The following is a 55,446-nucleotide window of genomic DNA, read 5'->3' as shown; positions in this document are numbered from 1 at the left end:
TTGCGCAGCCAGCCGAACAGGGATTTTTTCTCAGCGGCCTCGGCCGGCGTCTTCTTGTCGTCGTTGGAACCAAACATGGGTAGCTTGTATCTCAAGGAGCGGCCGCTCTGGGCCTGGCCCGGTAGCGTCGCCGTGCCGGAAAGGGATGGAGTATCCTAGCACCTCTTCGCCCGCAGGCGGTACGTCCGCCGGGGCCGTCCGAAAGGTCAAAATCATCGATGAAAGCGATTGCCCGCCACGCCGCCGGCCTGCTGTTCGGCGCCCTTTGTCTGCCGATGGCTGTCCATGCCGCAGAAGCTCAACCCACCCATGAATACACCCTCGAAAACGGCCTGAAAATTGTCGTCAGAGAAGACCACAGAGCCCCGGTGGTAGTTTCCCAGCTCTGGTACAAGGTCGGCTCCAGCTACGAGACGCCCGGCCAGACCGGCCTCTCCCACGCCCTCGAACACATGATGTTCAAGGGCAGCCGCAAACTCGGCCCGGGCGAGGCTTCCCTGGTGCTGCGCGACCTCGGTGCCGAGGAAAACGCCTTCACCAGCGATGATTACACCGCCTATTACCAGGTCCTGGCCCGTGACCGCCTGAACGTCGCCTTCGAACTGGAAGCCGACCGCATGGCCAGCCTGCGCCTGCCGCCGGAAGAGTTCGAACGCGAGATCGAGGTGATCAAGGAGGAGCGCCGCCTGCGCACCGACGACCGCCCCACCGCCAAGGCCTTCGAGCGCTTCAAGGCCATGGCCTATCCCGCCAGCGGCTACCACACCCCCACCATCGGCTGGATGGCCGACCTGGACCGCATGAAGGTCGAGGAGCTGCGCCACTGGTACGAATCCTGGTACGTGCCCAACAACGCCACCCTGGTGGTGGTCGGTGACGTCAAGGGCGAAGAGGTCAAGGCCCTGGCCCAGCGCTGGTTCGGTGGCATCCCCAGCCGCGCCGTTCCGCCCTCCAAGAAGCCCCTGGAGCTGGCCGCCCCCGGCGAGCGCCGCATCGTCCTGCACGTGAAGACCCAACTGCCGAGCCTGATCATGGGCTTCAACGTTCCCGGTCTCGCCACCGCCAAGGAGCCGCGCCAGGTGCATGCCCTGCGCCTGATCTCCGCGCTGCTCGATGGCGGCTACAGCGCCCGCCTGCCCAGCCGCCTGGAGCGTGGCGAGGAGCTGGTGAGCGGCGCCTCCGCCAACTACGACGGCTACCCGCGCGGCGACAGCCTGTTCATGCTCAGCGCCATGCCCAACGTGCAGAAGGGCAAGACCCTGGAGCAGACCGAAGCCGGCCTGTGGAAGGAGCTGGACGACCTGAAGAACAACCCGCCGAGCGACGAGGAGCTCAAGCGCGTACGGGCCCAGGTGATCGCCGGGCTGGTTTACGAGCGCGACTCCATCACCAGCCAGGCCACCACCATCGGCCAGCTGGAAACCGTCGGCCTGTCCTGGAAGCTGATCGACCAGGACCTTGCCGCCCTGGAAGCCGTCACCCCGGCCGACATCCAGGCCGCCGCCAAGACCTTCTTCACCCGCGACCGCCTCAGCGTCGCCCACGTCCTGCCCGAGGAGGCTAGCCATGAGTGAGCGCAACGGCCTGCGATACGGCCTGCTCGGCCTGGCCCTGATCGCCCTGCTGGGCGTCCTGCTGTTCATCGTCGTCGACCGCACCCCGCCGGCCCTGGCCGCCGAGGCCGATGAGCCGCCGAAGCTCGAATCCATCACCGAGCTGGACGGCAAGGCCCCGGCCCGCCGTGACCTGGACATCCAGACCTGGGAAACCGCCGAAGGCGCCAAGGTGCTCTTCGTCGCCGCCCCCGAGCTGCCGATGTTCGACCTGCGCCTGACCTTCGCCGCCGGCAGCAGCCAGGACGGCGACACCCCCGGCCTCGCCACCCTGACCAACGCCATGCTCAACGAAGGCGTGAAGGGCAAGGACGTCACCGCCATCGCCGAGGGCTTCGAAGGCCTCGGCGCCGACTTCAGCAATGGTGCCTACCGCGACATGGCCGTGGCCGGCCTGCGCAGCCTGACCGACCCGAAACTGCGTGACCCGGCCCTGGAGCTGTTCACCCAGGTCATCGGCGCGCCGACCTTCCCCGAGGACTCCCTGGCGCGGATCAAGAACCAGATGCTCGCCGGCTTCGAGTACCAGAAGCAGAACCCCGGCAAGCTGGCGGGCCTGGCGCTGTTCGACAAGCTCTACGGCAAGCACCCCTACGCCCATTCCAGCGAGGGTGACGAGAAGTCCATCCCCGGCATCGGCATCGCCCAGCTGCAGGCCTTCCACAAGAAGGGCTACGCCGCCGGCAACGTGGTGATCGCCCTGGTCGGCGACCTCTCCCGCGCGGAAGCCGAAGCCATCGCCAAGCGTGTGTCCGAAGCCCTGCCGAAAGGACCGAAGCTGGCCAAGGTGGCCACGCCCGAAACGCCCAAGCCGGGCACCACGCACATCGAGTTCCCCTCGGCGCAGACCCACCTGATGCTGGCCCAGCTCGGCATCGACCGTAACGAGCCCGACTACGCCGCGCTCTACCTGGGCAACCAGATCCTCGGCGGCGGCGGCTTCGGCACCCGGCTGATGGAAGAGGTGCGCGAGAAACGCGGCCTGACCTACGGCGTCAGCTCCGGCTTCACCGCCATGCAGGTCGCCGGCCCCTTCATGATCGGCCTGCAGACCCGCGCCGAGCTGAGCGACGGCACCCTCAAGCTGGTCAAGGACATCGTCCGCGACTACCTGGCCAAGGGCCCGACGCAGAAGGAACTGGACGACGCCAAGCGCGAACTGGCCGGCAGCTTCCCACTGTCCACCGCGAGCAACGCCGACATCGTCGGCCAGCTCGGCGCCATCGGTTTCTACGGCCTGCCGCTGACCTACCTGGAAGACTTCATGAAACAGGTCCAGGGGCTCGATGTCGAACAGGTCAAGGCCGCCATGGACAAGCACCTGAACCCGGACAGCTTCGTCATCGTCACCGCCGGCCCGACCGTTCCCCAGAAGGAACTGCCGGCACCGACCGAGAAGCGTTTCAAACCCAGCTTTGGCATCCCGGAGCACTGATGGCCGCACGTTCGCCGAAGAAGGCCCCAGCCCCCCACGGGGGCCAGGGCCAGTTGCGCATCATCGGTGGCGAGTGGCGTTCGCGCCGCTTCGCCTTCCCCGACGGCCCGGGCCTGCGCCCGACGCCGGACCGGGTGCGCGAAACCCTGTTCAACTGGCTCGCCCCCTATGTGGAAGGCGCGCGGGTGCTCGACCCCTTCACCGGCAGCGGCGCGCTGTACCTGGAGGCGCTGTCCCGCGGCGCCCAGGAAGCCCTGGCCCTGGACCTCAACCCCGACTCGGTCGCCGCCCTGCGCACCACCCTCGACACCCTCGGTTGCGGTGCCGGCCAACTGCTGCAGGCCGACGCGCTGCGCTACCTGGCCACCCAGACGCCGCGCCCCTATGACCTGGTGTTCCTCGACCCGCCCTTCAACCTCAACCTGCTGCAGCCGGCCTGCGCGCTGCTGGAGGAGAACGGCTGGCTGGCCGCCGACGCCTGGATCTACACCGAGAGCGAGAGCGCTCCGTCCAGCCTGGGCCTGCCCGGCAACTGGCGCCTGCACCGGGAGAAGAAGGCCAGCACCGTGCACTACGCCCTGTGGCATCGCCAGGCGTGAGCGATTTCAACCCCGCCTGGTGGCTGCCGGGCCCGCACCTGCAGACCCTCTGGTCGCCCTTCTGCCGCAAGCCCCCGCAGCTGGAACGCCGGCGCGAACGCCTATGGCTGGAGGATGGCGACTTCCTCGACCTCGACTGGCACGGCCCCCACGACGCCGAGGCGCCGCTGGTGCTGGTGCTCCACGGCCTCACCGGCTCGTCCAGCTCGCTCTACGTGCTCGGCCTGCAGCAGCAGCTCGCCGGGCGCGGCTGGTCCAGCGTGGCGATCAACTGGCGTGGCTGCTCGGGCGAGCCCAACCTGCTGCCCCGGGGCTACCACTCCGGCGCCAGCGAAGACCTCGCCGCCACCGTCGAACACCTGCGCCGCGTGCGGCCGCTGGCACCGCTGTACGCCGTCGGCTACTCCCTGGGCGGCAACGTGCTGCTCAAGTACCTGGGTGAAAGTGGCGAAGGCTGCACCCTGAGCGGTGCCGTCGCGGTCTCGGTGCCCTTCCGCCTGGACCAGTGCGCCGACCGCATCGGTGCCGGCTTCTCACGGGTCTACCAGCGCCACTTCATGCGCGAGATGGTCGCCTACGTGCGCGACAAGCAGCGCCTGTTCGCCCACCAGGGCCAGGCCGACCGCCTCTCGGTGCTGGAGAAGCTCGGCCCGCTGGACGGCATGCGCACCTTCTGGGATTTCGACGGCCGCATCACCGCGCCCCTGCATGGTTATGCCGACGCCGACGACTACTATCGCCGCGCCTCCAGCCGCTACTTCCTCGGTGAAATCCGCGTGCCGGCGCTGCTGATCCAGGCCGCCGACGACCCCTTCGTGTTCCGCCACAGCATCCCCGAGGCCCACGAGCTCTCCGCCAGCACACGCCTGGAACTGCATGAGAAAGGGGGCCATGTCGGCTTCATCGGTGGTACGCCGGGCACGCCCGACTACTACCTGGAACGGCGCATCCCGCAGTGGCTGGCGGGGCTGGCCCGCTAGCCCTGCACCACCAGGTCGAGGGGCACGTAGAGCTTCTCGTAGAGCGCCGCCACCGCCTCCTGCGCCTCGGCGGCGATATAGCCCCCCTCCAGCGCCAGCACCTGGTAGATGCCACGGCGCAGCATCTCTTCGTTGAGATCGCCCGGGTCGCCCCGCGTGGTGCAGAGGAAGCGCACCCAGGAGGTCATGATGATCCAGCTGTTCAGGGCCAGGGCCTCGATCTGCGCGTCGTTCATCAGCAGGATGCCGACCTCGACGAAGCCCCGGTAGATGGCCTGGGCATGCCCCAGGCAGCGCTGGGCGAAGACCCGATAGCGCGCCGCCAGCTCGGCGTCGGACTCCAGCAGGTGCTCGAGGTCGCGGTGCAGGAAGCGGTAATGCCACATCGCCGCCAGCAGCGCCTCCAGGTAGAAGGTCTTGTCCTCCACCGTCAGGGCGCGGTCCTGGGGCAGGCGCAGGAAGGCATCGACCCGTGATTCGTACTCGGCGAACAGCTCGGCGATGATCACCTGCTTGTTGCGGAAGTGGTAATAGAGGTTGCCCGGCGACATCCCCAGGTGCGCGGCGATGTGGTTGGTGGTGACGTTGCGCTCCCCCTGGGCGTTGAACAGCTCCAGGCTGGATTGCACGATTCGCTCGCGGGTCTTGATACGTGGGGCCATGCGCGGATCGGTCTCACTGCTGCCGGAAGTCGGCGAGGGTAACAAAACTACACAGAGTCCCGGAACAGACAGTACTTCTGCAGCGTTCCGCGTGCCGTTTCGCGCCCTGTTTGTGTGGTCTCCGCGCCCCGTGCCCAGGCCGTCTGGAGGTCAGCCCAACTTTTCGTTTGGTAGGCAGGCCGGCCCTGTCGCGGCATGCTATTTGACACACTAGAGCAATTACTCTAAAAATCCAGCACCGGTTCTCAACAATAACTAGAGAGGTGTCGTTCATGGTCGCCGACGTAGCTTATCTGCAGCAGGCCCAGCAGCAGATCAACCAGCTCGAAGAGCTGTTCGCCCGCCAACGTGCCGCCTATGGCGACAATCCGATGCCCAGCGCCGCCCAGCGCATCCAGTGGCTCAAATCCCTGCGTGACCTGATCTTCAACGAGCAGGACGCGCTGATCCGCGCCATCAGCCAGGACTTCAGCAACCGCTCGGCGGACGAAACCCTGCTGGCCGAGATCATGCCCAGCCTACACGGCATCCATTACGCCAAGAACCGCGTGCGCCGCTGGATGAAGCCCTCGCGCCGCTCCGTCGGCATGGCCTTCCAGCCGGCCTCCGCCAAGGTCATCTACCAGCCCCTGGGCGTGGTCGGCGTCATCGTCCCCTGGAACTACCCGCTGTTCCTCGCCCTCGGCCCCCTGGTGGGCGCGCTGGCCGCCGGCAACCGGGTGATGGTGAAGATGAGCGAATCCACCCCCGCCACCTCCCAGCTGTTCAAGGAGCTGATGGCGCGCATCTTCCCCGAGGACCTGGTCGCCGTGTGCCTGGGCGAAGCCGATGTCGGCGTCGCCTTCTCCAAGCTGCCCTTCGACCACCTGCTGTTCACCGGCGCCACCAGCATCGGCCGCCATGTGATGCGCGCCGCCGCCGAGAACCTCACCCCGGTGACCCTGGAGCTGGGCGGCAAGTCGCCGGCCATCGTTTCCCAGGACGTGCCCCTGGACCACGCCGCCGAGCGCATCGCCTTCGGCAAGACCATGAACGCCGGGCAGACCTGCGTCGCCCCCGACTACGTGCTGGTGCCCAAGGACCGCGTCGAGGGCTTCGTCGAGGCCTATCGCGCCGCGGTGAAATCCTTCTACCCGCAGCTGCAGAACAACCCGGACTACACCGCGATCATCAACGAGCGCCAGGTGCAGCGCCTCAACGGCTACCTGCAGGACGCCGAAGCCAAGGGCGCGCGCCTGGTCCCGCTGTTCCCCGAAGCCCAGGGCCGGCGCCTGCCGCACACCGTGGTGCTCAACGTGAAGGACGACATGAAGCTGATGCAGGACGAGATCTTCGGCCCGCTGCTGCCCATCGTCCCCTACGAGCGCCTCGACCAGGCCTTCGCCTATATCAACCAGCGCCCCCGCCCGCTGGCGCTCTACTACTTCGGTTACGACAAGCGCGAACAGCAGCGCGTGCTGCACGAAACCCACTCCGGCGGCGTGTGCCTCAACGACACCCTGCTGCACGTGGCCCAGGACGACATGCCCTTCGGCGGCGTCGGCCCCTCGGGCATGGGCCACTACCACGGGCATGAAGGGTTCCTCACCTTCAGCAAGGCCAAGGGCGTGTTCATCAAGCAGCGCTTCAACGCCGCCCGGATGATCTACCCGCCCTACGGCAAATCGATCCAGAAACTGGTCTACAAGCTTTTCGTGCGCTAAAGCCCCCCTAAGGATTAGACGGGTACATAACAACAATGACCGAGACCACCCTGAACGCGCCGGGACTTTCCCGGCGCAGCCTGCTGAAAGTCGGCCTGTTCGGCTCCGCCTTCCTCGCCACGGCCGGCGTCACCGCCACCCTCTCCGGCTGCTCCGCCAGCGTCCCGGCCAACGGCCTGGCGATCCTGCGGGACTCCGACCTGCCCTTCCTGCGCGCCCTGATCCCGGTGATGCTCGATGGCGCGGTCAGTGCCGAACAGATGCCGCAAGCCGTGGCCGGCACCATCCAGAGCCTGGACTACGCCCTGGATCGGCTGTCCCCGGAGATGCTCAAGCTCACCGTGCAGCTCTTCGACGTGCTTGCCCTGCCCATCACCCGGGGGCCGCTCACCGGCGTCTGGGGCAGCTGGGAGAACGCCAGCGCCGAGGACGTGAGCAACTTCCTCCACCGCTGGCAGAACAGCTTCATCGGCCTGCTGAAGATGGGGCACGCCTCCCTGCTGCAGTTGGTGATGATGGCCTGGTACAGCAGGCAGGAAGCCTGGGCGCATTGCGGCTACCCCGGTCCGCCGACCGTCTGACCGCGCGCCCCCACAACGACAAGAAACACCACTCGACCCGGCGCCGGCCATCACCGGCCGCTGTCGGCGAGACCGAGGATTGACTGATGCCCGTACCCGATCTGTTCGCCGAAGGCATGGCCCGCGGCTGGAAAACCCACAATGGCTCGCGACTCGAGCAGGACCTGACCCTGGAGGCCGACGTCGCCATCGTCGGCTCCGGCGCGGGCGGCGGCACCACCGCCGAAATCCTCAGCGCCGCCGGCTACAAGGTGCTGATCATCGAGGAAGGCCCGCTGAAGACCAGCAGCGACTTCAAGATGCAGGAAGCCGAGGCCTACCCCTCGCTCTACCAGGAAGGCATCGGCCGCATGTCCAAGGACGGCGCCGTTACCATCATGCAGGGCCGCGCCGTGGGCGGCACCACCCTGGTGAACTGGACCTCCAGCTTCCGCACCCCCGACCCGACCCTGGAACACTGGGCCAAGGAGCACGGCGTCAAGGGTCACAGCCCGGCCGAGATGGCGCCCTGGTTCGAGAAGATGGAACAGCGCCTCGGCGTCGCGCCCTGGGCCATCCCGCCGAACCCCAACAACGACGTGCTGCGCAGCGGCTGCGAGAAGCTCGGCCTGCACTGGAAGGTCATTCCGCGCAACGTGCGCGGCTGCTGGAACCTCGGCTACTGCGGCATGGGCTGCCCCACCAACGCCAAGCAATCGATGCTGGTCACCACCATCCCTGCCACTCTCGAGAAGGGCGGCGAACTGCTCTACCTCGCCCGCGCCCACCGCCTGCTGATCGACGGCGACAAGGTCACCGGCATCGAATGCCAGGGCATGGACGAGCGCTGCGTGGCGCCCAACGGCCGCACCATCACCGTCAAGGCACGGCACTACGTGCTGGCCGGCGGCGGCATCAACACCCCCGGCCTGCTGCTGCGCTCCGATGCACCCGACCCCCACGGCCGCACCGGCAAGCGCACCTTCCTGCACCTGGTGAACTTCTCAGCCGCGCAGTTCGACCAGGTGATCAACCCCTTCTACGGCGCGCCGCAGTCCATCTACTCCGACCATTACCAATGGGACGACGGCACCACCGGGCGCATGTCCTACAAGCTCGAAGTGCCGCCGCTGCAGCCCGCCCTCACCGCCACCCTGCTCGGCCGCTTCGGCATCGACAACGCCCTGCGCATGGAGCAACTGCCCCACACCAACGTGATGCTCGCCCTGCTGCGCGACGGCTTCCACCCGGACAGCGCCGAAGGCACGGTGGAGCTGCGCGGCGACGGCAGCCCGGTGCTCGACTACCGCATGACCGACTACACCTGGGACGGCGTGCGCCGCGCCTTCCAGGTGATGGCCGAGATCCAGTTCGCCGCCGGGGCCAAGGCCGTGCTGCCGCTGCACGCGGACGCCGGCTACGTGAAAACCGCCGCCGAGGCCCGCACGCTGATCGACGGCCTGTCGCTGGAGCTCTACCGCACCCGCCTCGGCAGCGCCCACGTCATGGGCGGTTGCGCCATGGGCGAGGACCCGAAACAGGCGGTCACCGACAGCCTCGGGCGGCACCATCAGCTGGCCAACCTGTCGATCCACGACGGCTCGCTGTTCCCCACCAGCATCGGCGCCAACCCGCAGCTGTCGGTCTATGGCCTGACCTCGCAGCTTTCCAGCGCACTCGCCGAGCGCCTCAAGAGCGCCTGAGCGAGATAAACCGGCATGCTCCGGCGTCTTGGCCGCTGGAGCATGCTGCGCTACCATCCGATTCCCTTACGGACCCCTGCCAGGACGTAGCGATGAACCGAGTGTTGTATCCGGGTACCTTCGACCCGATCACCAAAGGCCACGGCGATCTGATCGAGCGTGCCTCCCGCCTGTTCGATACCGTGATCATCGCGGTGGCCGCCAGCCCCAAGAAGAACCCCCTGTTCTCCCTGGAGCAACGCGTCGAGCTGGCCCGGGAAGTCACCAAGCACCTGCCCAACGTCGAGGTGGTGGGCTTCTCCACCCTGCTGGCGCACTTCGTCAAGGAGCAGAAGGCCAATGTCTTCCTCCGTGGCCTGCGCGCGGTCTCCGACTTCGAATACGAGTTCCAGCTGGCCAACATGAACCGCCAGCTGGCGCCGGACGTGGAGAGCATGTTCCTCACCCCGTCGGAAAAGTACTCCTTCATCTCCTCCACCCTGGTGCGCGAAATAGCGGCCCTGGGCGGGGACATCACCAAGTTCGTCCACCCCGCCGTGGCCGACGCCCTGGCCGAGCGCTTCAAGCGCTGAGCCCCGCGATACGGCGGTCGGCGCGCGCAAAAGGTGCGCCGATCGCGCCATTCCGGCACAATTCCGCCATTGTCTGCTGAACACCGCTGCCGCACGGCGACGGTAGGAGTTGTTCCATGTCCCTCAAGATCACCGACGACTGCATCAACTGCGACGTCTGCGAACCCGAGTGCCCCAACGGCGCCATCTCCCAGGGCGAAGAGATCTACATCATCGACCCGAACCTGTGCACCGAGTGCGTCGGCCACTACGACGAGCCGCAGTGCCAGCAGGTCTGCCCGGTGGACTGCATCCCCCTGGACGACGCCCGCGTCGAAACCCGCGACCAGCTGATGGACAAGTACCTGAAGCTCACGGGCAAGGCCTGACGCCATGGGCCGCCAGCTCCGTGACACGGCCTGGCGCCCCGCCCTGCTCGCGGCGCTGCTGCTGTTCAGCGTCGCGCTACGGGCGGCGCCTCCCCAGCAGGCTGCGGTAGCCAGCGCCCAGCCCTCGGCCACGGTCGCCGGCCTGGAAACCCTGGCCATGGGCGGCAACGCCTTCGACGCCGCGGTGGCCATCAGCGCCGCCCTGGCGGTGGCCGAGCCCCACGGCTCCGGCCTCGGTGGCGGCGGCTTCTTCCTCCTGCGCAAGGCCGGCGACAAGCAACCCACCTACCTGTTCCTCGACGCCCGCGAGCGCGCGCCCCTGGCCGCCCACCCCGATCTCTACCTGCGTGACGGCAAGGTGCAGCCGCAGCTCTCCATCAACGGCCCGCTGGCCGCTGCGATTCCCGGGCTGCCCGCCGCGCTGGTGGACCTGGCCCAGCACCACGGCCGCCTGCCCCTGGGCGATTCCCTGGCCCCGGCCATCCGCCTGGCCCGCGACGGCATCTCGGTCGACCGCGTGTACATCGAGCGCGCCGGCTTCCGCATCGCCGCCATGCGCGACGACCCCGAGACCGCGCGCATCTTCCTCGACGACAAGGGCGAAGTGCCCGACGAGTTCAGCCTGCTGCGCCAGCCCGACCTGGCGCGCACCCTGGAACGCATCGCCCGCTACGGCAAGGCCGGCTTCTATGCCGGCGAGACCGCCGACAAGCTGGTCAAGGGCGTGCGCGCCGCCGGCGGTATCTGGACCCAGAAGGACCTGGACAGCTACCGGGTGGTGGAACGCCAGCCGCTGCGCTACCCCCTGGCCGATGGCCGCGAGCTGATCGGCGCACCGCCGCCCTCCGCCGGTGGCGTGGCCCTGGCCCAGAGCCTGGCGATGCTGCAGCAGCTGCCCTGGCGCGAGGGCGACAAGCTGCAGCGCACCCACTACGTGGTGGAAGTGCTGCGCCGCGCCTACCGTGACCGCGGCCTGCTGGGCGACCCCGATTTCATCGCCAACCCGGTGAGCCAGTTGCTGGCGCCGGACTACCTGAAGGGCCTGGCCGCCGGCATCGATCCCCAACGTGCCACCCCCAGCGCCAGCCTGCCGCCCGCCCCCGCCTGGCGCGAGGGCGACCACACCACCCATTTCGCGGTGATCGACAAGGACGGCAACGCCGTCGCCGCCACGCTCTCGGTGAACCTGCCCTTCGGCGCCGCTTTCGTCGCCCCGGGCACCGGCGTGCTGCTCAACGACGAGATGGACGACTTCGCCGCCGACACCCACGGCGCCAACGCCTACGGCCTGGCCGGCAGCCAGGCCAACGCGGTGGCCGCCGGCAAGCGCCCGCTGTCGAGCATGAGCCCCACCTTCATCGAAAGCGCCAAGGAATTCACCGCCTTCGGCACCCCGGGTGGCAGCCGCATCCCCAGCATGGTGCTGCTGTCGATCCTCGAATACCTCGATGGCCAGCCCGTGGCCCGCTGGCCGGCGGTGCCGCGCTACCACCACCAGTACCTGCCCGATGTCATCGAGCACGAGCCGAGCACCTTCAGCGACGCCGAGATCGCCGCGCTGCAGGCCCGTGGCTACGCCCTGAAGCGGGTCGAACGCGGCTACGGCAACCAGCAGGTGCTGTTCTGGGACAAGGACGGCGGCCGCATCGAAGCCGCCAGCGACCCGCGCGGCGTGGGCCTGGCCAAGACCCTGCAGGAGCAGCGCTAAGCCTCGCCGAGGCTCAGAGCAGCTCGATCAGCCCCTCGTCCTCGTCTGCCCCTGCCCGCAGCAACCCCTGGCCCTGGCCGATCATCAGCACATTGCGCAGGCTCTGGATGATGCGGCTGGCATAGCCCAGGTCATTCATCAGCGAGCTCATCTGCAGGCCATCCAGCTGGCCGTTGCGCACGGCCGCGAACAGGCGGTTGCGGAAGTCGCCATCGAAGTTCGCCGCCTTCTCGTCCAGCCACTGCAGGTGCTGCGACCAGACTTCATCCGGCAGCTCCGAACGGCTCAGCTCGCGCACCTGGTGCAGGGTCGCCAGCAGATGCCGGCGCAGCTCCACATAGGCATCCCGCGTTGCCGAAGGCCCGCCTTCCAGGTAGTGGCCGAGGTTCTTCTGCAGGTGCTTGGCATCCTTCACCGCATCCACCAGCTGCAGCGCCGCCACCTGGCAGTTGACCCAGAACTGCTGGTGCGCCTCGTCCAGGGTCACCTCCAGCCGGCCCATGAAACTCAGCAGGTCGCCGTACACACCCTTGATATGGCGCTGGTAGAGCGCCTCGGCATTCAGGTGGTGGCGCACCGGCGGCGCCTGCAAGGCGGCCTCGTCGGGGCGGTCCTTGCTCAGCAGGTCCACCGGCAGGAACAGCGCATGGCAGATCACCTCCAGGCTCAGGCGCCCGAGGTGGCGCAGCTCCTGCACCACCGCGCTGGCCGCTGCATCGGCGGAATCCAGGGCGCGCTCGCTGAGGTAGCGCGCACGCACCCGCTCCGGTTCCGCCGGCCCGGCCGCCAGCTCGGTGATCAGCACCTGGGGCTCGCTGCGCTCGGGGAGCCAACGCACCAGCAGGGTCGCCAGGCGACCCTGCCAGGGCCAGAACAGCATCACGCCAAAGGCGTTGAACAGGGTGTGGAACATCGCCAGCTGGATCAGCGGGTTGTCGCCCAGGCCCATCGGCTCCGCCAGGGCATGCACCAGCCAGGTCAGCGGCCCGAGCAGGATGAAAGCGAGCACCCCGGTGACGACGTTGAACAGCACATGGGCCAGGGCCAGGCGCTGGCCGCTGCGGTTACCGCCGAGGGAGCCGACGAAGGCGGTGGTGACGCTGCTGCCGACGTTGGAGCCGATGGCGATCGCCAGGCTCTGGCCCAGTTCCAGCTGGCCGCCGGCCAGGGCCGCAAGGGTCAGCATCAGGGTGGCGTGGCTGGATTGCAGCACCACGGTCACCAGCAGGCCGATGACCGCGAACATCAGGCTGCCGGCCAGCCCGTCGACCTGGTGGCCGCTCATGTCGAAGCCGCCACCGAAGCTGGCGAAGCCATCCTTGATCTGGTCGATGCCGAGGAAGATGAAGGCGATGCCCAGCACGATGCGCCCGGCGGCCTTGCTGCGCGGGCCGACGAAGCCGGCGAGCACGCCGAACACCAGCAGCGGCAGGGCCAGGGGCGAGAGGCTGAGGTTCTGCCCGGCCATGGCCAGCAGCCAGATGCCGCTGGTGGCGCCCAGGTTGGCGCCAAAGAGAATGGCGATGCCGCCGGCCAGCTGGATCAGCCCGGTGCTGATGAAGGCGATGGTGAGCAGGGAAACCAGGGTGCTGGATTGCAGCAGCAGGGTGCCGCACACACCGAACATCAGGCCCTTGAACGGCGTCGCGGTGCTGCGCCCCAGCAACTGCTCCAGCTTGCCGCCGGCCAGGTCACGCAGCCCTTCCTCCAGGCACTGCATGCCGAAGAGGAACAGCGCCAACCCCGCGCAGAGCTGCAGCCAGCCCGCGCTCATCCAGAAGCTCCCGGCCAGCCCGGCCGCCGCCAGCGCCATCAGCGCGAACAATGGAAAGCCTTTCACGTCATCCCCCTTCCCTGGCGGGCGCCAAAAAGGGCGCCCCAAATGCAAACGGCCCCTTGCCCATCACTGGGCAAGAGGCCGTTTCCGGCTCGAGGAGCCGAGAATAGCGCGATCAGTCTTTCTGGTAACCGCTGGTGGTGCAGCCCAGGCAACGCACGAAGGCTTCTTTGCCCGGGTCGACCACCAGGGCCTTGCCGGCGGCGCCGACGTTGCCGCCCAGGGCGCTGAAGGGCAGGCTCACCACGAACAGGCCGGCACCGACGACGGTGGCGCCGATCAGCAGCGGGCGGGCGATCAGCAGGTCACCGACCATGGAGTACGCAGGCGGCGCATCGGCGGTGTACATCGGGTCGCCACTGGTGTTCTGCTGCACAACCTCAGCCTGCGTCGGCAGCGCCATGAGGCCAGAGGTCAGCGCCAAGACAGCAGCGGAAGTGCGGAACAGGTTCATGATGCAATCCTTCGGCTATTAGAGGAGTAATACGGCTAACTATAACAGTGCTCGTGCGCTTTTCAGCGTGACGGCCTTCAATCGCCGTTAAAAGCGTAGTCGGGTTTTTTCGGCTCGTACGGCAGGTAGAACGCCAGCAGCCGGCGCAGGTCGGCCGTGGCATCGCCGGTGGTGTGGAAAGGCTCGCCGATGACGATGCGCCGATTGCGGTAATCCAGCGCCGCCGGCACCACCGGAACGCCCGCCCCCCGGGCGATGTGATAGAAGCCCATCTTCCAGCGCTCCACCCGCTTGCGCGTGCCCTCCGGCGACAGCACCAGGATGAACTCGCGGTTCTCGGCGAAGGCCTGCACGGCCTGCTCCACCTGGTTGAGCTTGAGGTGCCGCTGAATGGGAATGCCGCCCCAGCGCCGCATCAGCCCGGCGAAGGGCCAGCTGAAGATGCTGTGCTTGCCGAACCAGCGGGCATTCAGGCGCAGGATGAACTTGGCGGCGATGAACAGCATGAAATCCCAGTTGGAGGTGTGGTGGGCGCCGATCACCACGAACTTGTCGAGGGGCGGCAGCTGCCCCTCGATGCGCCAGCCAAGCAGTTTGAACACGCCATGGCCGATGGCCTCCGCAACCGCGTTGCGGGGCAGGTAGTTGCCGGACATCCTTCACCTCTTCTTATTGTTCTCGGCAGTGCGGGGAATGCGCCCCGCTAACGCTGGCAGCGCGGGCAGTAGACGCTCGCGCGCTGCCCCAGCTTCACCTCGCGCAGGGTGGAACCACAGGTCTTGCAGAACTCGCCGCCGCGCCCATAGGCGAACAGCTCCTGCTGGAAGTAGCCCGGCTGGCCGTCGCCGCCGACGAAGTCGCGCAGGGTGGTGCCGCCACGCTCGATGGCGTGGGCGAGGATGCGTTTGATCTCCTCGGCGAGCTTCAGGTAGCGCGCCCGCGACACCGTGCCCGCCTCGCGACGCGGGTCGATGCCGGCGGCGAACAGCGCCTCGGTGGCGTAGATGTTGCCCACGCCCACCACCACGGCGTTATCCATGATGAAGGGCTTCACCGCCATGCTGCGCCCACGGGACAGCTGGTACAGGCGCTCGCCGTCGAACAGACCGGTCAGCGGCTCGGGGCCCAGGTTGCGCAGCAGTTCGTGGTTGTGCGGGTCCAGGCTCCAGAGCATGGCACCGAAGCGGCGCGGGTCGGTGTAGCGCAGCGAAAGGCCCGACTCCAGCTCGATATCCACATGCTCGTGCTTGGCCGCCGCCGTCCCCGTTTCCACCAGGCGCAGGTTGCCGGACATCCCCAGGTGGCTGATCAACGTGCCCGCCTCGGCCTGCAACAGCAGGTACTTGGCGCGCCGCTCGACGACCACGAAGCGCTGGCCGGAGAGGCGCACGTCGAGGTCTTCGGGAATCGGCCAGCGCAGGCGGCGCTCACGCACCACCACGCGGTTCACGCGCTGGCCTTCGAGGTAGGGCGCGATGCCCCGCCGCGTGGTTTCAACTTCAGGTAATTCAGGCATGGGTGTCTCGGCGTGAAGCGCTGCGGGCGATCAGTGGGCGCCCAGTTCGCGGATGCTTTCCTTGAGGTTCTCGAAGTCGTACTCCGACAGGCCGACATAGTCGAGCACCAGCGCGCGGATGCTGTTCCACTCGTGGTCGTCGGCCTGGTTGCCCAGCACCAGGTGCGAGGCGCAGACGTGCTCGGCCATCTTCAGGATCGCCAGCAGCGTCTTCAACGGCGCATCACGGCCGGAGTCGTCGCTGAAGATCGACAGCGCGTTGTGGTGGTTGGCGATGGCCTCGCAGAGGTGCTCCGGCAGGCGCCAGGACCGTGCGGTGAAGTAACCCACCACCGCATGGTTGGTGTTGAGCAGGCGGTTCTCGGTGTCGACGATGCGGCGCTCGGCGTTGGCGCTGGCATAGGCTTCCTCCAGCACCGTCATGTAATCGGGGAAGCGCTTGAGCATCAGCGGGATGCCGCAGTTGTGGAACAGCCCCAGCGCATAGGCCTCGTCGGCCTGCTGGTGGCCGATGCGCTTGGCCAGGGTCAGGCAGGTCATGGCCACGTCCTGGGCGGTATCCCAGAAGCGGTTCAGGGTGACGATGGTCTCGTCGGTCATCTCGCCCTTGATCGACTGCGCGTTGATCAGGTTGATCACCGTGTTGCAGCCCAGCAGGTTGACCGCCTGCTGGATCGAGGCGATGCGGTTGGTCAGCCCATAGAAGGGCGAGTTGACGATCTTCAGCAGCGCGCCCGACAGGCCCGGGTCCTGGCTGATGAGCTTGGCGATGGTGCGCAGGTCGGGGCTGGGCATGACCTGCTCCATCTGCAGGTCGACCATGATCTGCGGCTGGGGCGGCACGCTGATGCCCTGGAGGAAATGACGGATCTGTTCTGCGGAGAGTTCTTGGGCCATGACAGCGAGACTGGGGCGGGAAAATAAGGCTGACAGTCTAACCCCAGGCACCGGCGAACTGGCCAGCGTTTTAGCTGAACTTTTGCCTAACGGTCGGCTTGGAAAGCGACCAGTCCGCGACCGCATCGGCGCCGCTGGGCCAGCCCCGGGCAAGGCAGGTGCGGGTGGCACGGAGAACGCCCGCCGGTAGCAGGTTCGGCGGGCGGCTTCGGTTATAATCCCGCTCTTTTTTCCGGAGAGCGACCCATGTCCCTGCCCAGCCTGCGCCTCAAAGCCAATGCCGATCGACGCCTGCGCGCCGGCCACCTGTGGGTCTACAGCAACGAGATCGACGTGGTCGCCACTCCGCTGAACGCCTTCCAGCCCGGCGACCAGGCCATCCTCGAAGCCGCTGGCGGCAAGGCCCTGGGCGTGGTCGCACTGAGCCCGAACAACCTGATCTGCGCACGCCTGGTGTCCCGCGACGTCAAGCACAGCCTCGACAAGTCGCTGCTGGTGCACCGCATCAACGTCGCCCTGAGCCTGCGCGAGCGCCTGTTCGACAAGCCCTACTACCGCCTGGTCTACGGCGACTCCGACCTGCTCCCGGGCCTGGTGGTGGACCGTTTCGGCGACCACATCGTGGTGCAGCTGGCCTCCGCCGCCATGGAGCGCAACAAGGATGCCGTGCTGGAAGCCCTGGTGCAGGTGCTCAAGCCCCGTGGCGTGCTGTGGAAGAACGACTCCGCCGCCCGTGACGCCGAAGGCCTGGAGCGCTACGTGGACACCGCCTTCGGCGTGGTGCCCGAGTGGGTCGCCCTGGAAGAGAACGGCGTGAAGTTCGAAGCCCCGGTGCTGGAAGGCCAGAAGACCGGCTGGTTCTACGACCACCGCATGAACCGCGCGCGCCTGGCGCCCTACGTCAAGGGCAAGCGCGTGCTCGACCTGTTCAGCTACATCGGCGGCTGGGGCGTGCAGGCTGCGGCCTTCGGCGCCAGTGAAGTGTTCTGCGTCGACGCCAGCGGCTTCGCCCTCGACGGCGTCGAGCGCAACGCCACCCTCAACGGCGTGGCCGAGCAGGTCACCTGCGTCGAAGGCGACGTCTTCGAAGCCCTCAAGGAACTGAAAGCCTCCGAAGAGCGCTTCGACGTGGTGGTGGCCGACCCGCCCGCCTTCATCAAGCGCAAGAAGGACCTGAAGAACGGCGAAGCCGCCTATCGCCGCCTCAACGAACAGGCCATGCGCCTGCTCAACAAGGACGGCATCCTGGTCAGCGCCTCCTGCTCCATGCACCTGCCCGAGGACGACCTGCAGAACATCCTGCTCGGCAGCGCCCGCCACCTGGACCGCAACATCCAGCTACTGGAACGCGGCGGCCAGGGTCCGGACCACCCGGTGCACCCGGCGATCCCGGAAACCCGCTACATCAAGAGCATCACCTGCCGCCTGCTGCCCAACAGCTGATCCGACGGCGCCCCGGCCCTGGTGCCGGGGCGCCCGTCATCCGCCTGCCGCAAACCTTTCACCAAAACTTCATCCCCTCCCGCCCCGCTGTCATTCCCCCGCAACTCGGCCACGCTGGTATAGACCACCGCGAGGCAAGCCCGTCGTCTGCATCGCATCGCTGCAACCACAACAATCAAGGATGCGTCATGACAACAATGAAACGCGCGGGGCGCCTGCTGGCCCTCGCTACCGCCTCGCTGCTCGCCTTGCAGGCCCAGGCCGGCCCCAACAAGGTGCTGTTCTTCGGTATCGACGGCTTCAAGGCCGATGCCATTCCCGCCGGCAACATGGTCAACCTCGAGCAACTGATCGCCAGCGGCGTCTACACCGACGGCGGCTGGTCGCCGGACACCTCCATGAGCGGCCCCGGCTGGTCGACCCTGTTCATGGGCGTCGAACGCGACAAGCACGGCGTGCGCGACAACAACTTCACCGGGCAGAACTACGCCCAGTACCCGCACTTCCTCACCCTGCTGGAACAGCGCAAGCCCCAGTTGGTGACCGCCTATGCCTACAACTGGTCGCCGCTCTACGCGCAGATGAAGCCCCAGGCCGACCTCAAGTTCGACGGCCCGGAAGCCAATGACCCGGTGCTGGTGGCCCAGGCCGAGGACTGGCTGCGCAACCGTGCCGACCTCGACGTGCTCAGCGCCTACTACTACGGCGTCGACGAAGCCGGCCACAGCCACGGCTTCCACTCCGACACCCCGCAATACGTCCAGGCCATGGGCCAGGCCGACGCCGCCCTCGGCCGCCTGCTGCAGGCGATCAAGTCGCGCCCCACCTACGCCCAGGAGAACTGGCTGATCGTGGTCAGCACCGACCACGGCGGCAGCAGCACCGGCCACGGCGCCAACCGCCCCGAACACCGCAAGGTGGCGGTGGTGCTCAGCGGCGCCGGCATTCCCGCCCTCGGCCGCAACCGCCTGGCCACCCCGCTGCGCCAGGTGGACGTGGTGCCCACCCTGTTCGAGCACCTGGGCGTCTCCACCCAGGGCCTGGCCCTGGACGGTCGCTCGCGCCTGCACCCGGTGGCGCGCACCTTCGCCTTCGGCCAGAACCTGCTGGCCAACCCCGGCGCCGAGTACGGCGCGGCCCACACCGACCTGGCCTACGACCCGGATATCGCCGGCTGGACCAAGGGCGGCCTGCAGACGGTGATGCGCTACGGCGCCCGCAGCGAACTGCCCGCCGGCCAGGGCCAGCTCTTCGTCGGCCAGGGCAAGGGCTCCCTGACCCAGCGCATCGAGCTGCCGCCGGAGGCCGCCGGCCGTCCCTTCCAGCTCGACGCCCTGCTCGGCGCCAGCGCCAGCAGCAGCCATGACGCCCGTGTGCTGGTGCGCTTCCACACCGCCGAGAAACGCAGCTCGGTGTACTGGAACGACGACACCGGCTACTTCTTCGCCGGCGATCGCTACTACCGCTACAACTACCGCGACGACAAGGTCGACGCCGGTTATCCACAACCCATCGCCGGCAACTGGGTGGGCTTTGAAGGCTTCGAGGGCGGCGCGCGGGACATCGACGCCGGCTTCAACGCCGGCAACGGCAAGGCGTACTTCTTCAAGGGCACCCAGTACGTGCGCTTCGACATCGCCAGCGACCGCGTCGACCCCGGCTATCCCAAGCCCATCGCCGGCAACTGGTCGGGCCTGGAACGCTTCACCGGCGGCGCCCGCGACATCGGCGACGTGCTCGAGGCCAGCGGCTCCAAGCTGTACTTCTTCAAGGGCAGCCAGTACATCCGCTACAACCTGACCACCGGCGACAAGGCGGACAAGAACTACCCGCTGGACGTCTCCGGCGCCACCTGGTCCGGCGTGCAGCAGTGGCCCCTGGGCCTGGACGCGGCGGTCAAGCGCAACAGCTCCATCGCCTACCTGTTCAACGGCGGCGAGTACGTGCGCTACAACCTGATCACCGACAAGGCCGAGAGCGGCTACCCGCGCCCCGTGGACGGCGCCACCTGGCCGGGCCTGACCGGCTTCGTCGAAGCGGGCACCGCCTTCGCCACGCCGGCCCTGACCGCCGCCGAGCGCAACGGCCAGCCGCTGGCCCGCAACCTCTATGGCACGGTGCCGGCCGGCGCCACCTCGGTGGAAGTGGAACTGCGCTTCGAGAAGGGCAGCGGCTCCGGCTTCCCCTTCGCCGATGAGCTGAACTTCCGCGTCGACTGACCCCCGGTCACCCAGGTGCGCGCCGACCGCTCGGCCCCCGGCCTTCCGCCCGGAGCGCACCTGGGATTAGAATCCCCTCTTCCCTGCCACACCCTCAGGCGGGCCAGTGAGCCCCGGCCGAGCGCGCGGTGATCCCGCGATGCACTCACGCCACCCCCGGACGCAACGACCACATCCGTTTGCCAACGGCACCCACCGCGCTCACGATACGACCTATAACCTGATCAGCCTGCAGGACAGAAGAAATGCCTGATTACCGCTCGAAGACCTCCACCCACGGCCGCAACATGGCCGGCGCCCGCGCCCTCTGGCGCGCCACCGGGATGAAGGACGAAGACTTCAAGAAACCGATCATCGCCATCGCCAACTCCTTCACCCAGTTCGTGCCCGGCCACGTGCACCTGAAGGACCTGGGCCAGCTGGTCGCCCGCGAGATCGAGAAGCACGGCGGTGTGGCCAAGGAATTCAACACCATTGCCGTGGACGACGGCATCGCCATGGGCCACGACGGCATGCTCTATTCCCTGCCGAGCCGCGAGATCATCGCCGACTCCGTGGAATACATGGTCAACGCCCACTGCGCCGACGCCATCGTCTGCATCAGCAACTGCGACAAGATCACCCCCGGCATGCTGATGGCCGCCCTGCGCCTGAACATCCCCGTGGTGTTCGTCTCCGGCGGCCCGATGGAAGCCGGCAAGACCAAGCTGGCCAACCACGGCCTGGACCTGGTGGACGCCATGGTGGTGGCCGCCGACGACTCCTGCTCCGACGAGAAGGTCGCCGAGTACGAGCGCAGCGCCTGCCCCACCTGCGGTTCCTGCTCCGGCATGTTCACCGCCAACTCCATGAACTGCCTGACCGAGGCCCTGGGCCTGTCGCTGCCGGGCAACGGCTCCACCCTGGCCACCCACAGCGACCGCGAGCAGCTGTTCCTGCGTGCCGGCCGCCTGGCCGTCGAGCTGTGCCAGCGCTACTACGGCGAAGGCGACGCCTCCGTGCTGCCGCGCAACATCGCCAACTTCAAGGCGTTCGAGAACGCCATGACCCTGGACATCGCCATGGGCGGTTCCACCAACACCATCCTGCACCTGCTGGCCGCCGCCCAGGAGGCGGAGATCGCCTTCGACCTGCGCGACATCGATCGCCTGTCGCGCAAGGTGCCGCAGCTGTGCAAGGTGGCGCCGAACATCCAGAAGTACCACATGGAAGACGTGCACCGCGCCGGCGGCATCTTCAGCATCCTCGGCGAGCTGGCCCGTGGCGGCCTGCTGCACACCGACGTGCCCACTGTGCACAGCCCGAGCATGAGCGACGCCATTGCCCAGTGGGACATCACCCAGACCGCTGACGAAGCCGTGCACACCTTCTTCAAGGCGGGCCCGGCCGGCATCCCGACCCAGGTCGCCTTCAGCCAGAGCACCCGTTGGGACACCCTCGACGACGACCGCGCCGAAGGCTGCATCCGCAGCGTCGAGCACGCCTACTCCCAGGAGGGCGGCCTGGCCGTGCTCTACGGCAACATCGCCCTGGACGGCTGCGTGGTGAAGACCGCGGGCGTGGATGAATCCATCCACGTGTTCGAAGGCACCGCGAAGATCTTCGAAAGCCAGGACAGCGCCGTGAAGGGCATCCTCGCCGACGAAGTGAAGGCCGGCGACATCGTCATCATCCGCTACGAAGGCCCGAAAGGCGGCCCGGGCATGCAGGAAATGCTGTACCCCACCAGCTACCTGAAGTCCAAGGGCCTGGGCAAGCAATGCGCCCTGCTCACCGACGGCCGCTTCTCCGGCGGCACCTCGGGCCTGTCCATCGGCCACGCGTCCCCGGAAGCCGCCGCCGGTGGCGCCATCGGCCTGGTGCAGGACGGCGACAAGGTGCTGATCGACATCCCCAACCGCAGCATCAACCTGCTGGTGTCCGATGAAGAGCTGGCCACCCGCCGCGCCGCGCAGGACAAGAAAGGCTGGAAGCCCGCCGCCCCGCGCGCGCGCAAGGTGACCACCGCCCTCAAGGCCTACGCCCTGCTCGCCACCAGCGCCGACAAGGGCGCCGTGCGCAACAAGGCGATGCTGGAAGACCTGTAAGCGCTACCCGCGAACGAAAAAGCCCGGCCATGTGCCGGGCTTTTTATTGGGTGCTCCGTCAGCTCAGCGGCTTCACCCGCACGCACCGTAGGATGGCGTAGAGCGCAGCGAAACCCATCACCGTCCCACGCAGACACCGCAAACGTCGGGTTGCACCCGACCTACACGCTGCTCATAGGAGCTCGCCAGACTTCATGCAGAACCTGAAGCTCGAATTCGAAGAGAACGCCGCCGAGTTCTACATCGCCTCGCTTGCGAGAGGAATTCTCGAAGGCATCAAGAGCGGCGCCCTGACTGCGGAGACCGGAATCTGGTCCCTGGGCCGCCCCGTATTCCGCAACACCCTGATGACCCTATCCATCAGCGCAGCGTTGAAAGCGGTTCTGGAAAGCTTCGACGAGCTCGATGCCCTCACAGAACTCGGTATCGACCTGCAGCCCACACTACAACGCATGATCGATGCGCTGGACCGCTGTCAGCGCTCGATCAATGTCGACGCGAGCCTGACTATTCGCGCCATCAGCCCGTAGGGCGGGTGCAACCCGCAGCGACCCTGCACCGCACATGTCGGGTTGCACCCGACCTGCATCTTCGCAGCGCCCGGCAAACAGCTGACCGGCGCCCCTCGCCGCCCCCGGCCATTCAGGTAGAATCGCCGCTTTTTTGCGGACCATCGCCATGAGTTCACTGGAAAACCCGGCCACTTCCACCTCCCGCAACGAGTTGGTCTACGGCCTCGACGACAAGCCGCGCCCGCTGGTGGCGCTGCTCGCCGCACTGCAGCACCTGCTGGCGATCATCGTGCCCATCGTCACGCCCGGCCTGCTGATCTGCCAGGCCATCGGCGTCTCGGCGCGCGACACCAACCTGATCGTCTCCATGTCACTGGTGATCTCCGGCATCGCCACCTTCGTCCAGTGCAAGCGCTTCGGTCCCTTCGGCGCCGGGCTGCTGATCGTCCAGGGCACCAGCTTCAACTTCGTCGGCCCGCTGATCGCCGGCGGCGCGCTGATGGTCAAGCAGGGCACCCCGGTGGAAGCGGTGATGGCCGCCATCTTCGGCGTGGTGATCGCCGGCTCCTTCGTGGAGATGGGCATCTCGCGCATCCTGCCCTTCGTCAAACGCCTGATCACCCCGTTGGTGACCGGCATCGTGGTGCTGATGATCGGCCTGACCCTGATCAAGGTCGGCCTGATCAGCATGGGCGGTGGCTTCGGCGCCATGGCCAACGGCACCTTCGCCAATGGCGAGAACCTGCTGCTGTCCGGCACCGTGCTGGCGATAATCGTCGTGCTCAACCGCATCCCCGTGGTGTGGATGCGCAGCTGCGCCATCGTCATCGCCCTGGCCGTGGGCTATGCCCTGGCCGGCTACCTGGGCCGCCTGGACTTCACCGGCATGCACCAGGCCGAGCTGTTCCAGGTGCCGATGCCGCTGCACTTCGGCCTGGGCTTCTCCTGGAGCCTGTTCATCCCGATGCTGGTGATCTACCTGGTCACCTCGCTGGAAGCCATCGGCGACGTCACCGCCACCAGCAAGGTCTCGCGCCAGCCGGTGGAAGGCCCGCTGTGGATGCAGCGCATCAAGGGCGGCGTGCTGGTGAACGGCGCCAACTCGCTGCTGGCCGGCGTGTTCAACACCTTCCCCAGCTCGGTGTTCGCGCAAAACAACGGCGTGATCCAGCTCACCGGCATCGCCAGCCGCCATATCGGCCTGTGGATCGCCGTGGTGCTGGTGATCCTCGGCCTGTTCCCGGCGGTGGCCGGCGTGATCCAGGCGGTGCCCGAGCCGGTGCTCGGCGGCGCGGCCATGGTGATGTTCGGCGCGGTGGCCGCCTCGGGCATCAACATCCTCGCCGGCATCGAGCTGGACCGCCGCGCGCTGCTGATCATCGCCGTGTCCCTGGCCCTGGGCCTGGGCGTGTCGCAGGTGCCGGAGTTCCTCGCGCACATGCCGGCGGCGCTGCGCAACGTGCTGGAATCCGGTGTCGCCACCGGCGGCATCTGCGCACTGCTGCTGAACTGGTTCCTGCCGGAATCCCCGCGCCACGCCGAGTGATGCAGAATGGGCCTCGTTTCCCGACGAGGCCCCTTCCATGACCCTGCGCATCGGCCTGATCGCCGACACCCACGGCCTGCTCCGGCCCCAGGCCCTCGCGGCCCTCCAAGGCTGCGACCATATCCTCCACGCCGGCGACATCGGCAAGCCCGAGATCCTCGACGCCCTGCGCCGCCTGGCACCCCTGACCGTGGTACGCGGCAACAACGACACCGAACACTGGGCGCAACGCATCCCTCACGACGCCACCCTGCGCTCCGGCGGCACCTGCCTCTACCTGGTCCACGACCAGGCGGACATCCCCGCCGACCTCGCCACGCGCGGCATCGACGCCATCATCACCGGCCACTCCCACAAGCCGCTGATCACCCACCGCGACGGCATCCTCCACATCAACCCGGGCAGCGCCGGGCCACGGCGCTTCAAGCTGCCGATATCGGTGGGATTCCTGCTGATCGAAAACGAGCGGGTGCGCGCGGAATTGCGCGAGCTGGAGGTTTGAGCGGGGGGCCGCCCGGAGCCCCTACAGGGTGGATCCGGGCGTGGACGGCGCTTCTTACGTCCACCAACGATGTTGCAGCCGGCTCAGCGCCGCTCCCATACCTGGAAGGCATAGGCGGGGGTTTCCGCGCTGGCTTCATGCTCGATGCTGGAGGCCAGGTGCCAATCGGCATCCGGCACTTCGGGGAAGAAGGCGTCGCCTTCCGGGGCCAGTTCGACGCGGGTCAGGTAGAGGCGATCACCGTGCGCCAGGCCCTGGGTGTAGAGCTGGGCACCGCCGATCAGCATCACTTCTTCGGCGTCTTCCTCACGGGCCCAGTCTTCGGCGCGCACCACGGCCTCTTCCAGGCTGGCGAACACCTCGGCGCCCTCCAGCTGCAGGCCGGCCTGGCGGCTGACCACCAGGTTGAGGCGCCCCGGCAGCGGGCGGCCGAGGGAGTCCCAGGTCTTGCGGCCCATGATGATGGGCTTGCCCAGGGTCAGGGCCTTGAAGTGCTTGAGGTCCGCCGGCAGGTGCCAGGGCAGTTGGTTGTCACGGCCGATCACGCGGTTCTGCGCGAGGGCGGCGATCAGGGAGAGGGGCAGGGTCTTTTTCATGGCGGCGAGAATACCAGAGCGAAGCGGCCAGGCCAGCCGGCCTTTCTTTCTGTCCGTCGGGCCGGTCACGCCTCGCAACACTTGCCGCGCGGCGCACCACAAACCGTCATCTATCCTGCGGCAGGCTTGCGCTTCCCCTACCGCAAGGAGACGCTCCATGGCATCCACTTCTACCCTGCGGCATTGGCTGGCGGTCTGCAGCCTGACGTTGCCCCTCTGTTCATTCGCCGCGCCGGACCCGGTGCAATCCGCCATCGACTGGGCCGCCCAGCAGCCCCGCGCCGCCAAGGGCCATGCCCAGGGCGAGGGCACGCCGCTGGTGGTCGGCCATCGCGGCGCCAGCGGCTATGTGCCGGAGCACACCCTGGCCTCCTACGCCCTGGCCGCCCTGCAAGGCGCCGACTTCGTCGAGCCGGACCTGGTGATGACCCGCGACGGCCAGCTGGTGGCCCGCCACGACAACGAACTGGGGCTGACCACCGACGTCGGCAAGCACCCCGAGTTCGCCGACCGCAAGCGCACCCAGACCATCGACGGCGTGGCGCTCACCGGCTGGTTCAGCGAAGACTTCACCCTGGCCGAGCTGAAGACCCTCAAGGCCATCGAGCGCATCCCCCAGGTGCGCCCGGGCAATGCGCGGCTGGACGGCGCCTTCGAGATCCCCACCCTGCAGGAGATCATCGACCTGGTGAAGAGCCTGCAGCTTAGTCAGCAGCGGCGCATCGGCCTGTACATCGAGACCAAGCACCCCACCCACTTCCAGCAACTCGGCCTGGCCATGGAGAAACCGCTGCTGCGCGCCCTGCAGCGCAACGGCTACACCGACCGCCGCTCGGCGGTGTACATCCAGTCCTTCGAGGTGGACAACCTGCAGCGCATCGCCCGGCAGAGCAGCATCCGCCTGATCCAGCTCTACGGCGCCGGCCAGCCCTATGACCAGCAGGTGCTGGGCACCGGCCTGACCTACGCCAAGATGGCCAGCGCCGCCGGCCTCAAGACCGTCGCCCGCTATGCCGCCGGGGTCGGCCCGGACAAGGCCTACGTGATCCCCCGCGACGCCGCCGGCAACCTGGGGCAGCCCACGCGCTTCGTCGCCGACGCCCACGCCGCCGGGCTCAAGGTGCACCCCTACACCTTCCGCGCGGAGAACGCCTTCCTCCCCACCAACCTGCGCAACGGCAGCGACCCGCAGGTGCGCGGTGATATCGAGGCGGAGATCAACGCCTTCCTCGATGCCGGCATCGACGGCCTGTTCATCGACCAGCCGGACATCGCCGTGCGCGTCAGGGAGCAGCGCGCCACCCACTGACCCGCACGCCGCGACACCCCCGGCCCAAGCGGCCGGGATTCCACCCTCCTGCCGTTCAGCGGTTATGCTTCTGCCTCGCCCCACCGGAAGAGAACCCGCGTGACCGAGAGCCCACCGCCGAACCTCACTCCCCTGCAACGCCTCTGGCTGACCGAAGCCGTGCGCCTGCGCGAAGAACACGCCGGCCCGCTGGAAGACGGCGAAGCCAACCGCCGCGCCAATGCCGCTGGCGGCGACCTCGCCCAGCGCATCCAGACCCGCGCCCTGTGGCTCGCCGAACGCGACGGCCAGCTGGCCGCCCTGCTGCACTGGTTGCAGGGCGCGCGCCTGGCCTTCGCCGCGCTGCTGCTGGTGGCCCTGGCCGCCGGCAGCGCCATGGCAGTGGCCGCACTGGGTGACGGCCAGCGCCCGGTCAATGTGTTCTGGGCCTTGGGCAGCCTGCTCGGCCTGCACCTGCTGATGCTCCTCGGCTGGCTGCTGGGCCTGACCTTCGGCGGCCACGCCAGCGTCCTCGGCCGCCTCTGGTGGTGGCTCAGCGGCAAGCTCGCCCGGGATGCCAATGCCGCGCAGCTGGGCCCGGCGCTGCTGGTGCTGCTGCAACGCCGCCGCCTGGCCCGCTGGGGCCTGGGCGCACTGGTCAACGGGCTCTGGAGCCTCAGCCTGGGCACCGCACTGCTGTGCCTGCTGGCGCTGCTGGCCACCCGGCGCTACGGTTTCGTCTGGGAAACCACCATCCTCGGCAGCGACACCTTCGTCGCCCTGACCCAGGCCCTGGGCGCCCTGCCCGCCCTGCTCGGCTTTGCCCTGCCGGACGCCGACACCATCCGCGCCAGCAGCGACGTGGTGGCCGCCGCCGATGCGCGCCAGGCCTGGTCCGGCTGGCTGCTGGGGGTGTGCCTGGTCTACGGCCTGCTGCCGCGCCTGGCACTGACGCTGCTGTGCCTGTGGCGCTGGCGCAGCGGCCGCGAACGGCTCGACCTGGACCTCGCCCTGCCCGGCTACGGCCTGCTGCGCGAGCGCCTGCAGCCGGCCAGCGAACGCCTTGGTGTGCTCGACGCCGACCCCGGCCTCGCGCTGACCGACGCCGCCCAGGCCCACCCCGACAGCGGCAGTGGCGCCTTGCTGGTGGCCATCGAGCTGGACAACAGCCGTCCCTGGCCGCCGACCCTGCCGCGCGGCGTGGGCGACGCCGGCATCCTCGACAGCCGCGAGCAACGCCAGCGCCTGCTGGAGCAGCTCACCCGCTTCCCGCCGCAACGCCTGGCCATCGCCTGCGACCCACGCCGTTCGCCGGACCGCGGCACCCTGGCACTGATCGGCGAACTGGCACGCTGTGCCGCCGCCACGCGCGTCTGGCTACTGCCCGCCCCACCGGGCGCGGCGCTGGACAGCCTGCGCCTGGGGGAATGGCACCAGGCCCTGTCGCGGCTGGAGCTGGAGCATGCCGACAGCTCGCCCCTCGCCTGGCTGGAGAAGGGTCATGACTGATGCACTGAAACTGGCCGTGGTCGGCCACACCAACGTCGGCAAGACCTCGCTGCTGCGCACCCTGCTGCGCGACCGTGGCTTTGGCGAGGTGTCCCACCGCCCCAGCACCACCCGCCATGTCGAGGGCGCGCGCCTGTCGGTGGACGGCCAGCCGCTGCTGGAGCTCTACGACACCCCCGGCCTGGAAGACGCCATCGCCCTGCTCGACTACCTGGAACGCCTGGAGCGCCCCGGCGAGCGCATGGACGGCCCGGCGCGGCTGGCACGCTTCCTCGATGGCAGCGAGGCACGCCAGCGCTTCGAGCAGGAAGCCAAGGTGCTGCGCCAGTTGCTGGCCTCCGATGCCGGCCTCTATGTGATTGACGCCCGCGAGCCGGTGCTGGCCAAGTACCGCGACGAGCTGGCGGTGCTGGCCATGTGCGGCCGGCCGCTGCTGCCGGTGCTGAATTTCGTCGCGGTGAACGACCACCGCGAAGCCGAATGGCGCGAGGCCCTGGCACGCCTGGGCCTGCACGCGCTAGTGCGTTTCGACAGCGTGGCGCCGCCGCTGGATGGCGAGCGCCGCCTCTACGAAAGCCTGGCCCTGCTGCTGGAACGGGCGCGCCCGCAACTGCAACGGCTGATCGAGGACCACGAGGCCCAGCGCGGCCTGCGCCAGCGGGCCGGGGCACGATTGATCGCCGAGCTGCTGCTGGATGTCGCTGCCTGCCGCCGCAGCGTACCCGCCGACGAGGCCAGCCTGGCCCGGGCCACCGAGGCGTTGCGCCAGCAGGTGCGCGCCCGCGAGCAGGCCTGCGTCGATGCCCTGCTGCGCCTGCACGCCTTCCGCCCGGAGGATGCCGCCGCCGGCGACCTGCCGCTGCTGGACGGGCGCTGGGGCGATGACCTGTTCAACCCCGAAACCCTCAAGCAGCTTGGCGTGCGCCTGGGCAGCGGCATGGCGGCCGGTGCCGCCGCCGGGGCCGGCGTCGACCTGCTGGTGGGCGGCCTGACCCTGGGCGCCGCAGCGGCCCTGGGCGCCATCGCCGGGGGTGCCTGGCAGACCGTCGGCCACTACGGCGAGCGCCTGCTGGGCAAGATCCGCGGCCAGCGCGAGCTGACCGTGGACGATGCCATCCTGCGCCTGCTCGCCCTGCGCCAACGCCAGCTGCTGCAAGCCCTGGACGCACGCGGGCACGCCGCCGTCGACGCCATCCGCATGGCGGCGCCGGAGGAGAAGCAATGGCGCCAAGGCAAGCTGCCACCGGCATTAGGCAAGGCGCGGGCGCACCCGGAATGGTCGTCGCTCAACCCCGGCGCGGAGCTGGAGCAGGCGGAACGGCAGGAGCAGGTGAAGGCGCTGGCGGCGGAGTTGGGGTGATGGAGAGGGGCGGCTACGCCGCCCTGGGCGAATGAATTCGCCCCTACAAGAGCCACGCCCCCACGGTATCCATGCCTAGGCGTAGCCCGGGCTTCAGCCCGGGGATCGGGGCAAGTTCTTCGCAAATGAATTCGCCCCCACCCGGAGGGCGACCACAGGTGGGTTCCTGGGGCCGCGCCTGTGGGAACCCGAGCGGGTCAGACCGCGACCGGCGCCTTGATGTGCGGGTGCGACTGGTAGCCCACCAGCTCGAAGTCCTCGAACTTGAAGGCCAGCAGGTCCTTCACTTCGGGGTTGAGCTTCATGGTCGGCAGGGGCAGCGGCTCGCGGGTGAGCTGCAGGTCGGTCTGCTCGATGTGATTGGCATAGAGGTGGCAGTCGCCGCCGGTCCAGACGAAATCGCCGGGCTCCAGGCCGCAGACCTGCGCCACCATCAGCGTCAGCAGGGCGTAGCTGGCGATGTTGAAGGGCACGCCGAGGAAGATGTCCGCCGAACGCTGGTACAGCTGGCAGCTGAGCTTGCCGTCGGCCACGTAGAACTGGAACAGCGCGTGGCAGGGCGGCAGGGCCATCTGTTCCACCAGGGCGGGATTCCAGGCGGAGACGATCAGGCGGCGCGAGTCCGGATTCTTGCGGATCATCTCGATCAGCTTGCCGATCTGGTCGATCGACTCGCCATTGGGCGCCGGCCAGCTGCGCCACTGGTAGCCGTAGACCGGGCCCAGGTCGCCGTTCTCATCGGCCCACTCGTCCCAGATGGAGACGCCGTTTTCCTTCAGGTAACGGATGTTGGTGTCGCCCTGGAGGAACCACAGCAGCTCATGGACGATGGACTTCAGGTGGCACTTCTTGGTGGTCACCAGGGGGAAACCATCGGCCAGGTTGAAGCGCATCTGGTGGCCGAACACGCTGTAGGTGCCGGTGCCGGTGCGGTCGCTCTTGAAGGTGCCGGTCTCACGCACCAGGCGCATCAGGTCGAGGTACTGTTTCACGAGGCGACTCCTTGGACGGGCTGGCGACGGTAGGCCCAGACGATCAGGCCGAGGCCGCCGAGGATCATCGGCACGCAGAGCACCTGGCCCATGGTCAGCCAGCCGAAGGCCAGGTAACCGAGCTGGGCGTCCGGTACGCGGACGAACTCGACGATGAAGCGGAAGATGCCGTAGCACAGCGCGAACATGCCGGAGACGGCCATGGTCGGGCGCGGCTTGCGCGAGTAGAACCAGAGGATGGCGAACAGCGCCACGCCTTCGAGGGCGAACTGGTACAGCTGCGACGGGTGGCGCGGCAGCGGGCCGCCATTGGGGAAGATCATCGCCCAGGGCACGTCGGTGACCTTGCCCCAGAGCTCGGAGTTGATGAAGTTGCCGATGCGCCCGGCGCCCAGGCCGATGGGTACCAGCGGGGCGATGAAGTCCATCAGCTGGAAGAAGCTCTTGCCGTTGCGCCGGCCGAACCACAGGGTCGCCAGCATCACGCCGATCAGGCCGCCGTGGAACGACATGCCGCCCTTCCACACTTCGAGGATCAGCAGCGGGTTGGCGAGGTAGGCGGACAGGTCATAGAACAGCACGTAGCCGAGGCGGCCACCGGCGATCACGCCCAGGGCGACCCAGAACACCAGGTCGGAGAGCTTCTCGCGGCTCCAGGTCGGATCGAAGGCCTTGAGGCGGCGCGAGGCCAGCCACCAGGCACCGCCGATGCCGATCAGGTACATCAGGCCGTACCAGTGGATTTTCAGGGGTCCGAGGCTCAGGGCCACCGGATCGATCTGGGGATAAGCCAGCATCACGACTCCTTAGATCAGAAAACTCAGCCCGACCGAGAACAGCAGCAGGGCGAACAGGCGCTTGAGCAGACGCGGCGACAGGCGATGGGCCAGGCGGGCGCCGAAGCGGGCGAAGAACATGCTGGTCAGCGCGATGCCGGCCAGCGCGGGCAGGTAGACGAAGCCGAAGCTCCACTGCGGCAGGTGCGGCTCGTTCCAGCCCAGCACCATGAACGACAGGGCGCTGGCCAGGGCGATGGGCAGCCCGCAGGCGGAGGACGTGGCCACCGCCTGCTGCATGGGCACGCTGCGCCAGGTGAGGAAGGGCACGGTCAGCGAACCACCGCCGATACCGAAGATCGCCGAGGCCCAGCCGATGAAGGCGCCGGCGACGGTCAGCCCCGGCTTGCCGGGCACGTCGCGGCTGGCCTTGGGCTTGAGGTCCAGGGCCATCTGCAGGGAAACGAATATGGCGAAGCAGCCGATGATCTTCTGCAGCATGGGGCCCTGGATCGCCTTGGCGGTCAGCGAACCCAGCGCCGCGCCGAGGAGGATGCCGAGGGTCATCCAGGCGAAGATGTGCCAACGCACCGCACCCTTGCGATGGTGCTCGCGTACGGCGTTGATCGAGGTGAAGATGATGGTCGCCAGGGAGGTACCGACGGCGAGGTGGGTCAGGACGCTGGGGTCGAATCCCTGGGCAGTGAAACTGAAAACCAGCACCGGCACGATGATCATGCCGCCACCCACACCGAACAGACCGGCGAGCACGCCGGCGCAGGCGCCGAGTACCAGGTAGAGCAGGAATTCCATCGACACCCCCGAAAACAAAGCGGCATGTTAACGGAAGCCCGCCCGAGGCTCCAACGACTCGATGGCGAGCCGCCGAGCGGCTGCTAGACTCGCGACAACAAAAAGGAGACGACTCCAGATGTGCCTCATCGCATTCGCCTGGCAACCCGGACAGGAAGTCCCGCTGGTACTGGCTGCCAACCGTGACGAGTTCTACGCCCGCCCCACCCAACCCCTGGCCCACTGGCCAGACGCCCCCGGCCTCTACGCCGGTCGCGACCTCGAAGCCGGCGGCACCTGGCTGGGCCTCGGCCCCGACGGCCGCTTCGCCGCCCTGACCAATATCCGCGACCCGCGGCTGCCCCCGGTGGGACGCTCCCGTGGCGAGCTGTGCGTGCAGTTCCTCAACGGTACGCTGGGCCCGGCCGAGTTCCTGGTTGACGCCCAGCGCCGCGCCGCCGACTACGCCGGCTTCAACCTGCTGGTGGGCGACAGCCGCGAGGTGTGCTTCCTCAACCCCCGAAGCGGCGGACCGAGAACGCTGGCCGCCGGCATCTACGGGCTGTCCAACGCCGACCTCGACACGCCCTGGCCGAAGGTCGACCGGGCCAAGGCGGCCCTGGCGGAGTGCCTGCAAGGCGTTACCACCGACACCCTGCTCAACCTGATGCACGACCCCGAGGCGGCGCCGGACGCGATCCTCCCCGACACCGGCGTGGGTCTGAACACCGAGCGCATGCTGTCCCCGGTGTTCATCGCCACCCGCACCTACGGCACCCGCGCCAGCACGGCGCTGATCGTCCATGCCGACGGTCGTCGCGAGCTGGTGGAGCGCAGCTACGGCCCCCACGGCGAGCAGCTGGGGCAGGTGGAGATGGTGCTCTAGGGCAGAACCCTGCCGTGCGCCGGGGATGCCCACGGCGCAGCGGGGCACCCGCGCCTATTGATCGCGGGTGCTGCCATGGGAAGGAAAACGGGATGCAGCGTGACCCCGGAACCGGGGCTCAGGCCTGGATGGTAGCGGCCGGGTTGATCACGCGGCCCAGGCCCAGGTTGCGCAGGGCCAGGTGCAGGGAGCTGTGGATAACCTGCGGGTTGTCGATGCCCATCAGTTGCTCGAGCAGCTCACGTGCCTTGCTGATGCTGACCTGGCGCAGCAGCCACTTCACCTTGGGCAGGTTGGTGGCGTTCATCGACAGGCTGTCGAAGCCCATGGCCAGCAGCAGGACGGCAGCGGCGGGATCACCGGCCATCTCGCCACAGATGCTCACCGGCTTGCCTTCGGCGTGGGCGTCGTTGACCACCTTGACCAGCGCTTGCAGCACCGCCGGGTGCAGGTAGTCGTAGAGGTCGGCGACGCGCGGGTTGTTGCGGTCCACCGCCAGCAGGTACTGGGTGAGGTCGTTGGAGCCCACCGAGAGGAAGTCCACTTGGCGCGCCAACTCACGGGTCTGGTACACGGCCGCGGGGATCTCGATCATCACGCCCACCGGGGGCATGGGGATGTCGACGCCCTCGTCACGCACCTCGCCCCAGGCACGGTGGATCAGGTGCAGGGATTCTTCCAGCTCCTGCACGCCGGAGATCATCGGCAGGAGGATGCGCAGGTTGTTCAGGCCTTCGCTGGCCTTGAGCATGGCGCGCACCTGCACCAGGAAGATTTCCGGGTGGTCGAGGGTGACGCGGATGCCGCGCCAGCCGAGGAAGGGGTTGCTTTCCTTGATCGGGAAATACGACAGCGCCTTGTCGCCACCGATGTCCAGGGTGCGCATGGTCACCGGCAGCGGATGGAAGGCGGCGAGCTGCTCGCGGTAGATGGCGAGCTGCTCCTTTTCGCTGGGGAAGCGCTCGTTGATCATGAACGGCACTTCGGTGCGGTACAGGCCGACGCCTTCGGCGCCGCGCTCCTGGGCACGGGTCACGTCGGCCAGCAGGCCGGTGTTGACCCACAGCGGCATGCGGTGGCCGTCCAGGGTTTCGCAGGGCAGGCTGCGCAGGGCGTCGAGGCCCTTGACCAGCTGGCGCTCCTCCTCCACCACCTCGCTGTACTGCTTGCGCAGCTCGGCGGAGGGGTTGGTGAAGACTTCGCCGTGGTAGCCGTCGACGATCAGCTCGATGCCGTCGACCTTGGAGTACGGCAGGTCGACCACGCCCATGACCGTGGGCACACCCATGGCGCGGGCGAGGATGGCGACGTGGGAGTTGCCGGAGCCGAGTACCGAAATCAGGCCCACCAGCTTGCCTTCGGGCACTTCGCCGAGCATCGCCGGGGACAGTTCTTCACTGACCAGGATGGTGTTGTCCTGGTACACCAGGTTCTGCTTGCGCTCTTCCTGCAGGTAGGCGAGCAGGCGGCGACCGAGGTCCTTGACGTCAGAGGCGCGCTCGCGCAGGTAGGCGTCGTCCATCAGTTCGAAGCGCTTGACGTGCTCCATCACCACCTGGCGCAGGGCACCCTGGGCCCACTGGCCGGAGCGGATGACCTTCTTCACTTCCAGGCCGATGGAGGCGTCGTCGAGCATCATCAGGTAGACGTCGAACAGCGCCCGCTCCTCGGGGCGCAGCTGGCTGGCCAGCTTGCTCGACAGGCGGCGCATGTCTTCGCGCACCGCTTCCAGGGCCTGCTTGAAGCGTTCGACTTCGGCCTCGATGTCATCGACGGCGCGGTCGGGCACCACTTCCAGGTCGGCCGGCGGCAGCACCACCACGGCGGTGCCCACGGCAGCACCCGGCGCACCGGGCACACCGACGAACTTGGCTTCCTGGATACCCTTGCCCTGGCGGCCCAGGCCACGGATCGAACCGGTGGCCTCGGCATGGGCGATAACGCCCGCGAGCTGGGCGCTCATGGTGACGAGGAAGGCTTCCTCGCCCTCGTCGAACTGGCGGCGCTCCTTCTGCTGTACGACCAGAACGCCCATCACCCGGCGGTGGTGGATGATCGGTGCGCCGAGGAAGGAGGCGTAGCGTTCCTCGCCGGTCTCGGCGAAGTAGCGATAGCGGGGGTGGTCGGCGGCGTGCTCGAGGTTGAGCGGCTCCTCGCGGGTGCCGACCAGGCCGACCAGGCCCTCGTTGGGGGCCATGCTGACCTTGCCGATGGAGCGCTTGTTCAGGCCCTCGGTGGCCATCAGCACGAACCGGTTGGACTCGGGGTCCAGCAGGTAGACGGAGCAGACCTGGCTGCCCATCGCTTCCTTGACCCGCAGCACGATGATCGCCAACGCCGCCTTCAGATCCTTGGCGGCGTTCACTTCCTGGACGATCTTGCGCAGCGTATTGAGCATGGCCTTGTAGCCTTTCTCCGGGTCAGTCTTGCGCCAGCAGGCGCGGGGCTAATTCCTTGAGGGCACGGCGGTAGACTTCTCGCTTGAAGGTCACGACCTGTCCCAGCGGGTACCAGTAGCTGACCCAGCGCCAGCCGTCGAACTCAGGCTTGCCGGTCAGGTCCATGCGAACCCGGTTCTCGTCCGATTGCAGGCGCAGCAGGAACCACTTCTGCTTCTGCCCGATGCACAGGGGTTGGCTATGGGTCCGCACCAGACGCTGCGGCAGACGATAGCGCAACCAGCCCCGGGTGCATGCAAGTATTTTCACATCCCGTTCCTCGAGCCCGACCTCTTCGTTCAGCTCGCGGTACAGCGCCTCTTCCGGCGTCTCACGGGGGTTGATGCCCCCCTGGGGGAACTGCCAGGCGTCCTGATTGATACGCCGAGCCCACAGCACCTGCCCGACCTCATTGGCGAGAATGATGCCGACATTGGGGCGAAAACCATCGGGATCGATCACGGCGAACAACCTCGCATACGCATGTTCCGGCATTGTTCCATAAAGCCTGTAAACGCGGCAATGCGGGCTTTTAGCGCAATGGGCAGGCCGGGGAAAAGTGGTTATTCTGGCCGCCCTTCGTAGTTTCGATTCAAGGTAAAAGACGTGCGCCTGGCCCTTTTCGATCTCGACAACACCCTCCTCGGCGGCGACAGCGATCACGCCTGGGGCGACTACCTGTGCGAACGCGGCATTCTCGACGGCGATGCCTACAAGAGCCGCAACGACGAGTTCTACCAGGATTATCTCGCCGGCCGCCTGAACATCACCGATTACCTGAACTTCAGCCTGGAAATCCTCGGCCGCACCGAGATGGCCCAGCTGGAGCAGTGGCACCGCGAGTTCATGCGTGATTGCGTCGAGCCGATCATCCTGGCCAAGGGCGAGGCCCTGCTGGCCGAGCATCGCGCTGCAGGCGACAAGCTGGTGATCATCACCGCCACCAACCGCTTCGTCACCGGCCCCATCGCCGCGCGCCTGGGGGTCGAGACCCTGCTGGCCACCGAATGCGAGATGGCGAACGGCCGCTACACCGGGCGTACCACCGACGTGCCCTGCTTCCGCGAAGGCAAGGTCACCCGCCTGGAGCGCTGGCTCGCCGAAACCGGCCTGAGCCTGGAAGGCGCCAGCTTCTACAGCGACTCGCTGAATGACCTGCCGCTGCTGGAGCGGGTGACCCGCCCGGTGGCGGTCGACCCCGACCCCAAGCTGCGCGCTGAGGCCGAGCGTCGCGGCTGGCCGGTGATCTCCCTGCGCTGAGCCGCCTCAGAGCGAGAGCGGCTTGGCCACCATCAGGAAGAAGATGCCGACGAAGGCGATGAAGGCCGGCCAGCCTAGGATGAACCAGACCTTCATATAAAGGTGCGCCCTGGCCGGCAGTTCCCCACCGTCGGCCAGCGCATCGCGCGCCATGTCGCGCACGCGGATCTGCAGCCACACCACCGGCAACCAGCAGAGCCCGGCGAACACGTACAGGCCCACGCTCCACAGCAGCCACACCTGGTTCAACGGCCAGCCCGCCAGCTTGGCCAGGGCCAGGCCGCTGAACGGCTGGAACACCGCGGTGGTGGCGATGAACAGCCAATCGGCGGTGACCAGGTGGCGGAAGGTCACGGCGATCACCTCCAGCCGCTGGCTGCGCCAGGCGCGCAGGGCGTAGTAGGCCGAGCCCAGCCCGGTGCCGAACAGCAGGGTGGAGGACATGATGTGCAGGGTCTTTAGCAGCAGGTACAGGCTCATCCGGTTTTCCGTTGCGAGGGCTCCAGCCACAGCACCCAGAGGGTGGCGACCATGAGCACGAGGTTCTTGCCGACCGCAGCATAAGGGTCGGCCCAATAGTGCGGAAGCAGCAGGCTGATCAGCAGCGTATAGGCCAGCATCAGGCCCAGCTGCGCGAGCAGCGCGTGGCGCCGCCAGCGCCTTAGCAGCAGGCCGATGCCCAGCAGCGCATCCAGCAAGGCGCCGCCCACCACCGCCAGCGTGGCCAGCAGGCCGGAAACACCCATCTCCGCCATGATCCGCAGCCCCCAGTCGAACCCGGGGCCGAGGCAGACCAGCGCGGTGCCCAGCCAGATCAGCACCAGGGCCGCCAGCATCAGGGGATGCAGCCAGCCGTTCACCGCCCGGGCCTTCTGTGGCCAGGTGGAATCCAGGCGCTGGTCGAGCGCTGCCGGGCGATGGCCACTGAGCTGTTCCAACGGTGCGGCATCGCCCAGGTTGTCTTGCCGCGCCAGGGCCGGCAGTTGCGGGTCCAGCAGGTGCAGGCGAGTGGCGATACCCGCCAGCATGGGCGGCAGTCGAAGGTAACGCGCGGGGCTCCAGCCCATGTGGGCGCGCAGGCGGTCGAGCAGCTCACCCTGGGTCAGCGCTTCGGGGCCGACCAGTTCCAGCACCCCGGGCCGTTCGGGCCAGTGTCGCAGCAGGGCCGCAACCGCGCCCACCAGATCATCCACATGCAGCGGCATGCTCCGCGTCCGGGTATCCAGCAGGGGCGCCAGGGGCAATGCGGCGAGGCGTTCCAGCCAGGCGCTACTGGCGCCGCCCTCGCCCAGCACCAGGGACGGGCGCAACACCACGGCGGGAATCCCCAGGGCCAGCAGGTGTTCGTCCGCCCGGGCCTTGCTGGCGAGGAAGGGCAACCCGCCCGCCTCACCCGCGCCCAGGGCGGAAAGCTGCAGCACCGCCGCGCCGTGGCGGGCGGCAAGGTCGAACAGGGCGCAGGCGCCATCGGCCTGCACACGGGTTTGCCGCGCCAGATCGCTGTCCAGCACGCCGGCGGCGTTGATCACTAGGTCGATGCCATCGGGCCAGGGGAAGTGCTCGGGCTTTTCAGCCAGGCGCTCCAGGTCCAGCGGCTGCCAGACGACGCCGGGCAACTGCGGCCCAGTGCCCGAACGGGAGGTGGCGACCAGGGTGTGGCCGCCGGCAGACAGGGCGCGCAGAAGGTGACGACCGATAAAGCCGCTGGCACCGACCAGCAGGATGCGCCTGGCCAAGCTCAGGCCGGCTTGGCCAGGGTCAGCACGAGGATGATCAGCAGCAACAGGAAGCCGACCGCGCCGTAACCCAGGCTGAAACCGAGGAAGCGGCTGCGCGGGGCGGCGCTGGGCGCCTCCCCGGCATGCAGCACCAGCAGGCGCCGGGTGAAGGCCAGCCAGGCGATGCCGGCCAGCAGGTAAAGGATGGAGCTGCCCAGCACCCAGGTCAGGCCGAAGGGAATCTCCGCCAGGGCCAGCAGCCACCAGCCGGTGATCGGCAGGGCCACGCCCAGGGCCAGCAGCGCCGGCACGCCGAACAGCACGGACTGGCGCAGGCTCGGTGCCCAGCCACGCAGGCCGCCGTGCCAGGCACGCAGCACGAACCACAGCAGGCCGCCGGCGACGACGAACAGGAGGAAGGTCAGCAAGCCGTGAAGTATCTGCAGCATCAGGTAGTCATCCATTCCTTTTCACTCCATCCGGGCGACGAGCAGAGTGTAGATGGCCGCCATCGCGGGCGGCCGCCGCCCTCAACCGAGGAACAGCCGATAGGCCGGGTTGTCGCTCTCGTCCCAATAGGGGTAGCCGATCTCTTCCAGCGCCGCGGGGATCAGGTGGCGCTCGTCCGCCGGCACCTGCAGCCCGGCCACCACGCGACCGTCGGCGGCGCCGTGGTTGCGGTAGTGGAACAGGGTGATGTTCCAGCGCCCGCCCAGCTTGTTGAGGAAGTTGAACAGCGCGCCGGGGCGCTCGGGGAATTCGAAGCGGAAGATCGACTCGTCCTCCACCCGCGCCGCGTGGCCGCCGACCATGTGGCGGATGTGCAGCTTGGCCAGCTCGTTGTCGGTCAGGTCCAGCACCGGGAAACCCTGGTCGCGCAGGCTCTGCACCAGCACCTCGCGTGGGTCGTTCTCCGGGTGGGTCTGCACGCCGACGAAGATGTGCGCCTCGGCATCGGTGTTGTAGCGGTAGTTGAATTCGGTGATCTGGCGTTTGCCGATGGCCTCGCAGAAGGCCTTGAAGCTGCCCGGGCGCTCGGGGATGGTCACGGCGATGATCGCCTCGCGCTTCTCGCCCAGTTCGGCGCGCTCGGCCACATGGCGCAGGCGGTCGAAGTTGATGTTGGCGCCGGAGTCGATGGCCACCAGGGTCTGCCCGCTGCTGCCTTCACGCTCGACGTACTTCTTGATCCCGGCCACGGCCAGGGCGCCGGCGGGCTCGGTGATGGAACGGGTGTCGTCGTAGATGTCCTTGATCGCCGCGCAGATCTCGTCGGTGCTGACGGTGATCACCTCGTCCACGTGCTCGCGGCAGATGTCGAAGGTGTGCTGGCCGATCTGCGCCACGGCCACGCCGTCGGCGAACAGCCCGACCTGCCCCAGCACCACGCGCTCGCCGGCGGCCATGGCGGCCTGCAGGCAGTTGGAGTCGTCCGGCTCGACGCCGATCACCTTCACCTCGGGGCGCAGGTACTTCACGTAGGCGGCGATGCCGGCGATCAGGCCGCCGCCGCCCACCGGCACGAAGATGGCGTCCAGGCGGCCCGGGTGCTGACGGAGGATCTCCATCGCCACGGTGCCCTGGCCGGCGATCACATGCGGGTCGTCGTAGGGGTGGATGTAGACGAAGCCCTTCTCTTCCACCAGCTTCAGCGAATAGGCCAGCGCCTCGGGGAAGGCGTCGCCGTGCAGCACCACCTTGCCGCCCCGGGCGCGCACGCCCTGGACCTTGAGTTCGGGGGTGGTGCGCGGCATCACGATGGTCGCCTTGATGCCCAGCTCGCGGGCCGCCAGGGCCAGGCCCTGGGCGTGGTTGCCGGCCGAGGCGGTGACCACGCCGCGCGCCAGTTCCTCGGCGCTGAGCTGCGCCAGCTTGTTGTAGGCGCCGCGAATCTTGAAGGAGAACACCGGCTGCAGGTCCTCGCGCTTGAGCAGCACCTGGTTGCCGAGGCGTTCGGACAGGCGCAGCGCAGGTTGCAAGGGGGTTTCCACCGCCACGTCATAAACGCGCGAGGTGAGGGTCTTCTTCACGTAGTCTTCGAGCATCACGGCTTCACTGGCGGGGCTTGCGGGGATGGGCGAGTCTACCCCAGGGCTTCGTCGCCCGACCACAGAGAATGCGGGGTTTTGCCGCGCTGAACGGCTATAATCCGCGCCCTCGCATTTCCTTTCATACGTGGACCACCAGCATGACCCAGGACCAGCTCAAGCAGGCAGTCGCCCAGGCCGCAGTCGACCATATCCTCCCGCTGCTCGACAGCAAGAGCGTTGTCGGCGTCGGCACCGGCTCGACCGCCAACTTCTTCATCGACGCCCTGGCTCAGCACAAGATGGCCTTCGACGGCGCGGTCGCCAGCTCCGAAGCCACCGCCCAGCGCCTCAAGGGCCACGGCATTCCGGTCTACGACCTGAACGCGGTGGACGCCCTGGAGTTCTACGTCGACGGCGCCGACGAGAGCGACGCGCACCTGAACCTGATCAAGGGCGGCGGCGCCGCCCTGACCCGCGAGAAGATCGTCGCCGCCGTGGCACGCACCTTCATCTGCATCGCCGACGGCAGCAAGCTGGTCCCGGTGCTCGGCGCCTTCCCGCTGCCGGTGGAAGTCATCCCCATGGCCCGCAGCCACGTGGCGCGCCAGTTGGTGAAGCTGGGCGGCGACCCGGTCTACCGCGAAGGCGTGGTCACCGATAACGGCAACATCATCCTCGATGTGTACAACCTCTCGATCACCGACCCGGTGACCCTGGAAGCGCAGATCAACGCCATCGTCGGCGTGGTCACCAACGGCCTCTTCGCCGCCCGCCCCGCCGACCTGCTGCTGCTCGGCACCGCGGAAGGCGTGAAGACGCTGAAGGCCTGACCCTCGGGCGGCCCCGTTCGCGGGCCGCTCACTCCCCCGCCGGCTTGCTGAACCTGTAGAACAGGTTCGGCTCGCTGACCAGGTACAGATTCCCCTCGTTATCCATCGCCACGCCCTCGGCCTGGGGCACGCTGCGTTTCAGGCCGTGCATGCCGCGCAGCAACGACAGGCTGCTGATGGGCTTGCCGTCGGCGTTGATCTCCAGCACCAAGCGTGACTCGTCGGACAGCGCCAGCAGGTGGCCGCTGCGGTCGTCGTATTGCAGGCTGGAGAGGTCGCGGACGAAGAGCCCGGCATCGCGCTCGGGGTCGTCCACCACGTGCACCGCGAAGGGCTTGTCCGGGTTGCTGTGGGGGAAGCCGTGGATCTCGTAAATACGCACCGGGTCGCGCTCCTTGGCCACGAACAGGCGCTGGCCGGCGGGGTCGTAGGCCAAGCCCTCGAAACCCTTGTTGCCGTTCAGACCGATGCCCAGGGACAGTTGCTGCGATTCGCTGGCGTCCAGCTGCGTGGTGTCTTCTTCCAGGCGCACCTTGACCAGGCGCTGCAGGCGCTCGTCGGTGATGACGTAGACGCCCTTGCTGACATACTCGATGGCTTCCGGGTCGCCGAAGCCATGCAGGTCGATGCGCCGGACTATATGGCCGTCCAGGGACATTTCGATGATCTGCGGGCGCTGGTTGGTGACCGTCAGCAGGCTGTGGCGATCCGGGTCATAGGTGAGGGCCGAGACATCGTCGTCCAGCCCCTCGATGGGCTGCGCCTCGAGGGTCACCCGGTAGTCCGGCAGCCAGATCGAACGTTCGCGCCATTCCGAGGCGTGGCGCCATTCTTGCACGATGAACCAGCCACGCTCGAACAGGCGGAACTCCTGTGCGGCGATGCCAAGCACCAGCAGCACACAGAACAACAGGCCGGAAACCAGCCAACGGGGAGTCAGGAAGGATCGCATCGGGTCAAACTCTGGGATTCAGGGGCGCGCCGAGAATACAAGAGTGCGCCATTCTGATGCCTGAATCGAAACTTAATGCACAGGCCCATGCACGCTCCCGGCCCCCCACCGTTACCAAAGGGGACGAACCATGGCGGCGCCATTGCTACCCGAACGGGTCATGACCACCCTGCACACCATCGCCCTGGCGGTGGAGAGCCTGGCCGAGGAAGTGCCGCGCCCGCGCCTGCTCGACGGCAGCGGCGTGGCCTGCAGCGACCTCGACACCCCGGACAAGCTCATCAGCCACGCCCAGGAGCTGCGGGTGTTCGCCAACGCCCTGAGCTGCACCCGCGACCCGGCGCTGGGCCTGTCCCTGGGCCTGCGCATGCACGTTTCGGCCTACGGCATCCTCGGCTACACCATGCTCGCCAGCCGCACCCTGCGCGATGCCCTGAACATCGCCCTGGCCAACGCCTCGCTGCTAGGCAGCTACTTCACCCTGACCTTGGAAGAGGACGGCGCCGAGGCCCGCCTGGTCGCCACCGGCTACCGCTACGCGCCGGAGCTGATGGTGTTCAACAGCGAGCTGTGCCTGACCTCGCTGCTCACCGTGATCCAGGACCTACTCGGCGAAGCCGTGCGCCCACGCCGGGTGTGCCTGCCCTACCGGCCGCCCCTGCACGCGGCGGCCTACACGGAGAAGCTGGGCTGTCCGGTGGATTTCGGCGATTCGCGCACGGCCCTCTGCTTCAACGCCGCACTGCTCGACCGCCCCCTGCCCCTGGCCGACCCGGTGACCTGCCACCACGGCCTGCAGCAGTGCCAGAAGCTCGATGCCCAGTTGACCAGCCGCCACGACGTGCTCGACCAGATCCGCGAGCACCTGGCCGGGCACCTGAGCGAGGCCAGCAACCTCGACCGCGTGGCCCGCAGCCTGCACCGCTCCGAGCGCACCCTGCGCCGCCACCTGCAGCGCCTCAACACCAGCTACCAGCGCCTGCTGGACGAAGTGCGCTACGACAAGGCGCGCCAGTTGCTGCTGCAGACCGACCTGCCCATCTACCTCATCGCCGAGCAGCTCGGCTACGCCGAGACCGCCAGCTTCCGCCACGCCTTCCAGCGCTGGAGCGGCCAGCCGCCGAGCCAGTACCGGCGCTGAGCCGTCGCCTCAGCGGTAGTAGGCGTCCCACAGCTTGTTGCGGAACTTGCCGCTCGGGTCCACCCGCTGCTTGAGGGCGAAATACTCCGGCGCCCGCGGGTAGGCGGCGAGGAACTGCTCGCGGGTGGCGTGGATCTGGTACGGCAGGTAGTAGGTGCCGTCGCTGGCCAGGGCTGCGTCGATCAATTCCCGCGTCCAGGTGCCCACCGCCGCGCGCGCCTCCTCCGAGGTGCCCTGGCGGTAATAGAGCACCAGGGCGAAGGTGTCCCCCCGGGACCAGGCCAGCAGCGTGCCCGGGTCCGCCTTGGCATGGCGGATGGAGATGTTCGCCACCTTCACCCCGTGCTTCTGCAGCACGTCGCGCATCCTGGCGATGAACACCTTCAGCTGCGCCTCGGGCACGAAGTATTCCTGCAGCACGTAGCTGTAGTCGGCCCCGGAGATGGGTTGCAGCTCGCGCACATCGAGGCTGGCCTCGTGGTTGCGCCACTGCACCTGCTCGCCCCGGAAGTTCAGCGGGTCGAGCACCGCCTCGCGCAAGGCGGCGCCGCTCTTGCTGGAAGCCGCACCGAGCGCGGCACGCATGACCTTGTAGTTGCGCCCGGCATCCACTAGCCGCTCTTCCACCGTGAGCGGCGCATCGGTGCGCAGGTAGGAAACGGCACGCACCGTCCTGTAGTCGTCGGTGTAGAGGATGCCGTTGTGCATGACCATGTCCGGGTTGCCCCGCACCTGCTCGGCGAAGAAGCGCCGGTACTGCTCCACCGGCATCACCTCGGTCTTGCGCGCCAGGCGGATGTTCTCGGTCAGCGCCAGGGTCGCCTCGGCGATCACGCCGATACCGCCGTAGCCGCCAATGGCGCCATAAAAGAGTTCGCTGTTCTGCGTGGGGCTGGCCTCCACCGTACTGCCGTCGGCCAGCACCAGCAGGATGGACTTCACCGCCAGCACCAGCGGGCCCTGGCCGACGTAGCGGCCATGGGCGTTGACGCTCAGGGAGCCGCCCACGGTGAAGTTGGCGTAGGACTGCATGATCTGCGGCGACAGGCCGTGGGGGTCGATGTACTCGAGCACCTGCCGCCAGGTGATGCCCGCCTGCACGCGGAGGATCTTCTGCTGGGGATCGAAGGCGAGCACCCGGTTGAAGCTGCGCATATCCAGTTGCAGCGCGCGTTCGGTGGCGGTCTGCCCGCCCATGCTGAAGCGGCCGCCGCCAATGGCGATGGGGCCATCGTGCTCACGCACGGCGCGGCTGATCTCGTCCAGGGTGGTGGGCGCCAGCACCCGCTCCACCTCGATGGGGTTGAGGCCGGTGACGTCGTTGACGGTTTCGCCGGCCAGGGCGGGCCCCGCCGCCAGCAACAGGAGCAGCAACAGTCTGTACATGGGGAAATCCTTCTCCGTGGTTCGCTTGCACCGTGCCGGCCCGGGGGCCGGCACGGTTTCCATCAGGGCCTGGGTAACAGCTTCAGCGTGCCCTGGGTGTTGGCTTTCACATCCTCTTCGCTCATGTGCATGGGCACGTACTCGCCCTCGACGTAGCGCTTGGCCTGGTCGTCGTAGTGGCGGTCGAAGACCACGCCGCTCTGCCCCACCGGGTTGATGCCGATGCCGTGGGCCGGGTCGGCCATGTCGATCAGGCGGCGGGTGGAGGGGCCGTAGGCCACTTCCCAGGGTGCCGGGCCGACACGGTTGGACAGGTTGTTGGGCACCTCGTGGCCACCGGGGGCGGCGAAGGGGCCGACGTTGAACAGCTTGTCCAGGGGCTTCTGCATGCCCAGCGGGTGCCCGTGGGTCAGCGTGTGGGCACGGCCCCAGGCCCACTTGGCGCTGTCGTCGCCGAGGGTCTTCTTCAGGTGGGCGAGGCTCGCCTGCCAGGCAGCCTTGACGGTATCGGCGCGGGTTTCGCGGGCGTCGGTGCTGCGGTCGTCCCACCAGGGCGATTCGGCGTCGGCGGCCAGGCGCGGCAAGGCCACGTCGAGCACGCGGGTGGACAGCAGGCTGTCGAAGAAGGCGTCTCCCAGTTCGTCATGGAAGGCGCCACGGGCCAGCTCGTAGACCAGTTGTTCAGCGAGGGTGGCGACGGTGGAATCCAGCGGGTGATCGCCCTGCCAGGCGGCGAGCTGCTCCACCAGGGCACGCTCGGCATCGTCCGCCGCGGCGGCCCGCAGGTCGCCCAGCAACGGCGCGAGTAGGCGCGGGCCATAGCCGGTGGCGGTTTCCAGTTGCAGCGCACGGCTGTTGTCCTGGTCCCACTTCACGTCCTTCTGCGCCAGCAACTGGTCCAGGCGCTGGCCGCGGTCCGGCAGGTTGTAGTAGCCGGGGATGGCCACGCCTGTGGGCGACAGCGGCTGGAAGTTGGCCGAAACGATGTAGCCGCGCTCGGGGTTCTCCTCATGGGGGTTGGCGCTGAAGGGCAGGTAGCCGGGCTTGTCCGCCTCGGCGCTGCTGCCGTCGAGGATGAAGGCGGGGTTAACCCCGTCCGGGCGCTGCGGCAGCTTGGCCGAGGCCCACCAGCCGATGTCGCCGGCGGCGTTGGCCCAGACCACGTTGAGGCCGGGGGAGTGGATCTTCTCGGCAGCGCTGCGGGCCTTGTCCAGGGTGTCGGCGCGGTTCAACTGGTAGAAGGCGTCGAGGATGGGGTTCTCGGTTTCGAGGAAGGCCCACCACATGGCGATGGGCGTCTTGCCGGGGGTGGCGCCGAGGGCGTCGTTGACGATGGGGCCATGGGGCGAACGGCGCAGGGTCAGCTTCACCGGCTCGGCGTCCTTGACCTGGATGGTCTCCTCGCGGCTCTGCATGTCGACCCACTGGCCTTGGTACCAGACCTGGTTGGGGTTGTCCGGGTTGACCTTCTCGGCGACCAGGTCGAGGTCGTCGTTCTGGAACATGGTCAGGCTCCAGGCGAACTGCCCGTTGTGCCCCAGGGACGCGGTGGGGTTGAGCGCCTGGTAGTGGCCGTAGAGCTCGAAGCCGGGGTAGGAGGCCTGGGCCTCGTACCACACCGCCGGCACGGCGAAGCGGATGTGCGGGTCGCCGGCCAGCAGGGGCTTGCCGCTGGCGGTGCGGCTGCCGGACACGGCCCAGGCGTTGCTGCCCTCGAACTGCGGCAGGCCGGCTTCCACCAGGGCCTGGTGGCTGAGGCGGGCGAGGCCGTTGAGGGCCTGCCAGTCGCTGGCGGCGAGCTTCTGCCCGACCACGCCCTCGGGGTGCCAGTCGAGGTCGAAGACCTTGAGGTAATCGGCGCCCAGTTCGTCACGCACATAGGTCAGCACCGGCTCGGTGCGGAAGGCGGCGGCGAAGCTGTAGGCCATGTAGCCGGCGACCGAGAGGGTGTCTTCCACCGTGAAGGGGCGCTTGGGGATGCCCAGCAGGTCGAACTCCACCGGCGCGGGGCGGCTGTCCTGGTACAGGTTGATGCCATCCAGGTAGGCGGCCAGCGCCTTGGCGGAGGGGCTGTCCATGTCCATCTTCTTCGCATAGACGGCGGCGTGCTGGCGCAGCTCCAGGGTGCGGAACATGCGGTCGGTGTCCACCAGGCGGGCGCCCAGCACCTCGGCCAGCTCGCCACGGGCCAGGCGGCGCAGCATTTCCATCTGGAACAGGCGGTCCTGGGCATGCACGAAGCCCAGGGCGCGGTACATGTCGGCCTCGTTGGCGGCCTGGATGTGGGGCACGCCACGCTCGTCATAGCGGACGCTGACCGGGGCCTGCAGGTGGGCGATGGCCAGTTCGCCGTCGCGCAGGGGTTTCTTGCTCTGGGCGTACCAGGCGCCACCGGCGGCCACGGCGGCAACCACCACGGCAAGGACAGTCAGGGTGCGTTTCATGAAGGGATTCTCCTTGTTCTAGTGCCTGGCATTTTCCTCAGCGCCATGGAACTCGGCATTGACCAAATACCGCAGAGCTGAAAGTCTTCGGTCAATTCAGAGAAACTCCCGATGCCCACGCCCGACGCCGATTCCGCCACCGCCCTGCCCCTGACCCATTCCCCCACCCTGCGCCGCCTGCTCTACGAGGCGCTGGGCGATCTCGGGCTGGACCCTGCCGATATCTACCGCAGCGTATTCCAGCACCGCCGGCATCTGTTCATGCCCGCCGACGGGCGCCTCAAGCACGACGACGCGCCGCTGTTCTGGGAGGCTGCCGAGGCCATCACCGGCGACCGCGACATCGGCCTGCACCTGGGCGAGCAGATGAAGCCGCGCATGCTCGACGTGGTGGGCTACCTGCTGCTGGCCAGCCGCGACCTGCGCGAGGCGCTGGACAGCTTCGTGCGCTTCCAGCACATCCTCTCCGGCGGTTTCGTCGCCCAGCTGGACGTGCGGGGCGAGCAGGCGCGCCTGGTGATCGACCTCAACTACACCGGCGTCGCGCCGCTGCGCCAGCAGATGGAGTGCCTGGCGCTGCTGTTCATCAAGCTGATGAAGTCGATCACCGACGACGAGTTCAAGGTCGACGCCCTGGAGTTCCGCCATGCCCAGCCACGCCGGCTGGTGGAGCACCGCCGCCTGTTCGGGCTGCAACCCACCTTCGGCTGCCCGCACGATGCGCTGCTGTTCCCCAGCAGCCTGCTGCGACGCCCGTCGCGCACCGCCAACCCGCAGATGCATGCACTGCTCTGGCAGCACGCCGAGGCGCAGCTGGGGGAGCTGGCGGAAAACCAGCTGCTCAACCGCCTGCACTACCTGCTGGGTGTGCGCCTGGGCCAGGCGGACTGCTCCCTGGCCGCCTGCGCGGCGGAGCTGGGGCTGGCCCCCGGCGCCCTGCAGCGGGCCCTGGCCGAACAGGGCAGCAGCCTGCGCAAGGCGCGCGATGCAGTGCGCCAGTCCCGCTCGCTGGAACTCCTGGCCGGGGGCATGCCGATCCGCGAGGTGGCGCGGGCCTGCGGCTTCGCCGAGCTGTCGCCCTTCTACCGGGCCTTCCGCCGCTGGCACGAGATGACGCCGGAAGCCTACCGGCAGCGGCTGCAGGGCACGACCGGCACCTGAACCCGTGCGATTCGCCACGGCTGATCTAGCCTTGGGGAGGGCCTGGAGGTGCGATGAACAGAATCATTGCGGGGTGCCTGCTGGCTGGATGCTGCGGGGTGGAAGCGGCGGAGCCCGTGAAGATCTGTCTCGGCGACGGCAACGAGTGGCCGCCCTATACCTACTGGGAACGCCATGACGGCAAAGTCGACCACACCCGCCTCAGCGGCTCGGCGACCACGCTGGTGCTGACGGCGCTGCAACGCCTCGACCTTCCCTATGAGCTGCACTACCTGCCCTGGGCGCGGGTGCAGCAGGAGCTGGCCGACTTCGCCCGCTCCGGTCATTGCGAGATGACCTGGGACGCCAGCTACACCGAGGAACGCGCGGCCTTCGCCCACTACAGCGAGCCGCTCTACCGCACCCGCCTCGGCCTGTTCTACTCCACCCGGCGCTTCGCCGAGGCCCCGACAGTCACGGACGCCGCCACCCTGGTCAGCTACCGGGTGTGCGGGGTCATCGGCTACAACTACGCGCCCTACGGCATCACCCAGGACGTCCTGCGGGTGAAAAGCGTGCAGCAGAACCTGGGCCTGCTGCAGCTGCAACGCTGCGACTTCTTCCCCAGCGAGATCGAGCCGCTCTACGGCGGCCTGTCCCTGGGCGCCTACCAGGGCGACGAAACGCTGCGCCATCTCGAGCTGCCGGCGAGCAAGGCCTTCTACCTGCTGGTGAGCAAGGGTTCGCCACGGGGGGCGTCGTTGAGCCAGGCGCTCGACCGAGAGTTGCAGGCCCTGCGTGACAGCGGCGAGGCGGAGGCCATCTTCCGCCGCTTCCAACCGTCCGGGCTAAGCGCTCAGCCCGCCGGTGCCCAGTCGCAGTAGCAGCCCACCGCCAGGGTGTGGGTGGCGTCCACCGGGCGCCCGGCCTGCAACGCCTCGAGGATGGGCTCGATGAAGCTGTTGGCCGAGTTGCACACCGCCCCTTCGCTGTAGGGGCCGAAGTAGGCCAGGCGGCCTTCGCGGTCCCAGATGCCGACGGCGGGCGTGGCCGGGATGGCCGCCGCGCCGGGCAGTTCGGCGAGCAGGGTCATGCGTTGCAGGTTCTGCGGCAGCTGGCCCTTGCTCCCCGGTTTCTGCACGGCATAGAAGGCCACGCCCCGGTCGGCGAAGCGCTCGATCAGCTCGCCCAGGTGCTGCTGGTTGCCGACGTTGCAGGGGCAGGCGGGGTCGAAGAAATGCACCAGGCGGATCGGCCCCGGCCCGGCCAGCTCGGCGGGCAGTTGCAGGCCATCGCCGGAGAACAGCGTGGTGCGCTCGCTGAACGGGCGGACGAAGCGCGCGTCGTACCAGCGGTAGGCGGCGACCATGGCGATGATCCAGGCGATGACGAGCAGGCTGGCGAACAGGGTTCTACGGGAAGGCGAGCGCATGGGGAGAGACCTTTTGCAGGACGCGTAGCTTGCCACGACGCGCCCCGCAGCTGAATATCGGCAACCTTTATCGCCGGCCGCCCTGCCCCCGGCCACTGCCCCGTTCGAATGGATACCCCCGATGCCAGACGCCTTCCAGCCCGATCAACTGCGCTCGCTCCTGCGACCCTTGGCCGCAGCGGCACCCGACCTGCAGTTGGCCGGTCTCTACCGGGCCTTCTACGGGCTGGACTTCTCGGCGCGGATTCCCGGTGTGCAGACGCGCCTGGGGGTGATGCAGGTGGAGTCCTACACCCTGGCCACCCAGGCTTGGTGGCCGGCGCAGCCGCGCGCGACCCTGGTGCTGCTGCACGGTTACTACGACCACATGGGCCTGTACCGCCACGTGATCGAATGGGCACTGGGGCTGGGCCTGGCGGTGATCGCCTGCGACCTGCCGGGGCATGGGCTGTCCAGCGGCGTCCGCGCCAGCATCCTCGACTTCGCCGAATACCAGGCGACCCTGCGCGGCCTGCTGGCCGAGGCGCGGACGCTGGACCTGCCGCAGCCCTGGCACCTGGCCGGGCAGAGCACCGGCGGCGCGATCATCCTCGACTACCTGCTGACCGGCGCCCCCGAGGCCTGCATCGGCGAGACCCTGCTGTTCGCCCCCCTGGTACGCCCGCGTGCCTGGGGCTGGTCGAAATTCAGCTACCGCATGCTCAAGCCCTTCGTGGAAAGCATTCCCAGGCGCTTCAGCGTCAACTCCAGCGATGCCGAGTTCATCGACTTCGTCCACCACCATGACCCGCTGCAGCCGCAGAACCTGCCCACCGCCTGGGTTGGCGCGCTGTCGCGCTGGGTGCCGCATATCGAGGCCGCGCCACGCTCATCGCGCCGCCCGCTGGTGATCCAGGGCGACGGCGACATGACGGTGGACTGGCGGCACAACCTCAAGGTGCTGGACGACAAGTTCGCCCAGCCCGAGGTGCTGATGCTGGAGGGGGCCGGGCACCACCTGGTGAACGAGGCGCCGGCCTATCGGGAACGTTACTTCGCCTTCCTGCGGGAACGCCTGGGGTACTGAGCCAAGCCCGCAGCGTCGGGCTAGTAGCTCTGCTGCGCGGGCGCCAGGCTCGCGGCATCCTGGCCCACGGCGAGCCCCGCACGCACGGCGGCCAGGGCGGCCTGGTAATAGGCCTTGCCCTCGCCGGACTCGGCGAAGGTGACGAACTCTTCCAGTTCCGGATCGGACAGGTCGCGATAGACGTAGAGCAGGGTGTTGTCGAGGTCGTTGCTGATCTGCTCCATCACCCGCTGGCGCTGGCTGTCGAGCAGGCCCTGGGCCTGGCCGCCACCGAGCAGGCCGGGGAGCATCTGGCTGAGGCTGTCGGCTGCCACGCCCGCCAGGGCCAGGCTGACCTCGGCGCCGGCTTCCTTGGCCGGCAGCGCCTGGGCCAGGTGGCGCACCTGCAGCCGGCGGGTGGCGCTGGCGTCGATGCGCGGCAGGCCGTTGGCGTTCTTCGCCAACTGGTCGCGGCGGGTGGCGAGCACTTCGGCGGCGATGATCTTGCGCCCCAGCGGCGACTGGAAGAAGCCCAGGGCCGGGCGCGGGTCGTTCAGTGCGTTACGCAGGGCGGCCTGGGCGCGCTGGTCGATAGCCTGGGCCTGGAAACGCTGGTTGCTGTTGTTCACCAGGGCCTGGTACACGGCCGGCGGCAGGGTCTTCTGGTAGCGCTGCTGGGCCGCCGTCAGGGCATCGTTGAAGTGCGCCCGCTGTTCCGGCCAGCCCGCCGCCTGGTACAGGCTGGCGTGGTCGTCGGCCAGCGCCGGCAGACCGATGAGCAGGAAGGTGACGGCAAGAAGCAGGCGCATGGTGACTCCTGGAGGCGCGATCCGGTGTTGTTCTAGACCCGGGGCTGCGGGTTCGGTTCGGTCGGGGTGCGGGCTGCATGGGCGGAGGGCACGGCGGCTGGGGCTCCGGCCATGGTGGCGCGGTGGCTATTCTCCGTGCTGGCGGGCGGGCTTGTCGAGGAGCTGAGAAGGCCTCGTCATAAATTTATCCGAACGCTGTAGGCGGCATTCTGCGGCCTGATTAGAATGCGCCGACCATGCCGAATCCCGACGCTTTCATCCCCTTCGAGCCCATCAGCGACGACGTTGCCCAGCGCGGCTGGTCGTTGCAGCCCGGCGCCATCGCGGCCGACCTGGTCGCTGCCCTGGCGCGGGAATGCCGCGCCCGCTCGGCGGCCGGCGAGCTGAGCCCGGCGGGCATCGGCCGGGGCGATGGCCAGCAGGTGCGCGAAGGCATCCGTGGTGACCGCATCGATTGGCTGGAACCCGGCCAAGCCGCGCCCTGCGACCACTACCTGGAGCTGATGGACGCGCTGCGCCTGCGGCTGAACCGCGAGCTGTTCCTGGGGCTGGAGGATTTCGAGGCGCATTTCGCCCTCTATCCGCCGGGGGCGTTCTATCAGAAGCACCTGGACCGCTTCCGCGACGACGATCGCCGCGCGGTCTCGGCGGTGCTCTACCTCAACCCCGACTGGCAACCCGGCGAAGGCGGCGAACTGCGCCTGTACCTGGCCGACGGCGCCACCCACGACGTGCTCCCCGAAGCCGGCACCCTGGTGGTGTTCCTCTCCGGCGACCTGCCCCACGAGGTGCTGCCGGCCAGCCGCGAGCGCCTCTCCCTCACCGGCTGGTTCCGCCGCCGCGGTGACGGCCCGCTCTGAGCCGCCCGGGGCCTTAGTGGCCCCAGACCTTGAAGGTACCGCGCAGGTCGACGATGTCGCGGATCTCGATATTGCCCAGGCTGCTGTCGCCCACGTACATGTCGCTGCTCACCCGCATGCGGATGCGCTGGGCGGGCAGGCCTGACTGGATCAACTGGTCGTTGATGGTGGTCAGGTCCGGCAGGGTGAGGACCAGCTGGTCCTTGCCGCTGGCGTTCTTCACCACGTCGACCATCAGGGTCGGCTGGTCGATGTTGAAGATCGGCAAGGTCAGGCCGAGCTGCGCCGGGCCCAGGGCGAAACTGCCGCCGGCGCCATTGGGACAGGCGCTGGGGCTGTCGCAACCGTTGTCGATGCGGATGTTGCGCAGCGAGACGCTGTTGCCGCTGTCGGTCCAGCTGAGCTTGTCGATGCGCGCCATCACGTCCAGGCGGATGCTGATGCCGGCCTGGCCGGTGACGTCGGAAAGCTGCTGGTTATCGAGTGTTTCCATCGCTGCCTGGCTGGAGGCGCAGAACAGCAGGGCGGTGCAGGCGAGGAGCGGGATCGTTCTTGTTATGGGCATGGCGGCTGTCCTTCGCGGGTTGGCCGCCGCAGTCTGGGGAGCCCTTTGCCGCTGCGCCAGTGCCCCTCGCCGCTTCCCGCCTAAGGATGGGCCAGCCAAAGACTGGTGCGGCGCCAGGAACTTCACGGGTGTTACGCGCGGTGACCCTGGCCGCGACGCGGAGTAGGCTGGCAGCCTTCGAGGAGTGATTCATGCAGAAGATTCTGGTCAGCCGCTGCCTGCTGGGGCAACGGGTGAGATACGACGGCGGCGCCCACGGCCCCTATGACCTGCTGCAACGCTGGCAGGACGAAGGCCGGGTGGTACCGGTCTGCCCCGAAGTGGCGGGCGGCCTTCCCACGCCCAGGGCACCGGCGGAGATTCCGGGCGGCCAGGGCACGCAGGTGCTGGAGGGGCTGATCCCGGTCGTCACCGACACGGGCGAGGACGTTACCGGGGCGTTCGTCGCCGGGGCCCGTATCGCCCTGGAGCTGGTGCGTCGCCATGGCATCGGCGTGGCGCTGTTGAAGTCACGCAGCCCTTCCTGTGGCAACGAAGAGGCCTATGACGGCACCTTCAGCGGCACCCGCGTGCCCGGCGAAGGCGTGACGGCGGCGCTGCTCCGCGCCGAAGGCGTACGGGTGTTCAACGAAACGCAGCTTGAGGCCGCAGCCGCCTGGCTGGCGGCGCGGGAAGCCGCAGCAGCCGGCTAGGGCTGCTCGGGGTCCGCTTCGGGCTCGGATTCGGGCTGGGGCGATGGCTGCGGTTTCTCGCCCTCACCTTCCGACGCCGCCTGGGAAGGCGCCTGGCCCTCCAGCCATTTGCGCGACAACTCGTCCAGACGCCCGCTGCTCTTGAGCTTGTTCAGGGCATTGTTGAGGGCGCTGCGGAACGCCGGATTTTCCTTGAGGAAGGGAATCGACTGCTCCTGCGGGTCCTGCTCGGTACTCTCCGCGCTCTTGTCCTGGGCCTGGCTGGGCGCCAGCGACTGGGTCAGCCCGCCGCTGTCGACGCCGCCGGCGATCTGCTGGCCGCCACCGATGCCATAGGGCTCGCTGAACTCCAGTTGCTGATCATCACGGGCGGCCTGGGCCTCGCGGCTGAGCACGATGTCTACACTGCCACTGCGCAGGCCGTCGAGCAGCTTGTCGCGCGGCACGGGGATGAAGTCCGCCTTGACGTTGAGCTCATCGGCCAGGGCGTGGCCAAGCTCCACCTCGTAGCCGGTGAGCTTGTCGTCCTGGCGGAAGCTGTAGGGCGGCGCGTCGTCCACCAGGGCGATCCGCAGGCTGCCACGCTCCCAGACATCGTCGATCAGGTCGGCCCGGGCCAGCGGCGCGGCGACCAGGGGAAGGAGAGCGAGCAGGCAGTGCAACAGGCGCATTTCAGGTAAACCTCTGGTTCTTCTTGATCGATGACCCGGGACGGTGGGTTCAGCGTAGACACAACCGGCAACGTCGGCCGCTGAACCTAACCCCCCATGCAGGGTCTGTGTGTTGCTTACCAACAAGGAGTCAGTCATGAAGCTTGCGTACGCTCCCCTGGGCCTTGCGGCCCTGCTGGCGGTGGTTTCCACCGCGTCGTTCGCCGAGATGCCACGTACCCCGGCACCCGAAGGCGCCAAGGTTTATTTCATCGAGCCCGCCGACGGCGCCACTGTGGACAAGACGTTTAGCGTCAAGTTCGGTTTGCAGGGCATGGGCGTCGCGCCCGCCGGTGTCGATTCCCCCGCCACGGGCCACCACCACCTGCTGATCGATGTCGACAAGGAGCCGGCGATGAACATGCCGCTGCCGATGACCGACAACCTCAAGCACTTCGGCAAGGGCCAGACGGAAACCCAGGTCACCCTGCCGCCGGGCAAGCACACCCTGCAGCTGCTGGTGGGCGACAAGAACCACGTACCGCTGGACCCGCCGGTCATCTCCGAGAAGATCACCGTCACCGTGAAATGAACGTGAAATCGCGGGCATGAAAAAGGGAGGCCAAGGCCTCCCTTTTTACTGTCCAGCTCCGTCGTCAGGGCGCGCGAGCTAGAGCGAGACAAGGCGGGAATGGCCGAGAAGCGCGGAGTTCACATCTGTGAATGAGCACTTCGAGGCCGTTCCCAATACCGTATCGCCAACGCACAAGGCACACCCTACGGCATGAGCCTCAGCTCGAATCGCCAGATGAGCCTGAAATCACAGGCATGAAAAAGGGAGGCCAAAGCCTCCCTTTTCAGTGTCCATCTCCATCGTCAGGGCTCGCGAGCTAGAGCGAGACAAGGCGGGAATGGCCGAGAAGCGCGGAGTTCACATCT

Annotated in this window: 52 protein-coding genes and 1 pseudogene (1 of these 53 only partly in view); 29 read left to right on the top strand and 24 right to left on the bottom strand. The window is 68.1% G+C overall.

Annotation, left to right across the window (positions count from 1 at the left end; all coding sequences use genetic code 11):
• Positions 1–77 carry the 5' end (the start) of a signal recognition particle-docking protein FtsY gene (gene ftsY, locus OEJ36_RS11740; protein WP_263401638.1) on the bottom strand. Its footprint begins 1,348 nt before the window's first position, so only the first 77 of its 1,425 coding nucleotides appear in the window; its start codon is at positions 75–77; its stop codon lies off the left edge, out of view.
• Between the two features lie 68 nt (positions 78–145).
• On the opposite strand from ftsY, the pseudogene OEJ36_RS11735 reads away from it, so the two are divergent.
• The 4 genes and pseudogenes from OEJ36_RS11735 to OEJ36_RS11720 all read left to right on the top strand — a co-directional run bounded on the left by OEJ36_RS11735 (position 146) and on the right by OEJ36_RS11720 (position 4,627).
• Positions 146–1,574: pseudogene (locus OEJ36_RS11735) on the top strand (M16 family metallopeptidase).
• Positions 1,567–3,048 carry a M16 family metallopeptidase gene (locus tag OEJ36_RS11730; RefSeq protein WP_263401637.1) on the top strand — a complete coding sequence of 494 codons (1,482 nt, stop codon included), beginning with the start codon at positions 1,567–1,569 and terminating at the stop codon, positions 3,046–3,048. The pseudogene OEJ36_RS11735 and the gene OEJ36_RS11730 overlap by 8 nt, the downstream one beginning before the upstream one ends.
• Positions 3,048–3,647, top strand: a complete 600-nt coding sequence (rsmD, locus tag OEJ36_RS11725) for a 16S rRNA (guanine(966)-N(2))-methyltransferase RsmD (RefSeq protein WP_021218334.1) — start codon at positions 3,048–3,050, stop codon at positions 3,645–3,647. Before OEJ36_RS11730 ends, rsmD begins: the two co-directional genes overlap by 1 nt.
• Positions 3,644–4,627, top strand: a complete 984-nt coding sequence (locus OEJ36_RS11720; RefSeq protein WP_184488398.1) for a hydrolase — start codon at positions 3,644–3,646, stop codon at positions 4,625–4,627. Before rsmD ends, OEJ36_RS11720 begins: the two co-directional genes overlap by 4 nt.
• Here OEJ36_RS11720 and OEJ36_RS11715 read toward each other — a convergent pair.
• Positions 4,624–5,289, bottom strand: coding sequence for a TetR/AcrR family transcriptional regulator (locus tag OEJ36_RS11715; protein ID WP_021218332.1), 666 nt, complete (start codon positions 5,287–5,289; stop codon positions 4,624–4,626). The two genes, OEJ36_RS11720 and OEJ36_RS11715, sit on opposite strands and share 4 nt — an antisense overlap.
• 272 nt (positions 5,290–5,561) lie before the next feature.
• Here OEJ36_RS11715 and OEJ36_RS11710 point away from each other — a divergent pair, with 272 nt between their 5' ends.
• The 6 genes from OEJ36_RS11710 to ggt all read left to right on the top strand — a co-directional run bounded on the left by OEJ36_RS11710 (position 5,562) and on the right by ggt (position 11,903).
• A complete protein-coding gene (locus tag OEJ36_RS11710) occupies positions 5,562–6,992 on the top strand; it encodes a coniferyl aldehyde dehydrogenase (RefSeq protein WP_263401636.1) in 1,431 nt (476 codons plus the stop codon).
• Between the two features lie 35 nt (positions 6,993–7,027).
• On the top strand, positions 7,028–7,573 hold the full coding sequence (locus tag OEJ36_RS11705) for a hypothetical protein (protein ID WP_021218330.1): 546 nt from the start codon (positions 7,028–7,030) through the stop codon (positions 7,571–7,573).
• A gap of 86 nt (positions 7,574–7,659) precedes the next feature.
• Complete coding sequence (locus tag OEJ36_RS11700; protein WP_263401635.1) at positions 7,660–9,255, top strand: GMC family oxidoreductase; 1,596 nt, start codon at positions 7,660–7,662, stop codon at positions 9,253–9,255.
• Between the two features lie 92 nt (positions 9,256–9,347).
• Positions 9,348–9,827, top strand: a complete 480-nt coding sequence (gene coaD / locus OEJ36_RS11695) for a pantetheine-phosphate adenylyltransferase (RefSeq protein ID WP_263401634.1) — start codon at positions 9,348–9,350, stop codon at positions 9,825–9,827.
• Positions 9,828–9,943: 116 nt separating this feature from the next.
• Positions 9,944–10,195: a YfhL family 4Fe-4S dicluster ferredoxin gene (locus tag OEJ36_RS11690; protein ID WP_021218327.1), complete on the top strand. Its 252-nt coding sequence runs from the start codon at positions 9,944–9,946 to the stop codon at positions 10,193–10,195.
• A gap of 4 nt (positions 10,196–10,199) precedes the next feature.
• Positions 10,200–11,903 carry a gamma-glutamyltransferase gene (ggt, locus tag OEJ36_RS11685; RefSeq protein ID WP_263401633.1) on the top strand — a complete coding sequence of 568 codons (1,704 nt, stop codon included), beginning with the start codon at positions 10,200–10,202 and terminating at the stop codon, positions 11,901–11,903.
• 13 nt (positions 11,904–11,916) lie between these two features.
• Here ggt and OEJ36_RS11680 read toward each other — a convergent pair whose 3' ends face one another.
• The 5 genes from OEJ36_RS11680 to OEJ36_RS11660 all read right to left on the bottom strand — a co-directional run bounded on the left by OEJ36_RS11680 (position 11,917) and on the right by OEJ36_RS11660 (position 16,553).
• On the bottom strand, positions 11,917–13,716 hold the full coding sequence (locus OEJ36_RS11680) for a Na/Pi cotransporter family protein (protein ID WP_263401728.1): 1,800 nt from the start codon (positions 13,714–13,716) through the stop codon (positions 11,917–11,919).
• 139 nt (positions 13,717–13,855) lie between these two features.
• On the bottom strand, positions 13,856–14,194 hold the full coding sequence (locus tag OEJ36_RS11675; RefSeq protein ID WP_021218324.1) for a hypothetical protein: 339 nt from the start codon (positions 14,192–14,194) through the stop codon (positions 13,856–13,858).
• 77 nt (positions 14,195–14,271) lie between these two features.
• Entirely contained in the window at positions 14,272–14,850 is a 579-nt protein-coding gene (locus tag OEJ36_RS11670) for a lysophospholipid acyltransferase family protein (protein ID WP_263401632.1), read from the bottom strand.
• Positions 14,851–14,897: 47 nt separating this feature from the next.
• Complete coding sequence (gene mutM, locus OEJ36_RS11665; RefSeq protein WP_263401631.1) at positions 14,898–15,710, bottom strand: bifunctional DNA-formamidopyrimidine glycosylase/DNA-(apurinic or apyrimidinic site) lyase; 813 nt, start codon at positions 15,708–15,710, stop codon at positions 14,898–14,900.
• A 30-nt stretch (positions 15,711–15,740) separates the two neighbouring features.
• A complete protein-coding gene (locus tag OEJ36_RS11660) occupies positions 15,741–16,553 on the bottom strand; it encodes an HDOD domain-containing protein (RefSeq protein ID WP_184488566.1) in 813 nt (270 codons plus the stop codon).
• Between the two features lie 300 nt (positions 16,554–16,853).
• Between OEJ36_RS11660 and OEJ36_RS11655 the strand changes: the two genes are divergently transcribed.
• The 6 genes from OEJ36_RS11655 (at position 16,854) to OEJ36_RS11630 (ending at position 24,916) form a co-directional block, all read left to right on the top strand.
• Complete coding sequence (locus tag OEJ36_RS11655) at positions 16,854–18,050, top strand: class I SAM-dependent rRNA methyltransferase (RefSeq protein ID WP_021218320.1); 1,197 nt, start codon at positions 16,854–16,856, stop codon at positions 18,048–18,050.
• Positions 18,051–18,238: 188 nt separating this feature from the next.
• Positions 18,239–20,269 carry a hemopexin repeat-containing protein gene (locus OEJ36_RS11650; protein WP_263401630.1) on the top strand — a complete coding sequence of 677 codons (2,031 nt, stop codon included), beginning with the start codon at positions 18,239–18,241 and terminating at the stop codon, positions 20,267–20,269.
• Between the two features lie 245 nt (positions 20,270–20,514).
• Positions 20,515–22,356, top strand: a complete 1,842-nt coding sequence (gene ilvD / locus OEJ36_RS11645) for a dihydroxy-acid dehydratase (protein WP_263401629.1) — start codon at positions 20,515–20,517, stop codon at positions 22,354–22,356.
• A gap of 194 nt (positions 22,357–22,550) precedes the next feature.
• Positions 22,551–22,886 (top strand): hypothetical protein, encoded by a 336-nt coding sequence (locus tag OEJ36_RS11640; RefSeq protein ID WP_263401628.1) that lies wholly within the window; start codon positions 22,551–22,553, stop codon positions 22,884–22,886.
• A gap of 148 nt (positions 22,887–23,034) precedes the next feature.
• Positions 23,035–24,414, top strand: coding sequence for a nucleobase:cation symporter-2 family protein (locus OEJ36_RS11635; RefSeq protein WP_263401627.1), 1,380 nt, complete (start codon positions 23,035–23,037; stop codon positions 24,412–24,414).
• Between the two features lie 43 nt (positions 24,415–24,457).
• On the top strand, positions 24,458–24,916 hold the full coding sequence (locus OEJ36_RS11630; RefSeq protein WP_263401727.1) for a metallophosphoesterase family protein: 459 nt from the start codon (positions 24,458–24,460) through the stop codon (positions 24,914–24,916).
• 83 nt (positions 24,917–24,999) lie between these two features.
• Here the strand turns inward: OEJ36_RS11630 and OEJ36_RS11625 are convergent, their stop codons facing one another.
• Complete coding sequence (locus tag OEJ36_RS11625) at positions 25,000–25,512, bottom strand: dihydrofolate reductase (protein ID WP_263401626.1); 513 nt, start codon at positions 25,510–25,512, stop codon at positions 25,000–25,002.
• Positions 25,513–25,669: 157 nt separating this feature from the next.
• Between OEJ36_RS11625 and OEJ36_RS11620 the strand changes: the two genes are divergently transcribed.
• From OEJ36_RS11620 to OEJ36_RS11610, 3 genes are all read left to right on the top strand, one after another.
• Positions 25,670–26,821: a glycerophosphodiester phosphodiesterase gene (locus OEJ36_RS11620; RefSeq protein WP_263401625.1), complete on the top strand. Its 1,152-nt coding sequence runs from the start codon at positions 25,670–25,672 to the stop codon at positions 26,819–26,821.
• A 99-nt stretch (positions 26,822–26,920) separates the two neighbouring features.
• Positions 26,921–28,309, top strand: a complete 1,389-nt coding sequence (locus tag OEJ36_RS11615; RefSeq protein WP_263401624.1) for a DUF2868 domain-containing protein — start codon at positions 26,921–26,923, stop codon at positions 28,307–28,309.
• Positions 28,302–29,669: a GTPase/DUF3482 domain-containing protein gene (locus OEJ36_RS11610; RefSeq protein ID WP_263401623.1), complete on the top strand. Its 1,368-nt coding sequence runs from the start codon at positions 28,302–28,304 to the stop codon at positions 29,667–29,669. Before OEJ36_RS11615 ends, OEJ36_RS11610 begins: the two co-directional genes overlap by 8 nt.
• A 197-nt stretch (positions 29,670–29,866) precedes the next feature.
• On the opposite strand, the gene OEJ36_RS11605 is transcribed toward OEJ36_RS11610, so the two are convergent.
• The 3 genes from OEJ36_RS11605 to OEJ36_RS11595 are packed head-to-tail and all read right to left on the bottom strand — an operon-like array spanning position 29,867 to position 32,250.
• Positions 29,867–30,661 (bottom strand): thymidylate synthase, encoded by a 795-nt coding sequence (locus OEJ36_RS11605; RefSeq protein ID WP_263401622.1) that lies wholly within the window; start codon positions 30,659–30,661, stop codon positions 29,867–29,869.
• Entirely contained in the window at positions 30,658–31,458 is an 801-nt protein-coding gene (lgt, locus tag OEJ36_RS11600) for a prolipoprotein diacylglyceryl transferase (RefSeq protein WP_043245811.1), read from the bottom strand. The genes OEJ36_RS11605 and lgt overlap by 4 nt, the downstream gene beginning before the upstream one ends.
• Positions 31,459–31,467: 9 nt before the next feature.
• Entirely contained in the window at positions 31,468–32,250 is a 783-nt protein-coding gene (locus OEJ36_RS11595; protein WP_184488373.1) for a sulfite exporter TauE/SafE family protein, read from the bottom strand.
• A 118-nt stretch (positions 32,251–32,368) separates the two neighbouring features.
• On the opposite strand from OEJ36_RS11595, the gene OEJ36_RS11590 reads away from it, so the two are divergent.
• Positions 32,369–33,115, top strand: a complete 747-nt coding sequence (locus OEJ36_RS11590; protein ID WP_263401621.1) for an NRDE family protein — start codon at positions 32,369–32,371, stop codon at positions 33,113–33,115.
• A 118-nt stretch (positions 33,116–33,233) separates the two neighbouring features.
• Here the strand turns inward: OEJ36_RS11590 and ptsP are convergent, their stop codons facing one another.
• The gene (gene ptsP / locus OEJ36_RS11585) at positions 33,234–35,513 is read right to left on the bottom strand and encodes a phosphoenolpyruvate--protein phosphotransferase (RefSeq protein ID WP_263401620.1); all 2,280 of its coding nucleotides are present in this window, start codon (positions 35,511–35,513) and stop codon (positions 33,234–33,236) included.
• 22 nt (positions 35,514–35,535) lie between these two features.
• Positions 35,536–36,015, bottom strand: coding sequence for an RNA pyrophosphohydrolase (locus OEJ36_RS11580; protein WP_081672122.1), 480 nt, complete (start codon positions 36,013–36,015; stop codon positions 35,536–35,538).
• Between the two features lie 144 nt (positions 36,016–36,159).
• On the opposite strand from OEJ36_RS11580, the gene OEJ36_RS11575 reads away from it, so the two are divergent.
• Positions 36,160–36,813: an HAD family hydrolase gene (locus tag OEJ36_RS11575; RefSeq protein ID WP_263401619.1), complete on the top strand. Its 654-nt coding sequence runs from the start codon at positions 36,160–36,162 to the stop codon at positions 36,811–36,813.
• A 6-nt stretch (positions 36,814–36,819) separates the two neighbouring features.
• On the opposite strand, the gene OEJ36_RS11570 is transcribed toward OEJ36_RS11575, so the two are convergent.
• The 4 genes from OEJ36_RS11570 to ilvA all read right to left on the bottom strand — a co-directional run bounded on the left by OEJ36_RS11570 (position 36,820) and on the right by ilvA (position 40,606).
• The gene (locus OEJ36_RS11570; protein ID WP_021218303.1) at positions 36,820–37,293 is read right to left on the bottom strand and encodes a DUF2269 family protein; all 474 of its coding nucleotides are present in this window, start codon (positions 37,291–37,293) and stop codon (positions 36,820–36,822) included.
• Positions 37,290–38,549, bottom strand: coding sequence for an SDR family oxidoreductase (locus OEJ36_RS11565; protein WP_263401618.1), 1,260 nt, complete (start codon positions 38,547–38,549; stop codon positions 37,290–37,292). Before OEJ36_RS11565 ends, OEJ36_RS11570 begins: the two co-directional genes overlap by 4 nt.
• A gap of 2 nt (positions 38,550–38,551) precedes the next feature.
• The gene (locus OEJ36_RS11560) at positions 38,552–38,995 is read right to left on the bottom strand and encodes a DUF2269 domain-containing protein (protein ID WP_263401617.1); all 444 of its coding nucleotides are present in this window, start codon (positions 38,993–38,995) and stop codon (positions 38,552–38,554) included.
• A 66-nt stretch (positions 38,996–39,061) separates the two neighbouring features.
• Positions 39,062–40,606: a threonine ammonia-lyase, biosynthetic gene (gene ilvA / locus OEJ36_RS11555; protein ID WP_263401726.1), complete on the bottom strand. Its 1,545-nt coding sequence runs from the start codon at positions 40,604–40,606 to the stop codon at positions 39,062–39,064.
• A 113-nt stretch (positions 40,607–40,719) separates the two neighbouring features.
• Between ilvA and rpiA the strand changes: the two genes are divergently transcribed.
• Positions 40,720–41,391: a ribose-5-phosphate isomerase RpiA gene (rpiA, locus tag OEJ36_RS11550; RefSeq protein ID WP_043245808.1), complete on the top strand. Its 672-nt coding sequence runs from the start codon at positions 40,720–40,722 to the stop codon at positions 41,389–41,391.
• A gap of 28 nt (positions 41,392–41,419) precedes the next feature.
• On the opposite strand, the gene OEJ36_RS11545 is transcribed toward rpiA, so the two are convergent.
• Positions 41,420–42,343 (bottom strand): SdiA-regulated domain-containing protein, encoded by a 924-nt coding sequence (locus OEJ36_RS11545; protein ID WP_263401616.1) that lies wholly within the window; start codon positions 42,341–42,343, stop codon positions 41,420–41,422.
• A 160-nt stretch (positions 42,344–42,503) separates the two neighbouring features.
• Here OEJ36_RS11545 and OEJ36_RS11540 point away from each other — a divergent pair, with 160 nt between their 5' ends.
• Positions 42,504–43,484, top strand: coding sequence for an AraC family transcriptional regulator (locus tag OEJ36_RS11540; protein WP_263401615.1), 981 nt, complete (start codon positions 42,504–42,506; stop codon positions 43,482–43,484).
• A 9-nt stretch (positions 43,485–43,493) separates the two neighbouring features.
• Here OEJ36_RS11540 and OEJ36_RS11535 read toward each other — a convergent pair whose 3' ends face one another.
• Positions 43,494–44,870: an FAD-binding protein gene (locus tag OEJ36_RS11535; RefSeq protein ID WP_263401614.1), complete on the bottom strand. Its 1,377-nt coding sequence runs from the start codon at positions 44,868–44,870 to the stop codon at positions 43,494–43,496.
• A gap of 62 nt (positions 44,871–44,932) precedes the next feature.
• Entirely contained in the window at positions 44,933–47,314 is a 2,382-nt protein-coding gene (locus OEJ36_RS11530; protein WP_263401613.1) for a penicillin acylase family protein, read from the bottom strand.
• Between the two features lie 111 nt (positions 47,315–47,425).
• On the opposite strand from OEJ36_RS11530, the gene OEJ36_RS11525 reads away from it, so the two are divergent.
• Both OEJ36_RS11525 and OEJ36_RS11520 read left to right on the top strand, forming a co-directional pair.
• A complete protein-coding gene (locus OEJ36_RS11525; protein WP_263401612.1) occupies positions 47,426–48,475 on the top strand; it encodes an AraC family transcriptional regulator in 1,050 nt (349 codons plus the stop codon).
• 53 nt (positions 48,476–48,528) lie between these two features.
• The gene (locus OEJ36_RS11520; RefSeq protein WP_263401611.1) at positions 48,529–49,338 is read left to right on the top strand and encodes a substrate-binding periplasmic protein; all 810 of its coding nucleotides are present in this window, start codon (positions 48,529–48,531) and stop codon (positions 49,336–49,338) included.
• On the opposite strand, the gene OEJ36_RS11515 is transcribed toward OEJ36_RS11520, so the two are convergent.
• Positions 49,311–49,886, bottom strand: coding sequence for a DUF6436 domain-containing protein (locus OEJ36_RS11515; RefSeq protein WP_263401610.1), 576 nt, complete (start codon positions 49,884–49,886; stop codon positions 49,311–49,313). The genes OEJ36_RS11520 and OEJ36_RS11515 overlap by 28 nt on opposite strands.
• Before the next feature lie 121 nt (positions 49,887–50,007).
• Between OEJ36_RS11515 and OEJ36_RS11510 the strand changes: the two genes are divergently transcribed.
• Positions 50,008–50,952, top strand: a complete 945-nt coding sequence (locus tag OEJ36_RS11510; RefSeq protein ID WP_263401609.1) for an alpha/beta hydrolase — start codon at positions 50,008–50,010, stop codon at positions 50,950–50,952.
• Positions 50,953–50,972: 20 nt separating this feature from the next.
• Here OEJ36_RS11510 and OEJ36_RS11505 read toward each other — a convergent pair whose 3' ends face one another.
• Positions 50,973–51,740, bottom strand: coding sequence for a hypothetical protein (locus OEJ36_RS11505; protein WP_263401608.1), 768 nt, complete (start codon positions 51,738–51,740; stop codon positions 50,973–50,975).
• 236 nt (positions 51,741–51,976) lie between these two features.
• Between OEJ36_RS11505 and OEJ36_RS11500 the strand changes: the two genes are divergently transcribed.
• Complete coding sequence (locus OEJ36_RS11500) at positions 51,977–52,600, top strand: 2OG-Fe(II) oxygenase (protein ID WP_263401607.1); 624 nt, start codon at positions 51,977–51,979, stop codon at positions 52,598–52,600.
• 13 nt (positions 52,601–52,613) lie between these two features.
• Here OEJ36_RS11500 and OEJ36_RS11495 read toward each other — a convergent pair whose 3' ends face one another.
• Positions 52,614–53,165: a DUF6160 family protein gene (locus OEJ36_RS11495; RefSeq protein ID WP_043245801.1), complete on the bottom strand. Its 552-nt coding sequence runs from the start codon at positions 53,163–53,165 to the stop codon at positions 52,614–52,616.
• Positions 53,166–53,356: 191 nt separating this feature from the next.
• Between OEJ36_RS11495 and OEJ36_RS11490 the strand changes: the two genes are divergently transcribed.
• Positions 53,357–53,857 carry a DUF523 domain-containing protein gene (locus OEJ36_RS11490; RefSeq protein WP_263401606.1) on the top strand — a complete coding sequence of 167 codons (501 nt, stop codon included), beginning with the start codon at positions 53,357–53,359 and terminating at the stop codon, positions 53,855–53,857.
• On the opposite strand, the gene OEJ36_RS11485 is transcribed toward OEJ36_RS11490, so the two are convergent.
• On the bottom strand, positions 53,854–54,528 hold the full coding sequence (locus OEJ36_RS11485; protein ID WP_263401605.1) for a transporter substrate-binding domain-containing protein: 675 nt from the start codon (positions 54,526–54,528) through the stop codon (positions 53,854–53,856). The genes OEJ36_RS11490 and OEJ36_RS11485 overlap by 4 nt on opposite strands.
• Positions 54,529–54,664: 136 nt before the next feature.
• Between OEJ36_RS11485 and OEJ36_RS11480 the strand changes: the two genes are divergently transcribed.
• Positions 54,665–55,099, top strand: coding sequence for a DUF4399 domain-containing protein (locus tag OEJ36_RS11480; protein WP_021218285.1), 435 nt, complete (start codon positions 54,665–54,667; stop codon positions 55,097–55,099).
• Positions 55,100–55,446: the final 347 nt, after the last annotated feature.

Origin of the sequence: Pseudomonas sp. PDM13 (genome assembly GCF_025685765.1) — a bacterium.
Classification (GTDB): Bacteria; Pseudomonadota; Gammaproteobacteria; order Pseudomonadales; family Pseudomonadaceae; genus Metapseudomonas; species Metapseudomonas solani.
Note: the sequence above shows the minus strand (reverse complement) of the source record. Positions and strands in the feature narration are given on the sequence as shown.

Bases quoted from the DNA above. Each gene is read 5' to 3' on its own strand.
- OEJ36_RS11485 (WP_263401605.1), bottom strand. From the start codon at position 54,528: ATGCGCCTGTTGCACTGCCTGCTCGCTCTCCTTCCCCTGGTCGCCGCG.
- OEJ36_RS11520 (WP_263401611.1), top strand. From the start codon at position 48,529: ATGAACAGAATCATTGCGGGGTGCCTGCTGGCTGGATGCTGCGGGGTG.
- OEJ36_RS11715 (WP_021218332.1), bottom strand. From the start codon at position 5,289: ATGGCCCCACGTATCAAGACCCGCGAGCGAATCGTGCAATCCAGCCTG.
- OEJ36_RS11655 (WP_021218320.1), top strand. From the start codon at position 16,854: ATGTCCCTGCCCAGCCTGCGCCTCAAAGCCAATGCCGATCGACGCCTG.
- OEJ36_RS11650 (WP_263401630.1), top strand. From the start codon at position 18,239: ATGACAACAATGAAACGCGCGGGGCGCCTGCTGGCCCTCGCTACCGCC.
- mutM (WP_263401631.1), bottom strand. From the start codon at position 15,710: ATGCCTGAATTACCTGAAGTTGAAACCACGCGGCGGGGCATCGCGCCC.
- ggt (WP_263401633.1), top strand. From the start codon at position 10,200: ATGGGCCGCCAGCTCCGTGACACGGCCTGGCGCCCCGCCCTGCTCGCG.
- OEJ36_RS11500 (WP_263401607.1), top strand. From the start codon at position 51,977: ATGCCGAATCCCGACGCTTTCATCCCCTTCGAGCCCATCAGCGACGAC.
- lgt (WP_043245811.1), bottom strand. From the start codon at position 31,458: ATGCTGGCTTATCCCCAGATCGATCCGGTGGCCCTGAGCCTCGGACCC.
- OEJ36_RS11480 (WP_021218285.1), top strand. From the start codon at position 54,665: ATGAAGCTTGCGTACGCTCCCCTGGGCCTTGCGGCCCTGCTGGCGGTG.
- OEJ36_RS11680 (WP_263401728.1), bottom strand. From the start codon at position 13,716: ATGGCGCTGGCGGCGGCCGGGCTGGCCGGGAGCTTCTGGATGAGCGCG.
- OEJ36_RS11495 (WP_043245801.1), bottom strand. From the start codon at position 53,165: ATGCCCATAACAAGAACGATCCCGCTCCTCGCCTGCACCGCCCTGCTG.
- OEJ36_RS11490 (WP_263401606.1), top strand. From the start codon at position 53,357: ATGCAGAAGATTCTGGTCAGCCGCTGCCTGCTGGGGCAACGGGTGAGA.
- OEJ36_RS11530 (WP_263401613.1), bottom strand. From the start codon at position 47,314: ATGAAACGCACCCTGACTGTCCTTGCCGTGGTGGTTGCCGCCGTGGCC.
- OEJ36_RS11525 (WP_263401612.1), top strand. From the start codon at position 47,426: ATGCCCACGCCCGACGCCGATTCCGCCACCGCCCTGCCCCTGACCCAT.
- OEJ36_RS11625 (WP_263401626.1), bottom strand. From the start codon at position 25,512: ATGAAAAAGACCCTGCCCCTCTCCCTGATCGCCGCCCTCGCGCAGAAC.
- OEJ36_RS11705 (WP_021218330.1), top strand. From the start codon at position 7,028: ATGACCGAGACCACCCTGAACGCGCCGGGACTTTCCCGGCGCAGCCTG.
- OEJ36_RS11620 (WP_263401625.1), top strand. From the start codon at position 25,670: ATGGCATCCACTTCTACCCTGCGGCATTGGCTGGCGGTCTGCAGCCTG.
- OEJ36_RS11730 (WP_263401637.1), top strand. From the start codon at position 1,567: ATGAGTGAGCGCAACGGCCTGCGATACGGCCTGCTCGGCCTGGCCCTG.
- ilvD (WP_263401629.1), top strand. From the start codon at position 20,515: ATGCCTGATTACCGCTCGAAGACCTCCACCCACGGCCGCAACATGGCC.
- OEJ36_RS11670 (WP_263401632.1), bottom strand. From the start codon at position 14,850: ATGTCCGGCAACTACCTGCCCCGCAACGCGGTTGCGGAGGCCATCGGC.
- OEJ36_RS11690 (WP_021218327.1), top strand. From the start codon at position 9,944: ATGTCCCTCAAGATCACCGACGACTGCATCAACTGCGACGTCTGCGAA.
- OEJ36_RS11540 (WP_263401615.1), top strand. From the start codon at position 42,504: ATGACCACCCTGCACACCATCGCCCTGGCGGTGGAGAGCCTGGCCGAG.
- OEJ36_RS11560 (WP_263401617.1), bottom strand. From the start codon at position 38,995: ATGGATGACTACCTGATGCTGCAGATACTTCACGGCTTGCTGACCTTC.
- coaD (WP_263401634.1), top strand. From the start codon at position 9,348: ATGAACCGAGTGTTGTATCCGGGTACCTTCGACCCGATCACCAAAGGC.
- OEJ36_RS11590 (WP_263401621.1), top strand. From the start codon at position 32,369: ATGTGCCTCATCGCATTCGCCTGGCAACCCGGACAGGAAGTCCCGCTG.
- OEJ36_RS11595 (WP_184488373.1), bottom strand. From the start codon at position 32,250: ATGGAATTCCTGCTCTACCTGGTACTCGGCGCCTGCGCCGGCGTGCTC.
- OEJ36_RS11635 (WP_263401627.1), top strand. From the start codon at position 23,035: ATGAGTTCACTGGAAAACCCGGCCACTTCCACCTCCCGCAACGAGTTG.
- OEJ36_RS11610 (WP_263401623.1), top strand. From the start codon at position 28,302: ATGACTGATGCACTGAAACTGGCCGTGGTCGGCCACACCAACGTCGGC.
- OEJ36_RS11545 (WP_263401616.1), bottom strand. From the start codon at position 42,343: ATGCGATCCTTCCTGACTCCCCGTTGGCTGGTTTCCGGCCTGTTGTTC.
- rsmD (WP_021218334.1), top strand. From the start codon at position 3,048: ATGGCCGCACGTTCGCCGAAGAAGGCCCCAGCCCCCCACGGGGGCCAG.
- ptsP (WP_263401620.1), bottom strand. From the start codon at position 35,513: ATGCTCAATACGCTGCGCAAGATCGTCCAGGAAGTGAACGCCGCCAAG.
- OEJ36_RS11700 (WP_263401635.1), top strand. From the start codon at position 7,660: ATGCCCGTACCCGATCTGTTCGCCGAAGGCATGGCCCGCGGCTGGAAA.
- OEJ36_RS11570 (WP_021218303.1), bottom strand. From the start codon at position 37,293: ATGAGCCTGTACCTGCTGCTAAAGACCCTGCACATCATGTCCTCCACC.
- OEJ36_RS11505 (WP_263401608.1), bottom strand. From the start codon at position 51,740: ATGCGCCTGCTTCTTGCCGTCACCTTCCTGCTCATCGGTCTGCCGGCG.
- OEJ36_RS11515 (WP_263401610.1), bottom strand. From the start codon at position 49,886: ATGCGCTCGCCTTCCCGTAGAACCCTGTTCGCCAGCCTGCTCGTCATC.
- rpiA (WP_043245808.1), top strand. From the start codon at position 40,720: ATGACCCAGGACCAGCTCAAGCAGGCAGTCGCCCAGGCCGCAGTCGAC.
- OEJ36_RS11510 (WP_263401609.1), top strand. From the start codon at position 50,008: ATGCCAGACGCCTTCCAGCCCGATCAACTGCGCTCGCTCCTGCGACCC.
- OEJ36_RS11710 (WP_263401636.1), top strand. From the start codon at position 5,562: ATGGTCGCCGACGTAGCTTATCTGCAGCAGGCCCAGCAGCAGATCAAC.
- OEJ36_RS11640 (WP_263401628.1), top strand. From the start codon at position 22,551: ATGCAGAACCTGAAGCTCGAATTCGAAGAGAACGCCGCCGAGTTCTAC.
- OEJ36_RS11675 (WP_021218324.1), bottom strand. From the start codon at position 14,194: ATGAACCTGTTCCGCACTTCCGCTGCTGTCTTGGCGCTGACCTCTGGC.
- OEJ36_RS11535 (WP_263401614.1), bottom strand. From the start codon at position 44,870: ATGTACAGACTGTTGCTGCTCCTGTTGCTGGCGGCGGGGCCCGCCCTG.